The 57,198-nt window shown below is 41.8% G+C and carries 57 protein-coding genes, 1 pseudogene and 1 riboswitch (1 of these 59 running past the window's edge); of the genes and pseudogenes, 40 read left to right on the top strand and 18 right to left on the bottom strand.

All coding sequences use genetic code 11. The features are described 5' to 3' along the window. Positions 1-49: 49 nt before the first annotated feature. The 6 genes from HMPREF2926_RS00965 to HMPREF2926_RS00990 all read right to left on the bottom strand — a co-directional run bounded on the left by HMPREF2926_RS00965 (position 50) and on the right by HMPREF2926_RS00990 (position 4,110). Positions 50-697 carry a redox-sensing transcriptional repressor Rex gene (locus tag HMPREF2926_RS00965; RefSeq protein ID WP_049474902.1) on the bottom strand — a complete coding sequence of 216 codons (648 nt, stop codon included), beginning with the start codon at positions 695-697 and terminating at the stop codon, positions 50-52. Positions 698-827: 130 nt separating this feature from the next. Continuing rightward, positions 828-1,043 (bottom strand): DUF4649 family protein, encoded by a 216-nt coding sequence (locus HMPREF2926_RS00970; RefSeq protein ID WP_070586168.1) that lies wholly within the window; start codon positions 1,041-1,043, stop codon positions 828-830. 1 nt (position 1,044) lies between these two features. Continuing rightward, the gene (locus tag HMPREF2926_RS00975; RefSeq protein WP_070586169.1) at positions 1,045-1,392 is read right to left on the bottom strand and encodes a DUF1831 domain-containing protein; all 348 of its coding nucleotides are present in this window, start codon (positions 1,390-1,392) and stop codon (positions 1,045-1,047) included. Positions 1,393-1,401: 9 nt separating this feature from the next. Beyond that, positions 1,402-2,514, bottom strand: a complete 1,113-nt coding sequence (locus HMPREF2926_RS00980) for a cysteine desulfurase family protein (RefSeq protein WP_070586170.1) — start codon at positions 2,512-2,514, stop codon at positions 1,402-1,404. A gap of 9 nt (positions 2,515-2,523) precedes the next feature. Continuing rightward, positions 2,524-3,480, bottom strand: coding sequence for a ribose-phosphate diphosphokinase (locus HMPREF2926_RS00985; protein WP_003007186.1), 957 nt, complete (start codon positions 3,478-3,480; stop codon positions 2,524-2,526). Positions 3,481-3,552: 72 nt separating this feature from the next. Beyond that, positions 3,553-4,110, bottom strand: coding sequence for a CYTH domain-containing protein (locus tag HMPREF2926_RS00990; protein ID WP_070586171.1), 558 nt, complete (start codon positions 4,108-4,110; stop codon positions 3,553-3,555). 95 nt (positions 4,111-4,205) lie between these two features. Here HMPREF2926_RS00990 and HMPREF2926_RS00995 point away from each other — a divergent pair, with 95 nt between their 5' ends. From HMPREF2926_RS00995 to mutY, 5 genes are all read left to right on the top strand, one after another. After that, a complete protein-coding gene (locus HMPREF2926_RS00995; RefSeq protein ID WP_023918039.1) occupies positions 4,206-4,877 on the top strand; it encodes a GTP diphosphokinase in 672 nt (223 codons plus the stop codon). Next, a complete protein-coding gene (locus HMPREF2926_RS01000) occupies positions 4,861-5,679 on the top strand; it encodes an NAD kinase (RefSeq protein ID WP_305366792.1) in 819 nt (272 codons plus the stop codon). Before HMPREF2926_RS00995 ends, HMPREF2926_RS01000 begins: the two co-directional genes overlap by 17 nt. Beyond that, positions 5,676-6,569 (top strand): RluA family pseudouridine synthase, encoded by an 894-nt coding sequence (locus tag HMPREF2926_RS01005; protein ID WP_070586173.1) that lies wholly within the window; start codon positions 5,676-5,678, stop codon positions 6,567-6,569. The genes HMPREF2926_RS01000 and HMPREF2926_RS01005 overlap by 4 nt, the downstream gene beginning before the upstream one ends. Positions 6,570-6,590: 21 nt before the next feature. Then, complete coding sequence (gene pta / locus HMPREF2926_RS01010) at positions 6,591-7,565, top strand: phosphate acetyltransferase (RefSeq protein ID WP_070586174.1); 975 nt, start codon at positions 6,591-6,593, stop codon at positions 7,563-7,565. A 246-nt stretch (positions 7,566-7,811) separates the two neighbouring features. Further along, a complete protein-coding gene (mutY, locus tag HMPREF2926_RS01015) occupies positions 7,812-8,966 on the top strand; it encodes an A/G-specific adenine glycosylase (RefSeq protein WP_070586175.1) in 1,155 nt (384 codons plus the stop codon). Between the two features lie 27 nt (positions 8,967-8,993). On the opposite strand, the gene HMPREF2926_RS01020 is transcribed toward mutY, so the two are convergent. The 5 genes from HMPREF2926_RS01020 to HMPREF2926_RS01040 form a co-directional block, all read right to left on the bottom strand. After that, complete coding sequence (locus tag HMPREF2926_RS01020; RefSeq protein ID WP_070586176.1) at positions 8,994-9,341, bottom strand: DUF6568 family protein; 348 nt, start codon at positions 9,339-9,341, stop codon at positions 8,994-8,996. A gap of 257 nt (positions 9,342-9,598) precedes the next feature. Further along, on the bottom strand, positions 9,599-11,314 hold the full coding sequence (locus tag HMPREF2926_RS01025) for a phospho-sugar mutase (RefSeq protein ID WP_070586177.1): 1,716 nt from the start codon (positions 11,312-11,314) through the stop codon (positions 9,599-9,601). Between the two features lie 151 nt (positions 11,315-11,465). Next, a complete protein-coding gene (locus HMPREF2926_RS01030; protein ID WP_070586178.1) occupies positions 11,466-12,026 on the bottom strand; it encodes an ECF transporter S component in 561 nt (186 codons plus the stop codon). Further along, a complete protein-coding gene (gene coaC / locus HMPREF2926_RS01035; protein ID WP_024056114.1) occupies positions 12,023-12,562 on the bottom strand; it encodes a phosphopantothenoylcysteine decarboxylase in 540 nt (179 codons plus the stop codon). Before coaC ends, HMPREF2926_RS01030 begins: the two co-directional genes overlap by 4 nt. Positions 12,563-12,572: 10 nt before the next feature. After that, positions 12,573-13,250 carry a phosphopantothenate--cysteine ligase gene (locus tag HMPREF2926_RS01040; protein ID WP_070586179.1) on the bottom strand — a complete coding sequence of 226 codons (678 nt, stop codon included), beginning with the start codon at positions 13,248-13,250 and terminating at the stop codon, positions 12,573-12,575. 175 nt (positions 13,251-13,425) lie between these two features. On the opposite strand from HMPREF2926_RS01040, the gene HMPREF2926_RS01045 reads away from it, so the two are divergent. Further along, positions 13,426-15,096, top strand: a complete 1,671-nt coding sequence (locus HMPREF2926_RS01045) for a formate--tetrahydrofolate ligase (protein WP_070586180.1) — start codon at positions 13,426-13,428, stop codon at positions 15,094-15,096. Between the two features lie 70 nt (positions 15,097-15,166). On the opposite strand, the gene HMPREF2926_RS01050 is transcribed toward HMPREF2926_RS01045, so the two are convergent. Then, positions 15,167-16,510 carry an MATE family efflux transporter gene (locus tag HMPREF2926_RS01050; RefSeq protein ID WP_070586181.1) on the bottom strand — a complete coding sequence of 448 codons (1,344 nt, stop codon included), beginning with the start codon at positions 16,508-16,510 and terminating at the stop codon, positions 15,167-15,169. 95 nt (positions 16,511-16,605) lie between these two features. On the opposite strand from HMPREF2926_RS01050, the gene HMPREF2926_RS01055 reads away from it, so the two are divergent. Next, positions 16,606-17,160, top strand: a complete 555-nt coding sequence (locus HMPREF2926_RS01055; RefSeq protein ID WP_070586182.1) for a GNAT family N-acetyltransferase — start codon at positions 16,606-16,608, stop codon at positions 17,158-17,160. 47 nt (positions 17,161-17,207) lie between these two features. Here the strand turns inward: HMPREF2926_RS01055 and HMPREF2926_RS01060 are convergent. Further along, positions 17,208-18,229, bottom strand: a pseudogene (locus tag HMPREF2926_RS01060) (YdcF family protein). Positions 18,230-18,424: 195 nt separating this feature from the next. Between HMPREF2926_RS01060 and brnQ the strand changes: the two are divergent. The 3 genes from brnQ to HMPREF2926_RS01075 all read left to right on the top strand — a co-directional run bounded on the left by brnQ (position 18,425) and on the right by HMPREF2926_RS01075 (position 21,198). Further along, positions 18,425-19,738 carry a branched-chain amino acid transport system II carrier protein gene (gene brnQ / locus HMPREF2926_RS01065; protein WP_070586183.1) on the top strand — a complete coding sequence of 438 codons (1,314 nt, stop codon included), beginning with the start codon at positions 18,425-18,427 and terminating at the stop codon, positions 19,736-19,738. A 160-nt stretch (positions 19,739-19,898) separates the two neighbouring features. Then, positions 19,899-20,606, top strand: a complete 708-nt coding sequence (ccdA2, locus tag HMPREF2926_RS01070) for a thiol-disulfide oxidoreductase-associated membrane protein CcdA2 (protein WP_049497920.1) — start codon at positions 19,899-19,901, stop codon at positions 20,604-20,606. Positions 20,607-20,628: 22 nt separating this feature from the next. Continuing rightward, positions 20,629-21,198 (top strand): TlpA family protein disulfide reductase, encoded by a 570-nt coding sequence (locus HMPREF2926_RS01075; RefSeq protein WP_070586184.1) that lies wholly within the window; start codon positions 20,629-20,631, stop codon positions 21,196-21,198. A gap of 30 nt (positions 21,199-21,228) precedes the next feature. Here the strand turns inward: HMPREF2926_RS01075 and HMPREF2926_RS01080 are convergent, their stop codons facing one another. Genes HMPREF2926_RS01080 through HMPREF2926_RS01090 form a run of 3 tightly spaced genes read right to left on the bottom strand, consistent with a single transcriptional unit; the run spans position 21,229 to position 24,046 of the window. Then, positions 21,229-22,473 carry an NAD(P)H-dependent oxidoreductase gene (locus tag HMPREF2926_RS01080; protein ID WP_070586185.1) on the bottom strand — a complete coding sequence of 415 codons (1,245 nt, stop codon included), beginning with the start codon at positions 22,471-22,473 and terminating at the stop codon, positions 21,229-21,231. An 18-nt stretch (positions 22,474-22,491) separates the two neighbouring features. Beyond that, the gene (locus tag HMPREF2926_RS01085; RefSeq protein WP_045759417.1) at positions 22,492-23,097 is read right to left on the bottom strand and encodes an NADPH-dependent FMN reductase; all 606 of its coding nucleotides are present in this window, start codon (positions 23,095-23,097) and stop codon (positions 22,492-22,494) included. 25 nt (positions 23,098-23,122) lie between these two features. Beyond that, a complete protein-coding gene (locus tag HMPREF2926_RS01090; protein ID WP_256262997.1) occupies positions 23,123-24,046 on the bottom strand; it encodes an FAD:protein FMN transferase in 924 nt (307 codons plus the stop codon). Positions 24,047-24,271: 225 nt separating this feature from the next. Here HMPREF2926_RS01090 and nox point away from each other — a divergent pair, with 225 nt between their 5' ends. The 16 genes from nox to ilvD all read left to right on the top strand — a co-directional run bounded on the left by nox (position 24,272) and on the right by ilvD (position 42,251). Continuing rightward, entirely contained in the window at positions 24,272-25,648 is a 1,377-nt protein-coding gene (gene nox / locus HMPREF2926_RS01095; protein WP_023918076.1) for a H2O-forming NADH oxidase, read from the top strand. 117 nt (positions 25,649-25,765) lie between these two features. Further along, positions 25,766-27,310 carry a ClC family H(+)/Cl(-) exchange transporter gene (locus HMPREF2926_RS01100; RefSeq protein WP_070586187.1) on the top strand — a complete coding sequence of 515 codons (1,545 nt, stop codon included), beginning with the start codon at positions 25,766-25,768 and terminating at the stop codon, positions 27,308-27,310. A 110-nt stretch (positions 27,311-27,420) separates the two neighbouring features. Continuing rightward, on the top strand, positions 27,421-28,293 hold the full coding sequence (gene efeO / locus HMPREF2926_RS01105; RefSeq protein ID WP_070586188.1) for an iron uptake system protein EfeO: 873 nt from the start codon (positions 27,421-27,423) through the stop codon (positions 28,291-28,293). A 5-nt stretch (positions 28,294-28,298) separates the two neighbouring features. Beyond that, on the top strand, positions 28,299-29,504 hold the full coding sequence (efeB, locus tag HMPREF2926_RS01110) for an iron uptake transporter deferrochelatase/peroxidase subunit (RefSeq protein ID WP_070586189.1): 1,206 nt from the start codon (positions 28,299-28,301) through the stop codon (positions 29,502-29,504). Next, positions 29,482-31,167 carry an FTR1 family iron permease gene (locus HMPREF2926_RS01115; RefSeq protein ID WP_070586190.1) on the top strand — a complete coding sequence of 562 codons (1,686 nt, stop codon included), beginning with the start codon at positions 29,482-29,484 and terminating at the stop codon, positions 31,165-31,167. The genes efeB and HMPREF2926_RS01115 overlap by 23 nt, the downstream gene beginning before the upstream one ends. Further along, entirely contained in the window at positions 31,154-31,873 is a 720-nt protein-coding gene (gene tatC, locus HMPREF2926_RS01120) for a twin-arginine translocase subunit TatC (protein ID WP_070586191.1), read from the top strand. The genes HMPREF2926_RS01115 and tatC overlap by 14 nt, the downstream gene beginning before the upstream one ends. Continuing rightward, positions 31,873-32,070: a Sec-independent protein translocase subunit TatA/TatB gene (locus tag HMPREF2926_RS01125; RefSeq protein WP_003007243.1), complete on the top strand. Its 198-nt coding sequence runs from the start codon at positions 31,873-31,875 to the stop codon at positions 32,068-32,070. The genes tatC and HMPREF2926_RS01125 overlap by 1 nt, the downstream gene beginning before the upstream one ends. A gap of 713 nt (positions 32,071-32,783) precedes the next feature. Then, a complete protein-coding gene (locus HMPREF2926_RS01130; protein ID WP_023918090.1) occupies positions 32,784-33,401 on the top strand; it encodes an SAP domain-containing protein in 618 nt (205 codons plus the stop codon). 314 nt (positions 33,402-33,715) lie between these two features. Further along, entirely contained in the window at positions 33,716-34,252 is a 537-nt protein-coding gene (locus HMPREF2926_RS01135) for a hypothetical protein (protein ID WP_023918092.1), read from the top strand. Between the two features lie 150 nt (positions 34,253-34,402). Further along, on the top strand, positions 34,403-34,999 hold the full coding sequence (locus tag HMPREF2926_RS01140) for a hypothetical protein (protein ID WP_023918094.1): 597 nt from the start codon (positions 34,403-34,405) through the stop codon (positions 34,997-34,999). A gap of 42 nt (positions 35,000-35,041) precedes the next feature. Next, entirely contained in the window at positions 35,042-35,767 is a 726-nt protein-coding gene (locus tag HMPREF2926_RS01145; protein WP_070586192.1) for an alpha/beta fold hydrolase, read from the top strand. A gap of 182 nt (positions 35,768-35,949) precedes the next feature. Beyond that, a complete protein-coding gene (gene guaC, locus HMPREF2926_RS01150) occupies positions 35,950-36,933 on the top strand; it encodes a GMP reductase (RefSeq protein ID WP_037599307.1) in 984 nt (327 codons plus the stop codon). Continuing rightward, a riboswitch (purine riboswitch) is annotated at positions 36,923-37,018 on the top strand. (Overlaps the previous gene by 11 nt.) A 90-nt stretch (positions 37,019-37,108) precedes the next feature. After that, positions 37,109-37,690: a xanthine phosphoribosyltransferase gene (locus tag HMPREF2926_RS01155; protein ID WP_049485705.1), complete on the top strand. Its 582-nt coding sequence runs from the start codon at positions 37,109-37,111 to the stop codon at positions 37,688-37,690. Continuing rightward, the gene (locus HMPREF2926_RS01160) at positions 37,690-38,952 is read left to right on the top strand and encodes a nucleobase:cation symporter-2 family protein (protein WP_070586193.1); all 1,263 of its coding nucleotides are present in this window, start codon (positions 37,690-37,692) and stop codon (positions 38,950-38,952) included. The genes HMPREF2926_RS01155 and HMPREF2926_RS01160 overlap by 1 nt, the downstream gene beginning before the upstream one ends. A 110-nt stretch (positions 38,953-39,062) precedes the next feature. After that, positions 39,063-40,406, top strand: a complete 1,344-nt coding sequence (locus HMPREF2926_RS01165) for an MATE family efflux transporter (protein ID WP_070586194.1) — start codon at positions 39,063-39,065, stop codon at positions 40,404-40,406. A 126-nt stretch (positions 40,407-40,532) separates the two neighbouring features. Beyond that, the gene (gene ilvD, locus HMPREF2926_RS01170) at positions 40,533-42,251 is read left to right on the top strand and encodes a dihydroxy-acid dehydratase (RefSeq protein ID WP_070586195.1); all 1,719 of its coding nucleotides are present in this window, start codon (positions 40,533-40,535) and stop codon (positions 42,249-42,251) included. A gap of 58 nt (positions 42,252-42,309) precedes the next feature. Here ilvD and HMPREF2926_RS01175 read toward each other — a convergent pair whose 3' ends face one another. After that, a complete protein-coding gene (locus tag HMPREF2926_RS01175; protein WP_001117401.1) occupies positions 42,310-42,492 on the bottom strand; it encodes a 4-oxalocrotonate tautomerase in 183 nt (60 codons plus the stop codon). Between the two features lie 114 nt (positions 42,493-42,606). Here HMPREF2926_RS01175 and HMPREF2926_RS01180 point away from each other — a divergent pair, with 114 nt between their 5' ends. The 9 genes from HMPREF2926_RS01180 (at position 42,607) to HMPREF2926_RS01220 (ending at position 50,344) form a co-directional block, all read left to right on the top strand. Beyond that, positions 42,607-43,191, top strand: a complete 585-nt coding sequence (locus HMPREF2926_RS01180) for a thymidine kinase (RefSeq protein WP_003001444.1) — start codon at positions 42,607-42,609, stop codon at positions 43,189-43,191. A gap of 21 nt (positions 43,192-43,212) precedes the next feature. Next, positions 43,213-43,692, top strand: a complete 480-nt coding sequence (locus HMPREF2926_RS01185) for a GNAT family N-acetyltransferase (protein ID WP_070586196.1) — start codon at positions 43,213-43,215, stop codon at positions 43,690-43,692. Between the two features lie 9 nt (positions 43,693-43,701). Next, a complete protein-coding gene (gene prfA / locus HMPREF2926_RS01190) occupies positions 43,702-44,781 on the top strand; it encodes a peptide chain release factor 1 (RefSeq protein WP_003007273.1) in 1,080 nt (359 codons plus the stop codon). After that, positions 44,781-45,617 carry a peptide chain release factor N(5)-glutamine methyltransferase gene (gene prmC, locus HMPREF2926_RS01195; protein ID WP_049485701.1) on the top strand — a complete coding sequence of 279 codons (837 nt, stop codon included), beginning with the start codon at positions 44,781-44,783 and terminating at the stop codon, positions 45,615-45,617. The genes prfA and prmC overlap by 1 nt, the downstream gene beginning before the upstream one ends. Further along, positions 45,604-46,215 (top strand): L-threonylcarbamoyladenylate synthase, encoded by a 612-nt coding sequence (locus HMPREF2926_RS01200; protein ID WP_049485700.1) that lies wholly within the window; start codon positions 45,604-45,606, stop codon positions 46,213-46,215. Before prmC ends, HMPREF2926_RS01200 begins: the two co-directional genes overlap by 14 nt. A gap of 38 nt (positions 46,216-46,253) precedes the next feature. Then, a complete protein-coding gene (gene glyA / locus HMPREF2926_RS01205; RefSeq protein ID WP_070586197.1) occupies positions 46,254-47,510 on the top strand; it encodes a serine hydroxymethyltransferase in 1,257 nt (418 codons plus the stop codon). Positions 47,511-47,518: 8 nt separating this feature from the next. Next, entirely contained in the window at positions 47,519-48,493 is a 975-nt protein-coding gene (locus tag HMPREF2926_RS01210; RefSeq protein WP_070586198.1) for a nucleoid-associated protein, read from the top strand. After that, a complete protein-coding gene (locus HMPREF2926_RS01215; RefSeq protein ID WP_023918108.1) occupies positions 48,493-49,095 on the top strand; it encodes a lysozyme family protein in 603 nt (200 codons plus the stop codon). The genes HMPREF2926_RS01210 and HMPREF2926_RS01215 overlap by 1 nt, the downstream gene beginning before the upstream one ends. 238 nt (positions 49,096-49,333) lie before the next feature. Then, a complete protein-coding gene (locus tag HMPREF2926_RS01220) occupies positions 49,334-50,344 on the top strand; it encodes a DUF1002 domain-containing protein (protein ID WP_070586199.1) in 1,011 nt (336 codons plus the stop codon). Positions 50,345-50,535: 191 nt separating this feature from the next. Here the strand turns inward: HMPREF2926_RS01220 and guaA are convergent, their stop codons facing one another. Continuing rightward, the gene (guaA, locus tag HMPREF2926_RS01225) at positions 50,536-52,101 is read right to left on the bottom strand and encodes a glutamine-hydrolyzing GMP synthase (protein ID WP_003012033.1); all 1,566 of its coding nucleotides are present in this window, start codon (positions 52,099-52,101) and stop codon (positions 50,536-50,538) included. A gap of 128 nt (positions 52,102-52,229) precedes the next feature. On the opposite strand from guaA, the gene HMPREF2926_RS01230 reads away from it, so the two are divergent. The 5 genes from HMPREF2926_RS01230 to HMPREF2926_RS01250 form a co-directional block, all read left to right on the top strand. After that, positions 52,230-52,928 carry a GntR family transcriptional regulator gene (locus HMPREF2926_RS01230; protein WP_003016564.1) on the top strand — a complete coding sequence of 233 codons (699 nt, stop codon included), beginning with the start codon at positions 52,230-52,232 and terminating at the stop codon, positions 52,926-52,928. Positions 52,929-53,166: 238 nt separating this feature from the next. Next, entirely contained in the window at positions 53,167-54,444 is a 1,278-nt protein-coding gene (locus tag HMPREF2926_RS01235) for a glycosyltransferase (RefSeq protein ID WP_070586200.1), read from the top strand. After that, positions 54,441-55,409 carry an NAD-dependent epimerase/dehydratase family protein gene (locus tag HMPREF2926_RS01240; RefSeq protein WP_070586201.1) on the top strand — a complete coding sequence of 323 codons (969 nt, stop codon included), beginning with the start codon at positions 54,441-54,443 and terminating at the stop codon, positions 55,407-55,409. Before HMPREF2926_RS01235 ends, HMPREF2926_RS01240 begins: the two co-directional genes overlap by 4 nt. Continuing rightward, positions 55,393-56,220 (top strand): MBL fold metallo-hydrolase, encoded by an 828-nt coding sequence (locus HMPREF2926_RS01245; protein ID WP_070586202.1) that lies wholly within the window; start codon positions 55,393-55,395, stop codon positions 56,218-56,220. Before HMPREF2926_RS01240 ends, HMPREF2926_RS01245 begins: the two co-directional genes overlap by 17 nt. Continuing rightward, a protein-coding gene (locus HMPREF2926_RS01250) for a F390 synthetase-related protein (protein ID WP_070586203.1) crosses the window boundary here: on the top strand, positions 56,186-57,198 show its 5' portion. It continues 253 nt past the right edge of the window; only the first 1,013 of its 1,266 coding nucleotides appear in the window; its start codon is at positions 56,186-56,188; the stop codon falls past the right edge of the window. The genes HMPREF2926_RS01245 and HMPREF2926_RS01250 overlap by 35 nt, the downstream gene beginning before the upstream one ends.

The following is a 57,198-nucleotide window of genomic DNA, read 5'->3' on the forward strand; positions in this document are numbered from 1 at the left end:
GAGGCTAGGATTTTTGTCCCAGCCTCTTTTCTTGTTAATGTATAAATCTTTATTCTTCGTTTTTTCGCATGAAATAAAGGAGTGTTTGCAATTCACTAGTGAGATCGACATATTGGACAACAACGTCTTTAGGAACTGTCAGATGGACCGGAGAAAAGCTTAGAATTCCTTTGACACCGGCATCTACTAAAAGACTAGCAACTTCCTGCGCTTTAATACTTGGGACAGTTAAAATTGCTGTTTGAATGCCTTCTTTTTTGAGATTCTCTTTGATCGTAGAAATCCCATAAATGGGGATCCCATCCTTACTTTTGGTATTAATCAGTTCATGATCATCTACATCAAAAGCCATGACAATTTTCATCTTATTGCGTTCATGGAAGCGATAGTTGAGGAGCGCACTTCCCATATTTCCGATCCCCACAATAGCGACATTGGTAATGGCATTGTCATTCAAGAGATCTGCAAAGAAGTTCATCAGTTTTTTTACGTCATAACCAAATCCACGTCTTCCTAATTCACCAAAATATGAGAAATCTCGTCGAACAGTAGCAGAGTCAATCCCAATTGCATCAGCAATTTGCTTGGAATTGGCGCGCTCTATTTTTTCAGAGTTAAAACGTTTAAAAATGCGGTAGTAGAGCGATAAGCGTTTTGCTGTTGCGCGTGGAATTGGAGTATTTTTATCATGTTTCACAATATCACAACCTTTCCCTCTTATTGTATAGGAAGATTGTGAAAAAATCAACTATCTTGAACGGTTTTTCAAAAATATTTTTGTCTAAAGAAAAAGCTGATGGTGATGGGAGAGTTCCATCAGCATCAGCTTAGTTTTCAGCTTGCTCTACCTTTTTCAAAAAAGCATAGAGCCCATCGACTCTCCCCTTATAGGGGAGTTTTTCTCCCTTGTATTCAATGGATACGATTGAGTAAGAGTCAGGCAGGGTTACACAGCCTGAAAAATCTAGGATGCAGGCTGCAAGGTCGGGATAAGTAGTCGTTCGTTCTACTTGGTAAGCATCGATATAAGTTAGGGTTACCATATTAGGCCTCTGTTTTGTTGAAAATTTCTCTTTCGACAAGACTATCCATTAAGAAATAGAATTTTTGTTGGATAATGTCATTTTCTGGATTTTTAAAGATATTAACCAGGCGAAGCCCAGACTTGTCTGTAATATTGATCTTAAAACCTGTCAAATCTTTATTGAAAATGATTTTAAGTAGGAAGCCTTCGCCGCTATTTGGAACGGCTTCGAGCAAACGATTTAACTCATAATTTCCAACTTTTGTAACGGCGAATGTATTGTCACATAAGGTATATTTTTTTACATTTGGGTGTAGACTATAGGTATATTTGCAGTCTTTCAATGAAACACTTGTTTCAAAAGCCATATTGTTCTCCTATGATAAAATTTCTTTAAGTTTTGAAAGGAAGTCTTGAACCTCCTCTACGGTATTGAGTTCTGAAAAACTAATTCGAAGGGATTCTTTTAAGCGTGAGCTATCTTTTCCATAGAGTGCCTCAAGGACATGGCTGGGTTGAACTGTACCAGCGGTACAAGCAGAACCTGTAGAGACAGAAATTCCAGCAAGATCGAGTCGCATCAGTAAAACGTCATTTTGGACACCCGGAAAGCCAAGATTCCAAACAAATGGAAGATGATCTTCATTCGCATTAACGTAGTAGTCGTAGGCTGCTAAACCATTGACTAGTTCTTGGCCCAGTTTTTGAACCTGGTTGAAATTTTCTTCTTGATGAAGTGTAGCTTGCTGAAGCGCGGTTGCCATCCCTACAATAGAAATGAGATTTTCCGTGCTGGCTCTCATCTTACTTTCCTGATCCCCACCATGGATGAGATTATCAAAATCTGGGACGGCTGCATAAAGGAAGCCGACTCCTTTTGGTCCGTGGAATTTGTGGGCAGAAGCACTGAGAAAATTAATTCCCAACTCTTCGGGATTGACGGGGACCTTTCCGATTGCTTGGACAGCATCAACGTGAAAGGCAGCTGGATGATCTTTTAAGAGTTCTCCGATTTCTTTAATCGGTAGAAGATCGCCTGTCTCGTTATTGGCAAACATGGTAGAGACAAGAATGGTATCTGGTCTAAGAGCCGCCTTGATATCACTAGCCTGAATGCGTCCATCTCTTGGTTGGACGATCGTAACTTCAAATCCGAAACGTTCTACAAGATATTCGATGGGTTCTAGAACCGCATGGTGTTCCAAAGCAGTCGTAATGATGTGTTTGCCATCCGCTTGGTGTTTCAAGCAATAGCCTTTTATAACGGTATTATTACTTTCTGATCCACCTGAGGTGAAGAAGATACGATTTGGAAGAGTATGGAGTGACTGAGCAATCTGCTCGCGAGATTCTCGAAGGAGTTTACTAGCCATCCGTCCATGAGCATGAAGGCTCGATGGATTTCCAAAAGTGGTCTTCATGGTTTCAGACATTTTATCAATGACTTCAGGTAGAAGGGGAGTTGTTGCGGCATTATCAAAATATATCACATTAAGACCTTATTTCTTGTGGTAGGCAAATAGAGGACTAACAGGTTTTCTTTCTTGAATGCGAACAATAGCTTCAGCGATCAGTTCGCTAGCTGTCAGATAGTTAATATTTTTAGGAGTTGGTCCGTTTGGAGCAACAGAATCGGTTACTAAGATTTCTTTGATCGGAGCTTGGTCTAATAACTCGACAGCACCTTTTACAAATAAACCATGGCTTGATACAGCATAAATTTCAGTAGCTCCTTCTCGTTCGACGATTTTCGCAGCTTCTGAGAATGTCTTACCGGTATTGAGGATATCGTCAATCAAGATCGCTTTCTTATCTTTGACATCCCCGATAATATAGCCATAATCACGGTTCGCATCATCTTGCTCGTAATCAATGATCGCAATCGGTGCATCAAGATATTCAGCTAAACTACGAGCTCGTTTGACACCAGAGTTTTTAGGGCTGACGACGACGACATCAGGCCCTGTTAGACCTTTGTTGATGTAGTGTTCTGCAAAAAGTGGAATGGTAAAGAGGTTATCCACGGCAATATCGAAGAAACCTTGAACCTGAACAGCATGGAGATCCAGTGTGACAACGCGATCCACCCCAGCTTTGACCAACATGTTTGCGACGAGCTTAGCTGTGATTGGTTCGCGAGGAGCAGCAGTCCGGTCTTGGCGGGCATAACCGAAGTAAGGCATGACCACATTGACAGTATTTGCGCTGGCCCGTTGGCAAGCATCTACCATAATTAACAGTTCCATCAAGTGATTGTTGACAGGGAAACTGGTTGATTGAATGATATAAATATCATATCCACGAACACTTTCCTCAATATTGACTTGGATTTCACCATCTGAGAATTGACGGGATGAAATTTTCCCAAGTGGAACCCCAGCGTGATCCGCAATCTTTTGCGCAATCTCTGGATTTGAATTGAGAGAGAAGAGCTTCATATTTTTTTTATCTGACATGTGATTCCAACCTCATTTAGATTTTTGATCTTAGCACTATTTTAGCAAAAATTTGCGATAATTTCAGCTATTTTACAATCTTTCCGCCAATCTGGCGATTTTATTTTTAGCAGCTTTGTAGACGATTCCATGCTCTTTGATGAACTGATGGAAATTTTCTTCCTGCTCAGCAGTTTCGACCTCGATTTCTAATTCATAATCTTCAGTGTCTAGATAGAGACTGCGGTCTAGTGCTACTAAGCCTGCATCAGTTTCTTTTTCGAATCGTTCTGTTGTAAGGCTTCCCCAGACCGCGAGTTGCTCAACTGGGATTTCTTTAGATTTCAAGAGTTTTTTGATTTCTCCGTCAGGAAACTGTTGTTGTTGAAGAATCTCCTTGGTTTCTTCTGGGTTGAGGTCTTGATTGTACTCGAAATGGCCAACATCTTCAGGGACTTTGAGAGTCAATTCAGCCTGATCTGTGAAAGTACGCACCCGCAAGGCCATTTTTTCCTTACGGATGAGCTGGTCGGGTGTATCGATATAGTGATTGGTTTGGACAACCAATTCTGTATCAGCAAAAAGTGGAAGGAGGGATTGGTATTCCTCCTTGTCTAGCATGGTTTTGTATTCAATTTCTAAATGGTTCATTTTGTGGTCCTTTGCTTTTTTTCAAAAGCGATTCATGATATAATAAGAGATGTGTTTATTGTATACAAAAATGGTTCAGATTACAAGGTGGTAGGATGGCAATTGATTGGGAAAACTTCTTAGATCCGTATATCCAAGCAGTTGGGGAATTAAAAATCAAACTGCGTGGGATTCGTAAGCAATATCGTAAGCAACAAAAGCATTCTCCAATTGAGTTTGTTACAGGACGGGTCAAGCCGATTGAGAGCATTCGCGAAAAGATGATCCGAAGAAATATTTCTGAAGAAAATCTGGCTCAGGATATGCAAGATATTGCTGGTCTTCGCATCATGGTCCAGTTTGTGGATGACGTCGAAGAGATCCTAGAGGTTCTGAGACAACGGCAGGATATGCGCGTGGTCCAAGAGCGAGATTACATCCGCCACAAGAAATCAAGTGGCTACCGGAGTTACCACGTCGTGGTCGAGTATCCGGTCGATACCATTGATGGAAATGAAACGATCTTAGCAGAGATTCAAATTCGGACCTTGTCCATGAATTTTTGGGCAACCATTGAACACTCGCTTAATTATAAATATAAAGGAGACTTTCCAGACGAGATCAAAAAACGCTTAGAGACGACAGCAAACCTGGCCTATCTCTTGGATGAAGAGATGGGGGCAATTCGGGATGCGATTCAGGAGGCTCAAGCCCTGTTTGATCCACTTCATCGTAAGTTAAATGATGGCGTTGGAAATAGTGATGACACAGATGAAGACTACAGGTAAAAAAGTATCCATTATTCGCAATCGCAAGCGTCAAAGTGAAGAGGTTTTTCAGCAGTTGCGCTACAAGCTTCGGAAAAATAATTTTATTTTGACGGAGAAGCACCCGGATATTGTGATTTCAATTGGTGGCGATGGGATGTTGTTATCAGCCTTTCACAAGTATGAACACCAGTTGGATCGGGTGCGATTTGTTGGCGTCCATACCGGACACTTAGGATTCTATACGGATTACTTAGACAGTGAAATCGATAAGCTGGTTGAGAATTTGAAATATGATACAGGCGCTAAGGTTTCTTACCCTATTTTGAATGTCAAGATTACTTTCGAAAATGGGGAAACCCGTACCATGAGAGCTTTGAACGAAGCAACGATTAAGAGAAGCGACCGAACCATGGTTGCTGATCTCACGATTAATGGAGTGGATTTTGAGCGCTTCAGAGGAGACGGGATCACCGTTTCGACTCCTACAGGAAGTACGGCTTACAATAAATCCTTGGGAGGAGCAGTCCTTCACCCAACTATTGAGGCGCTGCAAATCGCTGAGATCGCCAGTCTCAACAACCGTGTTTATCGTACCTTGGGTTCTTCTGTCATTGTCCCTAAAAAGGATAAGATCGAGATTACACCGACGAGACCTGGCTTCCACATTATCTCTGTCGATAATTCAACCTATTCTTACCGCAATATTGCAAAAGTAGAGTATCAGATCGACAACCATAAGATTAATTTTGTGGCAAGTTCCAGTCACACCAGTTTCTGGAATCGGGTCAAGGATGCCTTTATCGGAGATGACGGAGAATGAGATTTGAATTCATTGTCGATGAGCATGTCAAGGTTAAGACCTTTCTGAAAAAGCACGAGGTTTCTAAAGGCCTTTTGGCTAAGATTAAGTTTCGTGGAGGCCAGATCCTTGTCAATGGTCGTCCGGAGAATGCGATTTATTTGTTGGATATTGGGGATCACTTGGTCATAGACATTCCAGCAGAAGAAGGTTTTGAAACCCTAAAACCTATGGATCGACCTTTGGATATTTTGTTTGAAGATGATCATTTTTTGGTCTTAAACAAACCTTTTGGCATCGCCTCGATTCCAAGTGCGATTCATTCTAATACTTTAGCAAATTTTGTAAAAGGCTATTATGTGAAGCAAGGCTATGAGAACCAGCAGGTCCACATAGTCACTCGCCTGGATAAAGATACGAGTGGCGTTATGCTCTTTGCCAAACATGGCTATGCCCATGCCCGTTTAGATAAGCAATTGCAAGCCAAAACGATTCAGAAACGCTATTACGCCTTGGTCAAGGGATCTGGGAAGCTTGATCCTGTCGGAGAGATTATTGCTCCGATTGCGCGTGATGAAGATTCAATTATCACCCGCAAGGTAGCTAAAGGTGGAAAATACGCTCATACAAGCTACCAGGTTGTTCAATCTTTTGGTGATATTCACCTAGTGGATATTCAGTTACACACAGGCCGAACCCATCAGATCCGTGTTCATTTTTCCCATATTGGTTTTCCACTTTTGGGAGATGATCTCTATGGCGGGAGTTTAGAAGACGGCATTGAGCGCCAAGCCCTTCATTGTCATCGTCTATCCTATTATCACCCATTTCTAGAGGAAGAGTTGGTCATAGAAAGTCCACTGCCTCCAGATTTTCAAGCTGTATTAACACAGCTTCAAACAAGTTATTAATTATTAAAAGGAGTAAAACTCATGGAAGTTTTTGAAAATCTCAAAGCCAACCTCGTTGGTAAGAATGCTCGTATTGTGTTACCAGAAGGGGAAGAACCTCGTATTCTGCAAGCAGCGAAACGCATTGTTAAAGAAACAGACGTGACACCTGTCTTGCTTGGTAATCCAGATAAGATTCGGATTTATCTTGAAATTGAAGGAGTCTTGGATGGATACGAAGTCATCGACCCGCATTCTTACTCAGGTTTTGAAGAGATGGTTGCTTCCTTAGTTGAGCGCCGTAAGGGTAAAATGACAGATGAAGAGGCACGTCAAATTTTGAAAGACGATGTCAACTACTTTGGTGTCATGTTGGTACATTTGGGAATCGTTGATGGTATGGTTTCAGGTGCCATTCACTCAACTGCTGCAACTGTTCGTCCTGCCCTTCAAATCATCAAAACTCGTCCAAATGTCAAACGAACCTCAGGTGCCTTCCTCATGGTACGCGGAACTGAACGTTACTTGTTTGGGGACTGTGCCATCAATATTAATCCAGATGCAGAAGGCTTGGCTGAAATTGCCATCAACTCAGCTATCACAGCCAAGATGTTTGGAATTGATCCCAAAATTGCCATGTTGAGCTATTCAACAAAAGGTTCTGGTTTTGGCGAAAGTGTTGATAAAGTAGTGGAAGCAACAAAAATCGCTCATGAACTTCGTCCAGACCTTGAAATTGATGGAGAATTGCAATTTGACGCTGCCTTTTTACCAGAAACAGCAGCCTTGAAAGCTCCAGGAAGCAAGGTAGCAGGTCAAGCTAATGTCTTTATCTTCCCTGGTATTGAAGCAGGTAATATTGGATATAAGATGGCAGAACGTCTTGGTGGCTTTGCGGCGGTAGGTCCTGTCTTGCAAGGGTTGAACAAACCAGTCAATGACCTCTCTCGTGGATGTAATGCAGATGACGTTTACAAATTGACCTTGATTACTGCAGCTCAAGCCGTGGAACAATAAGAAATGCATTTAGAGAGTGGGACAGAAATTGGTAATTCGTTAGAATTCGATTTCGTCGTCCCACCTCCGCACAGTTGAGTAGGGCTGTAAAAGCTGATGAAATCAGCGTAGTAGAGCCCACTCAACCACTGCGTCTTGCTCAACAATCTAAAGACAATTGAGAGGCCAGGACTTTTGTCCCAGCCTCTTTTTCTTTATAAAATCAGAATTTCTAAACTCTAACCCATTCTATGGTATACTAGGAATATGTTAGATTTAAAAGATTACGGGATTATCATGTGGGAGGAGGAAAAAATTGCTTCCTTCCGTGAAAAGTTATTAGCCTGGTATGATGCCCATAAACGGGATCTCCCTTGGAGAAGGACGCAGGATCCTTATAAAATTTGGATTTCAGAAATTATGCTCCAGCAGACACGTGTCGATACGGTGATTCCTTATTATGAGCGTTTTCTGAATTGGTTTCCGACAGTTGCTGATTTGGCTCAGGCATCTGAGGAAAAGCTCTTAAAAGCTTGGGAAGGCTTGGGGTATTACTCACGTGTCCGCAACATGCAGAAGGCTGCCCAGCAAATCATGGAGGAGCATGGGGGAGTGTTCCCATCAAGCTACGAGTCTATCTCAAAACTGAAGGGCATTGGGCCTTATACAGCTGGTGCCATTGCTAGTATTGCTTTTGGATTGCCAGAGCCGGCAGTAGATGGCAATGTCATGCGTGTTTTAGCTCGTTTGTTTGAGGTCGACTACGATATCGGAATCCCAACCAATCGTAAGATTTTTCAAGCTATGATGGAACTCTTGATTGATCCAGACCGTCCTGGTGATTTTAATCAGGCTTTGATGGATTTGGGCTCAGATATTGAGTCCCCAGTCAATCCACGGCCAGAAGAAAGTCCTGTCAAGGAATTTAGCGCGGCCTACCAACATGGGACCATGGATCGTTATCCCATTAAGGCTCCTAAAAAGAAACCGGTACCTGTCTATCTAACAGCCTTTATTATCAAGGATAGTCAAGGACGCTACTTGCTGGAGAAAAATGAGCGAGAAGGACTCTTGTCAGGCTTCTGGCATTTCCCCTTGATCGAAGTGGATAGCCTATCTGAGAACCTAGGTCAATTATCTCTATTGGATGGGAAGGGGGATGCAGAGAGTAACCCAGAAATTCTTTCTTTTGAACAGGACTATGACTTGGCCATTGAATGGCAGGACAGATCGTATCCTATCGTCCAGCATATCTTTTCGCATCGCAAGTGGCAGGTTCAGATTCGTTACGGCCTAGTAAAAGAAGGAGAGCAACCAGCAAGCGAATCGACTGTTTGGTTAACACCAGAAGAATTTTCGTACTATCCTTTTGCTAAACCCCAGCAGAAGATTTGGACGACTTTTTCGGAAAATGAAAAATAGCTAGAGATTATTCTCTAGCTAATTTTTTTATAGATGAGCGAATGCTTTGATTTCTTCTTCAGACATGGATGAGTCGCAACGAACAGTGACTTCACCAGATTCGACATGTAAAAATCCTGGGACAGTTGGGATGCCGTAAGTTGAGCGGAAGGCTTGTAATGCGTCTAGCTGACTTGGTTCTTCACTATTAATAAAATAGATATGAGCTTTTGTTTCAGCTACGACAGTTGCTAACTTACTAGCAAACTTCCGGCAGTAAGGACAAGTCTTGCGTCCGATAAAGAAGGTTGCTGTTTCTTTTTTGTCAATCGCTTCTTGCGCACGCGCAACAGTTGTAACTTCAAGATCTTTAATATCTTCTAAAAATTGTTCCATGAGATTACCTCGCTTTCTTCTAAATCTAGTATGCCATATTTTCTAAAAAATCGCTGGTATTTGCTACGAAAGAAAGAGAGAGTGGGACAGAAATCGGTCATTCGTTAGAATTCGATTTCGTCGTCCCACCTCCGCACAGTTGAGTAGGGCTGTAAAAGCTGATGAAATCAGCGTAGTAGAGCCCACTCAACCACTGCGTCTTGCTCAACAATCCAAAAACAATTAAAAGGCTAGGACTTTTGTCCCAACCTCATGTTTTAGCCTACAAAAGCATTGATTTCTGCTTCGATATTCGCAATTTTTTCTTTAGCATCTGCTTCAGATTCACCAACTGTAGCAATGTAGAATTTGATTTTTGGTTCTGTACCTGAAGGACGAACGGCAAACCATGAATCATCAGCCAAGATGTATTTCAATACGTTACTTGGAGGAGTTGTTAATTTTTCAACGCCGTCAGCAGTAGTAGCTGTTTGTTCCAAGAAGTCTTCTGTCTTAGCAATGTCTGTGTTGTTGAATTGTTTAGGAGCGTTACCACGGAATTTATCCATGATTTTCTTGATTTCAGCAGCTCCATCCACACCTGAAAGGGTAACAGAGATAGTCTTTTCTGCGAAGTAACCATATTGTTTATAGATTTCTTCGATACCATCTGCCAAAGTCATACCACGTGAGCGGTAGTAAGCTGCGATTTCAGCAACGATAAGAACGGCTTGGATAGCATCTTTGTCACGTACGAATGGTTTGATGAGGTAACCGAAGCTTTCTTCAAAACCAAGCATGTAAGTGTGGTTGTGTTGTGTTTCAAATTCATGAATTTTTTCACCGATAAATTTGAAACCAGTCAAGACGTTAAACATAGTTGCGCCGTAGCTTTTTGCAATCTTGGTCACCAACTCAGTGGATACGATGGATTTACAAAGAGCAGCATTTGCAGGAAGAGTACCAGCTGTTTTGTGAGCTTCAAGAATATATTTAGCAATGATCGCTCCGATTTGGTTACCAGAAAGGTTGAGGTAAGAACCATCTGGTTGGCGGATTTCAACACCAAGGCGGTCAGCATCTGGGTCAGTTGCGACCAATACATCAGCATCTACTTTGCGACCAAGTTCTTCAGCAAGAGCAAAAGCAGCTTGGTTTTCAGGGTTTGGAGATTTAACAGTTGAGAAATCAGCATCTGGAACAGCTTGAGCTTCAACAACTTGAACTGCTTCAAATCCAGCTTGTGCAAGAGCACGACGAGCCAACATTTCACCTGTACCATGAAGAGGAGTGTAGACAATCTTCATGTCGCGACCGTACTCATTGATCAAGTCTTGGTTGATGTTAACGCCTTTCACTTCTTTCAAGTATTCAGCATCGACGTTTTCACCGATAACTTCAATCAAGCCATTAGCTTTGCTTTCTTCAAGGTCAGCCAATTGCACAGTGAAAGGATTTTTGATCGCACGGATGTAATCTGTCAAAGCATCGGCATCTGCAGGTGGCATTTGTCCACCGTCTTCACCATAAACCTTGTATCCATTAAATGGAGCAGGGTTGTGGCTAGCTGTTACCATGATCCCAGCAAATGTGTGGAGGTGGCGAACAGCAAACGACAATTCAGGTGTTGGACGAAGGCTTTCAAATACATACGATTTGATCCCATGAGCAGCCAAGACTTGAGCAGATTCAAAAGCAAACTCAGGAGAGAAGTGACGGCTGTCATAAGCAATGGCAACTCCGCGTTTTTTAGCTTCTTCCCCTTTTGATTCGATCAATTGGGCCAATCCTTCAGTTGCTTGGCGAACAACATAAATGTTAATACGATTGGTACCAGCACCGATTAACCCACGCATACCAGCTGTACCAAACTCTAAGTTGGTATAGAAGGCATCTTCTTTGGTTTTTTCGTCCATTGCGACCAACTCTTCACGAAGGTAAGCTGGTAATTCAGCAAAGTCGAGCCATTTTTGGTAGTTTTCTTGATAAGTCATGCAAGCGTCTCCTTTTTGCTATATATTTAATCGCTTTCATTATAGCAAATTTTTTCAGAAAATTCTAGCGATAATTGTAAATCTTTTCAAAAATAAAGAGGGAATTTAGGATAGATAAAAGGTCAAGACAAAACTGTCTCGACCTAGCTTTTTATTTTAATTTTTCAAGGGATGGAACGACTGCACTAGTAATGAGTACTGTCGCAATGACTTCGATGAGTGAGTTAGTAGACACAATCAAGCCAAGGAAATTTTGAATTCCCCCTCCAAAACTGTTGCCAAAGAAGAAGTAAATCCCGCTTAAAACGAAAACAGTATTGGTCATAGAGCCGACAATTCCAGCGATCATAAGTCCTGTACGATTGCGAATCCAGCGATAGACGAAGTAAGGGGTTACCCCAATGAGAATCCGAGGGACTATGGCAATGATAAGGGAGTAGAGATTCCCGTGAGGGACAAAGGGACTAAAGAGATAGCTGGCTGGTGTTATAACCAGGGTATTCATGGTGAGGCTAAAGAGTCCCATGAGGAGTCCTAGAATTGCTCCAGTTCGAGGTCCGTAGATAATAGAAGCGATCACGACAGGAATATGAACCAAGGTTGGTTGAATTCCTGATGGGACAAATTGCAAAATGAAGGACGTCACAAAGTGAATGGTGATCATCACGGCAAAAAAGATGGCAATTCGTGAAATAGAGGCTGATTTTCTCATAAACAATTCTCCTTAACAGCTTGGATGATAGTGTCGACAGTGGCTAGAGCTCCAGAACCTTGATCTCCACAAGCGAGAGTAGCCTCTCGAGGTTGGATGATCTGGTAACCATAGTCTTGTAAGAGTTTTAGATTTCGTTGGGTAGCAGGATGATCTAGCATTTTTGTATTCATAGCAGGGGCCAGTAATTTTTTAGTCCTTTGAGGCAAGGCTAGAGCTGTGCTTGTGACCATATTATCTGCAAGTCCCATGGCCAATTTAGCAATGGTATTGGCACTGGCCGGCGCTACAAGAAAGAGGTCAGTTTCTTTCCCAATGTCGATGTGCTCGATCCGCTGTGGATCGTCTTCCACCATAACCTCTAGGCCTACTGGATTTTTTGAAAGAACTTGCAAGGTTAAAGGGGTGATAAATTTTTGGGCTGAAGGAGTCATGAGGACCTTCACTTCAAATCCCAATTTGGTTAGTTGGCTGGTAATATCAGCAGCCTTATAGGCGGAAATACTACCGGTAACCGCTAAAGTAATGTGTGTCATATGTACCTTTTTATTTGATATAACGTAGGATAGCCTCTGCGATTTCTGTTTTCGTAGAAGCTTCTAGAACGTGATCATCTGTTACTAGATAGGCTTGATGCTGACCGTTCTGAATCTTGGTCAGATCATTGGCAACGATCATGCTGGCATGATTTTTAACCAGGCTTTCACGCGCTACCTGGATCAACTCTTCAGAAGAAACGTCGACTAAAAGCTTAAAGCCGATCAGTTGAATGGCAGGGTTCCATTCTTTGACGAGCGAGATAATCTTCGGATTTTTCTTTAAGAAGAGCACCTGATATTCTTCTTTCGAAGAGATTTTGGTTTCGTGATTTTCGCGATGGATAAAGCTATGAAGGTCTTTAGCCTTCTCAACCTCCTCAAGGCCTGTCATGTAAACAGGCGTATAGTCTGAGACTGCCATAGCATGGATTAATACCTGGTGACGAGGAACTTCCTTTTTCATTTGAGAGAGAAGTTCCTCAACATTGTCGATCAATAGAAGTCGAAGCTGTGGGTGAGGGTCGGGTTTAAGAGCGGTAGGCGTTGTGATCAAGGTCACCTGATGTCCCTTAGCAAGAGCCGTTTCTGCAAGGATTTTCCCTAGGCTCCCGGTGGAATGATTGGTGATCGAACGAACACTATCAATGGCTTCGCTCGTCCCGCCTGATGTAATTAAAATATGCATATGCTTATTTTACACAAAAAAGATACATAAGTAAAGTTCTGAAGCTATTAGGATTAGCTATGTGTAGCCATAAAATTTACATAAAAAACGAACGTTCGATTCAAAAGGTGGAAAAACCATGTCATTTTCGCGAATTTTAGGTATAATAGACCTATCAAATATAAAGGAGTCCCTTATGAAAACAGATATCGAAATTGCTCAAAGCATTGAACTCCAACCGATTGTGGACGTTGTTAAGAAGATCGGTTTGGTAGACGATGATCTTGAATTGTATGGAAAATACAAGGCGAAATTGAGCTTTGATAAGATTCGTGAAGTTGAGAAAAATCCAGTAGGAAAACTTATCTTAGTCACTGCGATCAACCCAACTCCAGCTGGAGAAGGGAAATCAACCATTACCATTGGTCTAGCAGATGCTTTGAATAAAATCGGTAAAAAAACCATGATTGCCATTCGCGAACCTTCTTTAGGTCCAGTTATGGGGATTAAAGGTGGTGCTGCTGGTGGTGGCTATGCCCAAGTTCTACCGATGGAAGACATCAACCTTCATTTCACAGGGGATATGCATGCCATCACAACGGCTAATAACGCTCTCTCAGCATTGATTGATAATCATTTGCATCAAGGAAATGAGCTAGGTATTGACCAACGTCGGATTATCTGGAAACGGGTAGTGGACTTGAATGACCGTGCTCTTCGTCATGTCTCTGTCGGTCTTGGCGGTCCTTTAAATGGGATTCCGCGTGAAGACGGATTTGATATTACCGTTGCTTCTGAGATTATGGCCATCCTTTGCTTGGCGACAGATATTGAAGATTTGAAAGGCCGTTTGGCTAATATTGTTATTGGCTACCGTTATGATCGTAGCCCGGTCTATGTCCGTGATTTGGAAGTGGAAGGGGCACTTGCCTTGATCCTCAAAGATGCGATCAAGCCAAACTTGGTTCAAACCATCTATGGTACACCTGCCTTTGTTCACGGTGGTCCATTTGCCAATATCGCCCATGGATGTAACTCTGTGTTAGCAACGACGACAGCTCTTCATTTAGCGGACTATACAATTACAGAAGCAGGTTTTGGTGCTGACCTTGGTGCTGAAAAATTCCTCGATATTAAAACGCCAAACTTGCCAACTTCACCAGATGCTGTTGTAATCGTAGCAACACTTCGTGCTCTTAAGATGAATGGTGGAGTGACCAAGGATGCTCTGACTGAAGAAAATGTAGAGGCTGTTCGTGCTGGTTTTGCCAACTTGAAACGCCACGTTGAAAATATCCGTAAGTTTGGTATTCCTGCGGTAGTAGCTATCAATGAATTTATCACCGATACAGAAGCAGAAATTGCTGCTTTGAAAGAATTGTGTGCTGAAATTGAGGTACCAGTAGAGCTTGCGAGCGTATGGGCGAATGGTGCTGACGGTGGGGTTGACCTTGCTGAAACGCTGGTTCAAACCATCGAAACAAGTCCAGCTACCTACACACGTTTGTATGATAACAACCTTTCTGTAGAAGAAAAAATTGAAAAAATTGTGACGGAAATTTACCGTGGTAGCAAGGTAAACTTTGAGAAGAAAGCTAAGACACAAATTGCCCAAATCGTGAAAAATGGTTGGGATAAGTTGCCAATCTGTATGGCCAAAACACAATATAGCTTCTCCGATAATCCAAACGCCTTGGGAGCTCCGGAAAACTTTGAAATTACTATTCGTGAAGTGGTTCCAAAATTGGGAGCAGGCTTTATTGTCGCTTTGACTGGGGATGTCATGACCATGCCTGGTCTACCAAAACGTCCAGCTGCTTTAAATATGGATGTGGCTGCTGACGGAACAGCGATCGGCTTGTTCTAATAGACGCCTGATGACAAAAAAACTTCTGTTCAAATGAGCAGAAGTTTTTTTATTATGGACTCGTCGAGTGTTATGATGCAAGAAGCTGATGACTGGCTTTGTGGTAGGTAAACCAAAGTTGAAGGGTCATTGGAACCCAAATGAGAGGCTCGCAAAGAATGACTCCTATATAGCCTGTGTGAGGGATAATGAAAAGTACAAAGAGAATTTTTCCTGTTAACTCGATAAAGCTAGAAATCAAAGGGGTCAATTTTCGGCCGATACCTTGGAGGGAATTCCCTAAAATCAAGAGGCATCCTAAGACCGGATAGAAGTAGGAGCTGATTTGCAGATAGAGACTGGCATTTGCGATCAAGTTAGGATCGCTAGATCCAGATATGAGGCTTGTTAAGAAGGGGCTTGTAAAGAAGAGGAGGATGGCAACAATGATCGACCAAACGAAGGAGAGAAGACAAGCTTGTTTGACCCCTTTTTGAATCCGTCGAAAGCGTTTAGCACCAAAGTTTTGCGAGGTAAAGGTCGTCATACTAGTGGAAATAGCAGCCATTGGTAGGAGGGCAAAGGACATGATCCGACGCGCTGAGATATGAGCACTAATGATGGTCATTCCAAGCTTATTGATAGCTGATTGTAAGATGACTGTTCCGATAGAGACAATAGAAGACATGAGCCCCATGGTAAATCCCTGACTGATTAAGTCCTGATAGAGCCTTTGATCCCAAACAAAATCGTTTCGATTTGGCAGGAGGAAAGGCACTTTTTTGCGAATATAAAAGAAACAAAGAAGTGCAGAAAAACTTTGCGCAATAATGGTCGCAATCCCAGCGGATTGGACTCCGAGATGGAGTTGGGTAATAAAATAAAGATCAAGAAGAATATTGAGAATGGCAGCGATAATCAAGAAGTAGAGTGCCGCTAAGCTATCGCCAACCGCTCGAAGAAGTCCGGCACAAAGATTATAGGCAAAGGTCACAGCTACACCATTGACTATGGTGGAGATATAGAGATAGGACTGAGCTATAATAGCTTGTGGGGTCCCTAAAAACTGGAGAAGGGGATAAAGACCCACAACACCAATAGATATCACGAAGAGACTGAGGATGCCGCCAATAACAGCAGTTGCTGCGACAGATTTTCGTAATTGGTCATCGTTTTTAGCTCCATAATTTCTCGCGATAATGATGCCCATCCCATTTCCAACACCGACAGCAAATCCAACAATCAGATCAAAAATAGCGGAGGTCGCACCAACGGCGGCCAATGATTTTTGACCTAAAAATCGTCCTACAATCATGACATCCGAGGTATTGTAGAGTTGTTGGAAGATATTGGATAAAAGAATAGGAAAGGCAAAACTTAAAAGAGTGGGTAAAATAGGACCATCTATGAGGTTCACACGTTGAATTCTTTTCATAGTGCCATTATACCAACTTCAGTAACCAGCGACAAGCATCGGTAGTTGAATCCCCTTACATTTTTTGATATAATCGTGTCAGAAAAGGAGGCCTTATGAGCTTAACGAGCCAATTAATCACGGAAACGTTCCCAGATCTGGATAAGGTCGAAAGGCTGAATATCGAAGCATTTCCAGAAGAAGAGCGTGTTCCTTTGTCAGAATTTTTACGCTATACGGACAATGACGATGCCAATTTCTTTGCTTTTTATAACGACGAAGAATTTGTCGGATTTGCTTTTTCAATCTATAATCAGAAAGCTTTTTATGTCAGTTTCTTTGCCATTATGCCACATTTAAGAAGCCATGGATATGGTCAAGAAATCATTGAAAAATTGGTGGAATTTTACCAAAGGACCATGATTCTTGAAGTGGAACGTTTAGATGAAGAATGCGACAATATAGAGCAGCGTCAGTCTCGGATGGATTTCTATAAGCGAAATGGATTTAAAACTGCTAATGCTTTTTTAGAATACGATGATCTGAGTTTTGAGATTCTTTATCGAGGCGATCAATTTGATGAAGAGGCTTATCGGGACATCTTCCATAAACTGCAAGCAGAGAATTACTTTGATTTCCGTATTGAATACCGACGCTTCAGTGATCATTAGACATGATATAAAAAAGTTCTCAGCTAATTTGCAGAGAATTTTTTTGGTTAGTAAATAAAGAAATAGTTCACGATACTCATGATTTGTGAAAAGAACCAAGGCAGAAATAGAAAAGCTAAGAAAGTAGCATGCCATTTCCAATAGAGAGAAACTAGCTCAACCGTTTCTCGGATCCAAGCCGATGGGAGATAATAAAAAGCTGTTTTTGAACCGACACTGCGTCCAGGGATTTTTAATCGTCTCATAAAGACACCAGCCCGAAGAGCGTGAAAGGAATTGGTCACCACAAGGACACTCTTTTCTAGTCCCTGATCTTCAAGAATAGCCTTGCTAAAGATCAGATTTTCAAAAGTCGTTCGAGAACGATTCTCAATCAAAATATCTTCCTGTAGTACACCCTGTTCCATCAGGTAGTTTGCCATAGCTTCCGCCTCTGAGGTTAACTCATCAGCACCTTGTCCGCCAGAAACAATTAGTTTTGATCGTCCCTCGAACTGCTCATAGATAGTCTTTGCTTTAGTTAGACGATGGGCTAGAAGTGGTGGGACTTTATTCCCAATTAGACCGGAGCCAAGGACGATGATAGCATCCGGTTCCTTACGGATGGGGAAAAAATTACAAAAGGTCCCATAAAAGACATAAGAGAGATAAAGAAAGGTCGAGTAAAAGAGGGCGAAGTCTGTTGGGTAAATCAAGATATATTTCCTGGGAAATGAGGAAGGAAATGTAGCGCCAAGGCTCCGATAATAAAAATCCCATATAGGAGTGAGAGGAGGTTAGCCAGCCTTTTTCCTTCATAGGTCATCATTTGACGGCCGTTAAAAAGAAGAAAAACAGTTGAGAAAATAATACTGAGTAAAACAAGAATAGCAAGTACTGAAAAAACAATGATACCAATCTGCTGGTTAAACCAGATCCTTGTCCGTACGACCAGTAAAAGTGCTGAAATAAGGAGGAAAAGGCCTAAGCTTACTGAAAAGAGGTAAGCATTGATCAGTCGTCTGCGGTCGTTCAAAAAGAAAAATAAAAAAATGGTAGCTGGAACCAACCAGAATATATTTAGAAACATGATGACTCCTAGATGTAGTAGTAGTTTAATTGTAACACAATTGGCTAAAAGGTGCTTATGAACTACACAATCGTTCAATGTTGTTAAAAGCCTTAACTGCTAATTGAGAAAATCAATAGATTCAGAAAAAAGGAATTGCCGTGGCGGATAAAAGCTGTTATACTAGAGAAGATTGACAAATGTAAAGGAGAACACATGTTACGAAAAGGTTCCTTAACAGGTTTGCTGTTATTTGGTATTTTCTTTGGTGCAGGGAATTTGATCTTTCCACCTGCGCTAGGTGCCCAGTCGGGTAGCCATTTTTGGCCAGCTATTGCTGGATTTGTCTTATCAGGAGTAGGGATTGCGATTATCACCTTGATTATTGGGACACTCAATCCTAAAGGGTATATCCATGAGATTTCACGAAAAATTGCTCCTTGGTTTGCCATCGTTTATCTGGTAGCCTTGTATCTGTCTATTGGTCCCTTCTTTGCGATTCCAAGAACAGCTACCGTTTCCTACGAAGTTGGGATTGCCCCCTTGTTAGGAAATGCCAATGGAGGACTTGGTCTCTTCATTTTTACCTTGATCTATTTCTGTTTGGCCTATTTGATTGCCTTGTATCCTTCTAAAATCCTAGATAGTATTGGTCGGATTTTAACACCTGTCTTTGCTATCTTGATTGTTGTACTCGTTGTCCTTGGTGCTCTCAACTACAGCGGACACGCGCCTCAAGTGGCAACAGAAGCCTACCAAGCATCTGCCTTTGGGCAAGGTTTCCTCGAAGGGTACAATACCTTGGATGCCCTTGCTTCAGTGGCTTTTAGTGTGATTGCGGTGACCACCCTCAATCAACCTGGTTTCACCAGCAAGAAAGAATACATTAAAACCATCTGGATCGTTGGGATCGTCGTAGCCATTGGCTTTAGTATTTTGTATATTGGATTGGGTTATCTTGGAAATCACTTCCCAATTCCAGCAGAAGTGATGGCTTCCGATGCCAATAAGGGTGTTTATGTCCTCTCAGAAGCAACCAAGGCTATCTTTGGCCCAGTTGCTCAAATTTTCCTTGCAGGTATGGTGACGGTGACTTGCTTTACCACAACAGCCGGTTTGATCGTATCGACAGGGGAATTCTTCCATAACACTTTCCCTAAAATTTCCTACAAAATCTATGCAACCCTCTTTACCTTGATTGGATTCTCCATTGCTAATCTTGGTTTGAGTGACATTATTGCCTATTCATTGCCTGTTTTGATGATTCTTTACCCAATCACCATTACCATTGTATTGATTGTCATTGTGAATAAATTTACTCAACTATCAAAACCAGGAATGCAGCTGACTATTTTCCTAGTTAGCTTGGTTGCGATTGCAGATGTTCTGGCAAGTACCTTTAAACTTGCAGGACTCGCTAATATCATTAAGCACTTGCCGTTTGCTGCCCAATCCCTCCCATGGTTATTACCAGCAGTCGTTGGTATTGTCCTTGCTCTGTTCTTGCCTAATAAACAAAGTGCAGAATAATAAGATTTACTAGAAACTCTAAAGTTACCTGCTTTAGAGTTTTTTTGATTTTGAAACTAGTAACGAAATGGATTCTTTAAAACCAAAACGTAGCAGAAATTTTTAATTTAAGGAAGGGCATGTTATACTATTTCTAACATATCAATATACGGAGCATTTTATGAATCAAATCGTTTTCTCTTTCACTGTCTTTCTGGCAGGGATTCTCTCCTTTTTCTCTCCCTGTGTCTTTCCTTTGCTCCCGGTCTACATAGGCGTTTTGCTAGGAAGTGATCAGGAAAAATCCGTTCAGATTTTTGGGAAAAAGATACGCTGGCATGGCATCGTTAAGACCTTGTGTTTTATCGCAGGTATTTCTGTTATTTTCCTTATCATAGGTTTCGGAGCTGGCTTATTGGGGCAGGTTATGTATACCAACTGGTTCCGCTACGTGATGGGAGCGCTGATCATTATCCTTGGTCTTCATCAGATGGAAGTCTTTCATTTTCATTTCCTTGAGAAGCAAAAATCAGTAGATTTTGGAGCCAACAAACAGAAGAATGAGTTGTTTTCAGCCTTTCTTCTTGGTCTTGGATTTAGTTTTGGTTGGACGCCTTGCATTGGTCCTGTATTAGGATCGGTTCTAGCATTAGCAGCATCCAATGGACAAGATGCCCTCGTGGGTGCTCTCTATCTCTTTATCTATACATTAGGGATGGCCATCCCATTCTTGCTCTTAGCACTGGCATCAGGCCTTGTATTGCCTTATTTCAATCGTCTCAAACCCCATCTCTTGTTGCTGAAGAAAATCGGTGGAGCCATCATCATTATTATGGGGATTCTATTACTCTTGGGACAATTAAATAGCTTGTCTTCAATCTTTTCATAAATCAAATGGAGGTATTATACCTATGAAATTTATCAAATATACGTGTTTTTCAATCCTCTCAATCGCTTTACTGTCTGCTTGTTCGATGGAGCAATCAAGTGAGAGCGGTATGAACAATATGAGCAATCAAACCATGACCAACACAACCTCAAGTAAACATCCCTTAGTAGGAAAAGAAGCAAGTGACTTCGAACTAAAAGACATGAAGGGGAACACAGTTAAGCTTTCACATTATAAAGGAAAAAAGGTTTACTTGAAATTTTGGGCTACCTGGTGTGGTCCTTGTCGTCAAAGCATGCCTGAACTTAATGAATTGGTTGAAGAAAAGGATAGAGATTTTGAGATTCTCACGGTTATGGCACCGGGAATGCAAGGGGAAAAAACAGAAGAAGAGTTCGTCGAATGGTTTGCCCAACAAGATTATCCATCAGTGCCCGTCTTGTATAATCCAGATGGCTCTGCCTTTGCGAACTATCAAGTACGTTCCATTCCTACAGAAGTCTTCATTGATAGCCAAGGGAAGATTGGTCATGTGCAGCTAGGGGCAATTTCAAACGAAGATGCTAAGAAGATTATCAAGGAGTTAAAATAAAAAAATGAAGCACGTAGCTTCATTTTTTTATTAGTTGCTTGCACCAGAAGTGGCATCAGCATCTCCGTGGCCTCCGTCACCATGTCCTCCAGCATCAGAAGCACCAGAAGTTGCATCTGCATCACCATGACCACCAGCAGGAGCAAATGGTCCGCTACCACCTACAAGGCGTTGACCTGTTGTTTGCAGGTACCAGTCTAACCATGGTTTGAAGTTGAAGACAATTTCATTGATACCAGCGTAAGAACCATCTTCATAATACATAGCTTGGTAGTTGTGGGTGTTGATCACGCCTTCAGGAGATCCTGGAACAATGGTTCGAACATATTCTTGGTTTCCGTTGCGAAGAGTGCCGATTACCCATTCAACGTTTTTCATACGTGCTGGTGGAAGGGATCCGTGAACGGTTGACATTCGGCTACCAGATTGAGGTGGCACGCGTTTGGCAAACATGGTATCTGGATCTTGATGAGCATTGTTGTAGTAGAGGAATTGGTTGTTATCATCGGCATAGGTCAACTCAAATGGCATGGCCTTCAAGAACATATTAATTTGGTCAACGGTTAGGATACCGTGGTCAAGTTTGACATAAGTATCTCCAGAAACAGCACCTGTAAGTTCAGCTACTTTTTCAACCCAATCTGGATCATCCGGATCGATCTCAGTAATAGTTGTAGCAATTGGATGATTACAATCTAAATCTTCTGGTTCAATTGGTTTTGGTTTTTTCAATTTAGATACAACCTCAACGTATTTCATAAAATTATCCAAGCAGGTTTCGAGGAATTTGACGGTTCCTTCGTTGATGATATTGCCGTTTTCGTCAAAAGCTTCTTTTGCTTTTCCAAGAAGGAATTCATTACCTGGAAGAGTATAAGCATTGACACCTGGAGCATCAAGGATCTTGCGGAGGTGAACCTGAGCACGTGATGTCCCTTGATCATAGTAGGAAGCACCAACGATCATTACTGGTTTGTTTTCAAATGGATGCACCTCAAAAGATAGCCATTCAAGAACAGATTTAAGAGCAGCAGAGATCGTATGGTTGTGCTCTGGAGTAGCAATGATGACACCATCTGCTCGAGTAATTTTATTGTACAAAAGACGTAATTGGAAACTTTCGTCCCATTTTTCATCTTGGTTAAACATTGGAACTTCATCGATTTCAAGAACTTCCAATTCAAATTTGATCTTAAATTGGCGGCGAATGAATTCCAAGAGTTTACGGTTATATGATTGATCGTAGTTTGATCCTACAAGTCCTACAAATTTCATTCTTTTCTGTCTCCTATCTTACAAGTTTTCCCAGTCAAACTCTTCAGCATCTTTGCGAAGCAATTCTTGGGCGTTGCGTAATTTGTCTGTGATTTTTACAAACACACGGAAATCATTGAAGATGGCATCTAATTTTTGAATAACATCCAAATCTACTAAGTCTCCATTTTGATCAAAGGCTTGTAATGAATGAGATAGCAAGAATTCATCTGGCAAGACATTCGCCTTAATTTCTGGAGCGTTTAAGATTTGACGGAGTTGGAGTTGGGCGCGTGAAGATCCCAAGGTACCGTATGATGCCCCAGTAATCATGACTGGTTTGTTCAACAATGGGAAGACTCCGTATGAGAGCCAAGCTAGAGCACTCATCAAGACCGCTGGAATAGAGTGGTCGTATTCTGGAGTCCCAATAATGACTCCATCAGCCTCCTCAATTTTTGCAACAATATCCAAGACAGCGTCAGGCACTTGTTTGTCGGCTGGTTTGTTAAAGACAGGGATATCTTTAATTTCGACCAATTCGATCTCAGCCTTATCAGCAAAATGTTTTTGCATGTATTGAAGCAGTTGACGGTTTGTAGAACGTTTGGAGTTAGTCCCCACAATCGCAATAAGTTTTACCATGGAAATTTCCTTTCTGATAACAGAATTATAAATAAGATTGAAGCCCACTTGTATAGGCGATCTTGCCTGATTGTGAAACCAATAAGGTCTCTATACCAGGAAGTGATTCAATAGTGTTGAGGATAGAAGTAGAAGAGTCCCCGAACAGGCGGGTAGTCCATATCTCCCCGTCTACGGATCGATCAGATATAATGGTGATACTGGCTAAGTCTGTCTCTACCGGATAGCCTGTCGCGCTATCAAAGATATGGTGAAACGACTGGCCGTCGACTTCTAAATGACGTTCGTAGATGCCAGAGGTGACAACAGACTTATCCTTGATCGAGAGGACTAGTAAGTGATTTCCTCTTTTTTCGACAGGATTTTGAATACCAATCCGCCAAGGTTGCTGTTTAACAGGGTGTTGACCGACGGTTAGGATATTTCCTCCAAGATCGATCAAGGCATCCTTGATTCCCTTACCTCTCAGATAGGTAGCAATTAGATCTGCACTATAACCTTTTGCTAAAGCTCCCAAGTCAATCTTCATTCCAGGACGTTTCAAAAAGACTGTATAGTTTTCTTGGTCTAGTTGAATCTGCTGGGGATCGATCTTTAAAAGCGCTTGTTCGATTTCTTCTGGTGCAGGCCGTCTGGCATCTGAAAATCCGATCCGCCAGGTTTGCACAAGAGGGCCGATAGCAATGTTTAAATGGCTATTTTTAGCTTGACTATGCAAGGTACCTAATGCAATCAGTTCAAAAAGATCTGGATGAACTCGAACAGGAGCAATACCAGCTTGGTGATTGATTTCCATGAGTTCAGAACTTGCATCATTAGCACTGAAGCGATGTTCGTAGGAACGAAGAAGTTCAAAGCAATGCGTAAGGAGTTCATCCGCTTGTGGGTCACAGATCGAAACGGTGATGGTGGTTCCCATCAGACGTTCGGATCGACTACTTAGGTCCACTAAAAATCTATCCTTTCCAATTTTCACTTACTTACAGTATACCAAATAGAGACCGTTTTCACAATCCTTTCGGACAAATTATTTGACATTTTATGAAAGCTGTGAGAGGAAGCTTTCAGAAGGTTTGAAGAAAAGATCACAAATATTGAGCAAATATCTTGTAACCGATATCATTTTTATGATATACTCAAGAAGTAAATTTTAATTAAAGGTAGGATTTATTCTATGAGTAAAATCGTTGTTGTAGGGGCAAACCATGCCGGAACAGCTTGTATCAACACTATGTTAGATAATTTTGGAAATGAAAATGAAATTGTGGTTTTTGACCAAAACTCAAACATTTCATTCCTTGGATGCGGGATGGCACTTTGGATCGGTGAGCAAATCGATGGTCCAGAAGGTCTCTTCTACTCTGACAAAGAAAAATTGGAAGCAAAAGGTGCAAAAGTCTACATGAACTCTCCTGTTCTTTCAATTGACTATGACAACAAAGTGGTAACTGCAGAAGTTGATGGAAAAGAACACAAAGAATCTTATGAAAAATTAATCTTTGCGACTGGATCAACACCAATCATTCCTCCAATTAAAGGAGTTGAAATCGTTCCTGGTAACCGCGAATTCAAAGCAACTCTTGAAAATCTTCAATTCGTTAAATTGTACCAAAACGCTGAAGAGGTGATCGAAAAATTGAAAGACAACAGCAAACACTTGAACCGTATCGCCGTAGTTGGTGGTGGTTACATCGGTGTAGAACTTGCTGAAGCTTTCGAACGTCTTGGTAAAGACGTTGTCTTGGTGGATATCGTAGACACTGTCTTAAACGGCTACTATGACAAAGACTTTACTGACATCATGGCGAAAAACTTGGAAGACCACAACATCCGTTTGGCTCTTGGACAAACTGTTCAAGCAGTTGAAGGAGATGGTAAGGTAGAACGTCTTGTAACCGATAAAGAAACCTTCGATGTAGACATGGTCATCTTGGCTGTTGGTTTCCGTCCAAATACAGCTCTTGCAGATGGTAAGATTGAACTCTTCCGCAACGGTGCCTTCCTTGTTGATAAGAAACAAGAAACGTCACTTCCAGGTGTCTATGCAGTTGGTGACTGTGCGACTATCTATGACAATGCACGTGGTGAAATGAGCTACATCGCACTCGCATCTAATGCGGTTCGTTCAGGTATTGTTGGTGCCTACAATGCGACTGGTCATGAATTGGAAGGAATCGGTGTTCAAGGTTCTAACGGTATCTCTATCTATGGCCTTCACATGGTTTCAACTGGTTTGACTCTTGAAAAAGCAAAAGCTGCCGGCTTCAATGCTACTGAAACAGGCTTCAATGACCTTCAAAAACCTGAATTTATTAAACATGATAACTATGAGGTTGGTATCAAGATTGTTTATGACAAAGACACTCGTCAAATCCTTGGAGCTCAAATGGTATCACGTGATAGCGCCATCTCAATGGCCATCCACATGTTCTCACTTGCTATTCAAGAACACGTGACGATTGATAAGTTAGCCTTGACTGACTTGTTCTTCTTGCCACACTTCAACAAACCATATAACTACATCACAATGGCAGCTTTAACTGCTGAATAATGGCTAAATGAAAAACAAAGCTAGCGGTGCTAGTTTTGTTTTTTTTGTCTTTCCAAGTATTCAGAGTCAGTGAAATAAGGTATAATGAATAGGATAAGAGTTTGAAGGAGTTAGGGAATGTCTGAAAAAGAAGAAGCCTTAAAAAATGAATTTCGTTTTGCCTCTAGTTCGATTGTGGCCCATATTGTCAGAGGTGTTCTGGTTGGGATCGTTGTGGGCTGTGTCGTCTCTAGTTTTCGCTTTTTAATCGAACATATTTTTCATTTTGTTCAAGGCGTCTACAAGGAGATGTCTGGTCAACCACTTTATTTGCTGGCGATGCTGTTGGGGTATGGGGTGATCGTACTGATTGCTGGTCGTCTCATAAGCACCAATCGGGATATCAAGGGATCGGGAATTCCGCAAGTCGAAGCAGAGCTCAAGGGTCTTTTGGCGGTGAGCTGGTGGGATACCTTGTGGAAGAAGTATATTTTAGGTGTCTTGGCCATCGGAAGTGGCTTGATGCTTGGTCGTGAAGGTCCTAGTATTCAATTAGGGGCTATGGGTGGAAAAGGAGTGGCCCATCATTTGAAGGTCAGCCCAGTTGAAGAGCGGTCTTTGATTGCAAGTGGAGCTGCTGCAGGCCTTGCAGCCGCCTTTAATGCACCTATAGCAGGACTTTTATTTGTCGTGGAAGAAGTCTACCATCATTTTTCTCGATTCTTTTGGATTTCGACCTTGGCCGCTAGTCTGACTTCTAATTTTATTTCACTCAATGTCTTTGGTCAAACACCCGTACTTCATATGCCGCAAAATATTCCGCCGCTCCATTTGTCTCAGTACTGGATTTACCTTTTTCTTGGAGTCTTTTTGGGGGCAGCAGGTTATGTCTATGAAGTAGTGGTGCTGAATATTGGTCGATTGTATCGTTTACTTGAAAAGATTTTTCATGTTCCCTCTCATTACTCTTCCTTATTTGCCTTTGTCTCGATTCTTCCAATCGGCTATTTCCTTCCACAAATTCTTGGTGGCGGGAACCAATTGGTTTTGGATTTAGCTCGAGTACCGTATCCAGTTCTATCGATCCTTCTCTATTTTACGATCCGGTTTATCTGGAGTATGTTGAGCTATGGTAGTGGTCTACCTGGCGGAATTTTCTTGCCCATTCTAGCTTTAGGATCTCTTTTAGGCGCGATCGTTGGAACTTTCCTCCAAAATATTGGCTTTATCTCTCAAAATCAATTACCTCTCTTCATTATTTTAGGAATGAGTGGGTATTTTGGGGCTATTTCGAAAGCTCCTTTAACAGCTATGATTTTGGTAACAGAGATGGTCGGTGATATTCGTAGTTTAATGCCACTGGGTATGGTCACCTTGCTGGCTTACATGATTATGGATCTCTTCCATGGTGCGCCAGTCTATGAAGCCATGCTGGAGCAACTCTTACCTGATAAGGCGCAAGAAGAAGGAGAGTTGACCTTGATTGAGATTCCTGTATCCGAAAAGATTGCAGGGAAACAAGTTCATGAACTCGAACTCCCTCAAGATATTTTGATTACTACGCAAATGCGAAGTGGCAAGAGCTATACGGTCAATGGTGCGACCCGCTTGTATCTAGGTGATAGCATCTTTGTGGTGGTGAAAGAATCTGAAATTGGACGAGTCAAGGATATTCTTTTGTAAAAGACAGTTTCTTAGAAAAGTCTTTCTATTATTAAATTTTCAGACAATTGTTGAAAAATGAGAAAACTTCTGGTAAAATAAGTCCAAGAACAAAAGAGGAGAAGTCTTTCATGAAAAAATATAGTCTACTCTTATTGAGTGTTGCTCTTTTAGCAGGGTGTGCGAATTCTACTAGCAAACAGTCGAATCAAAAGACGCAAACCAGCTCAACGGTGCAGTTGTCAAAGGCTGACCAGAAGACCTTGGACAATGCGACAGCTGAATACAAAGACTTTGTTGAAATGCAAATTGACCAATTGCTCAAGGATACAGAAGGATTCCGAGCTACCCTAAAAGACGGTAATTTGGAAGAAGCTAAAAAGCAATATCCCTTGATCCGTATGGCCTATGAACGTTCCGAACCGATTGCTGAAACCTTCGGAGAATCAGATGTCAAGATCGACTACCGTTTGGTGGATTATGTGGATGAAAATAAATCAGAAGATGGCTGGTCAGGTTTCCACCGGATTGAGCGTATCCTTTGGGAAAACAATACTACAGATGGAACAGACAAATACGCTGACCAACTGGTGAACGATATTAAGGAGTTGAAAGCTAAAATTGCTACAGTAGAAGTAACACCGGATATCATGTTGACCGGAGCTGTTGATTTGCTCAATGAAGTGGCAACGCAAAAGATTACAGGTGAAGAAGAAGTCTTCTCTCATACAGATCTTTACGACTTCCGCGCCAATATTGAAGGGGCTGAAAAGATCTTCTCTCTCTTTAAACCTTTGATTGAGAAAAAAGATTCTAAATTGGTTAAAACCTTGGAAGCAGAATTCAAAAATGTCAATGCTCTATTGGACAAACACATGACAGATGATTCAAACTATAAGTCTTACACAGACTTATCCAAGGAAGATACCAAGGAATTGGCAGAAGCTGTGACCAAACTTGGTGAACCCTTGTCTCAAATGGGTGTGATTTTAGATGGGAAATAAGAAAAATGGCTGACGAAAAATTTTTAGATAAAAAAATGGACCGTCGTGAATTTCTTAAAAAAGCAGGTATTGGAGGGGCTGGTCTAGCGCTGGGCCTCTCTGGTGCATCTGCTTTTTTCGCTAATCAAGACAGTTCCAGCAAAAAAGCTTATGATGGGGATGAAGACATCTCCTTTTATGGCAAGCACCAAGCAGGGATTACAACGGCCATGCAGAAGGCTTGCTACTTGGTGGTGTTAGACCTTCACACGACGGACAAAAAAGAAGTCATCCAGCTCTTTAAAGACTGGACCGATTACAGTAGTAAATTAGTCGAAGGAGAATTGGTCAAAAAAGATGGTTCGAATGCCCTCTTGCCACCAACAGATACAGGTGAAACAGTGGGACTCAACCCCTATCGTTTGAGCTTGACTTTTGGAGTTTCGGCTTCCTTTCTAAAGAAACTAGGCTTGGAGTACAAACGTCCGAAACTCTTTCGTGATTTGCCTCCATTTCCAAAGGAGCAGTTGCAGGACAAATACACTGGTGGTGATATCGTCATTCAAGCCTGTGCAGATGATGAGCAAGTAGCCTTTCATGCGGTGCGAAATCTGATTCGTAAGGGTCGAAATACCATTACCATGAAGTGGAGCAAATCCGGTTTTGCGGCTATTGGCGACCGAAAAGAAACGCCGCGCAACCTCTTTGGTTTCAAGGATGGAACAGCAAATGTCACGACTGAGAAAGACTTTGACAAGGTCGTCTGGACTGACAGCAAGGATTGGATGAAGGGTGGTTCTTATATGGCTCTTCGCCTAGTGCAAATGCACTTGGAAACTTGGGATCGAACCAATTTGCAGGAGCAAGAAAACACCTTTGGTCGCTACAAGGAGTCCGGTGCTCCCTTTGGTAAAACCAACGAATTTGATGAAGTAGATTTATCTAAACTACCAGTAGATTCACATGTCCGTTTGGCCAAAGAAGTGGATCGACCGATTTTACGCCGGTCATATTCCTATTCGGATGGCATCAATGAACAGACTGGGCAATTTGATGCTGGCTTGATCTTTATCGCCTTTCAAAAGGATCCGAACAGCTTTGTCAAAATCCAAACCAACTTAGGCGCAGTAGACAAAATGAACGAGTACATCACCCATATCGGAAGTGGACTCTTTGCTTGCTTTGCAGGCGTTGAGAAAGGAGGGTACCTTGGTCAAGCACTCTTTGAATAAATTCTTGATCTTATTAGGCCTTCTTGCCTTGTTCTGGACTCATCCAGTGGCTGCGGACTCTTATAGCGATCTCTTTATCAAGATCACGGATGCAACAACCGCTGTAGAAAATAAGAATCAGGATAAGGCCAAGGCATTAATCGCTGCGATTCAGTCTGATTTTGAATCAAAAGACCACCATGATTCCAAGGCAGGGAAAAAAGTTAGCCAAGCCTTAGCAATAAAAGGGGAGGTAAGAAAAGAGGATCTTACCAAGATCTCATCAGCCTTGCTCACTTTTGAAAAAGAGCAAAATCCGGTCGATTTAGAGGCGGAAAAAGACAAACTCGTGAGTCGCCTCTCACCTTATTTTAAGAACCTACAAGAGGCCATTACAGCTAAGGATCTGGATAAAACCCGTCAAACCTATGCAGATCTCAATAACACATGGACGCGAAACGAAGCGGTGGTAAGAGATCACAGCACAGCCTACTATGGCAAAATCGAGACGGCTATTTCGCTCTTACGCAGTAGCATTGAAACAGAGCCTACCGATTTCACCAACATCCAGTCCTCTTATGATGACCTCAAAAATGGGATTGATGCCTTTGTAAAAGGAGAAGCCATTAGCAGTGCCAGTACGGATTTGACGTTGAACGATGGGATCAAGCTTTTGGAGAAGGCGCAAAGCCAATTCCAATCCGGCGACGATAAGTCTGCTGCAGCGACTATGAAGCAGTTCATCACGATCTGGCCAACTATCGAAGGGGATGTTAGCACGACCAATCCCAGTCTCTACACGCGCGTAGAAAGTGAATCCCCGGTCATTATGGTCAAGGGGAAAGAAAAGTCCTATCAAGAGAAATTACAAGCCTTGATCAAGGACCTGTCTGCGATCGATACTACAGCTTCTTACAACGCTTTTGATGCCATGTTGATTCTTCTGCGTGAAGGAGTAGAAGCGCTGCTGATTGTCATGGCGCTTGTGACGACCCTTAAGGCCGCTAAGATGAGGAAAGGCCTCAAATGGGTCTACGGTGGAGCCATTGCTGGTGTTCTTGCCAGTGCAGCGATCGCTCTTGTTTTGCAAGTAGCTTTTCCAGCCGTTACTTCGGGGGCTAACCGGGAAATCATTGAAGGTGGCGTTGGAATTTTCGCTGTGGTCATGATGATTCTCATAGGAATTTGGCTCCACAGCAAGTCCTCTGTCAAACAGTGGAATGCCTTTATGGACCGTCAGATGAAGACCGTGACGGCTACTGGAAGCTTTGTCTCGATGTTTGCCCTCAGTTTCTTAGCAGTCTTTCGTGAAGGGGCTGAGACCATTCTCTTTTATGTCGGGATCATTCCACGGATTACAACCGCGAATTTCTTACTGGGAATCGGGCTTGCTATAGCTGTTCTCATCATCATTGCAGTGGCTATGACTAAGGCTAGTCAAGCTATCCAACCTCATCGAATCTTTTTCATTTTGACGTGGTTGATTTACGCCTTGGCCTTCAAGATGCTCGGTGTCAGCATTCACGCCCTGCAGTTGACCAATATCCTCCCTAGCCATTTGGTCAATGGACTTCCAACCATCGATTGGGCGGGCATCTATCCAAGCTGGGAAGTTCTTCTTCCTCAAGGAATCTTTGTGGCCTTGATCGCACTCGTTACGGTGAGACAACATGACAAAGAGTAGAGCAGATGAAATGACCATTGTTGAACATTTGGTCGAATTTCGAAAACGATTGTTCGCAGTGGTCTTATGTTATATTATCGTCTTTCTGGTGGCTTTTGTATTTGGTGGAGAACTCTACCAAGCCTTGACTGCTAGCTTCCATCAAAAACTGCTGGTACTGGGACCGAATGATATCCTCTGGATCTATGTAGCGCTCGCTAATCTCACGGCTTTTAGCCTGACCCTGCCCTTTATTGTCTACCAGGTTTGGCAATTTGTAAGGCCGGCTTTGAAGGAGAAAGAGGCGCGTGCAGTCTTTGCCTACATCCCAGCTAGCTTTATTTGCTTTGTACTGGGGCTTGCATTTGGTTATTTCTTTGTCAGTCCAGCTATTTTAGAGGTCCTGATGCGCTTGGGAGAAGGGCTGTTTGATACCCAATTGACGGCACAAAATTATTTAACCTTCTTATGGCACACCACCTTGCCTTTAGGGGTCTTGTTTGAGTTACCAGTTTTGGTCGCTTTTCTGACCTCGATTGGGATCTTGACACCACAGTTTTTAATAACCTACCGACGTTACGCTTACTTTGTTCTGCTGGTCTTAGCCGTCGTGCTAACCCCTGCAGACTTTATCAGTGACTTGGCCATGACACTCCCTTTGATCCTCTTATTTGAAGTCAGTGTCGCCATCAGTAAAGTCATCTATTCAAGAAAAAGGAGAAACTAATGGGAATTTTACGTGATATTGGAGCACCAGGTTTGATCATCATCATCCTGGGCGCCCTCTTGATTTTTGGACCAAAACGCCTACCAGAGTTGGGCCAATCCATCGGCAAAATGTTTGCTGAATTTAAGACAGCTGTCAACAAAGGCAGTGAAGAAGCCGATCAAGACACCAAAGAAGCTAAAGAAGAAAAAGAATAATCAGACAATTTTCAAAATTCTATTGAGTTCGATTGCATAAAAAGGTATAATAAGACAAGTACTTGCAATCGACGAAGGAGGAAACCATGATTATTACGATTTTGTCACTCATTTTCTATTTCAGCTATATCGGATTCTTATGCTGGTTGGTCGTAAAAATTGTCGAAAAATTGTTCAATTTCTTGTTGAACCGTTAATAAAGAAACAATCCATTTCACCCTGAGTGAGTGGATTTTTTGTGTCCAATTCAGTTAGAAAGATTCAAACAAAGAGGTTTTAACGGTCTCAGATTGAAGATAAAGTCATATAAAAAACTTTCCTTAAGTGAGTACGAACGTCAGCGAACTTATTAGAAGTTCCATTACTAAATCAAAATACAAAGGGCGTCTGCGGATAAAGTCAAAAGAGGAAATTAGAAAGCAAGTGAAACAACACAACAAAACCATCGTTTTACTGACTGTTTTGTTTATTGCTATGCTTTCCATTTAAATGTTTTTATATCTTTCAACTTCTAGTATTTCTTGTTACTAGTGATGGACTATATCGTTTGTTTTTCTTATTTATTTTAAAAGAATGTTAAGCTTAATAGAAATACAGTAATTACAAGATTGTAATATATTCTGTTATAGCTTTATGTGGCATGGGTATAAATTGATATGACTTTTATTATCTATGGTATAATGAGATAAATTTGGAGTTGTAGAGGCGAGCATTTGGAAGAACATAGACCTGATTTTAGAGATATAAAATCATTTGAAGAATTTAACAGATACTACTGGTATCGAGAAGAGCTTTCACAAATTTGTAAGTACCTTGGATTAGAATACAGATGTACAAAAAAAGAATTAAATCATATTATAGAACAATATTTTAGGGGAAATAGAGTAGAAAAAGTTTTGAGGAAAAGAAACAAAAATCAAACCGAAATAATAACCCTAAATACATCATTACTTGAATGTGGGTTTTCCTTTAATCAGAAATTTCGTGATTATTTTTCAGCTGTAACAGGTGTTAATCCGTTTAAGTTTAATGCTGATATGGCAACTGCTTGGAGAAAAGTAAAACGGGACAACAACATAAATTTTACAATCCAAGATATGATTAAAATATACTATGGAGAGTCAGACTACGCCAAGTATGATAATTCAGCTTGCCAATGGAATCAATTTCTAAAAGACTTTTGTGCCGATGAATTTAGCAATCATTACTCCAACAAGTTAAAAGTTGCGGCTATCCTTTGGAATGAAGTTAGAGATTCAAAAAATAAAAAAATTTATTCACGGGGACTTCTAAAAGAATATAGCTACAAAATAGAGGAGTACTGTAAGTAAACAACTTCAAGTTTGTCGAACGGAATATAAAGTATTAAAGACGATAGCACTCTGTTTTTGCAGAGTGCTTTTTTGTTTTATAGAATATAAGAGAATGTGGGATACTTGCTTTCTCTGCTAGATGATCGAGCAGAGAAAGATTTATTAGATATGACATCAGTCAGCTAAACCCTTTTAGCTGGCTTTTTTGTTAGCGACTCGGTCATTAACTTGCTTGTCAAAATATAATTCGGTATCATAGATATATAATGTTTGGTAAGTAAGTCCTATTGTCAGTTCGGAACAAGTAGATAGGAGAAGGGGAGAAAAAACTAGTGAATAAAGACCAATTGATAGAGAAACCAGAAATAAATATTGTTGGGGTTATTGCAAATCATCAGTTTAACTGGTATATTTGTTCAAACGAAATGTGGACAATGGATATCGATAAATATATTCAGGCATACCAGGAAGCAGGTCTGGATGTTGATTTCTCCTATTTACCTGAGATTCAGCAGAATCTTCATGTGATTACAAAAAGCAATCTTGAGAGCTACTTAGAAATGTATAAAGATGATTGGCTGAAGGTGACGGTTGAAGAATTGATCTCAATGATCAAACGTTCAATGGAAGAGGAGAACTTGAATTCAGAGATTATTCTGGAAGGAAAAGCCTTGCTTCCGGATCTTTTCATCGATTTTGATAAAGAAGAATTTTATTCAAACCATCTGGGGATGAAAAACTACGAAAGATATGTGCCAAACGGATGGAAGTTTTTTTCAGGACGTTTTGATCATTTGATCCCCAAAGAGGAGCAATATTGGATTGAAGAGACCAAGAAAACTGAAGGAACTAGTCTTCTATTCATATAAAAATAATACAGTTTAAAAGTATTTCATGAGACTGTGAAATGCTTTAAAATTTCGCCACATTTCAAATCTTTATATTCCGTTTCGTTAGGAATAGCGATGGAAAGCCAACCAAATATGCTATACTGAAGTAGATAGAAGGAGGAGCGACTGATGAGCAGAAAGTGGGTAAAGATCATTGCTATTTTAATTTTCATCCTATCCGGTAGTTACTTTGTCTACAATAAACTAACGAAGCCGAATCTTGGACCGAAAACAACAAAGCTCTATAAGCATGGTTTTCTTTTGCTAGAAGAACAAATCGGAACCTACATCAAAGAACACTATACTGGGATTGAGAAGATTGAGTTCTCCCCAATCTACGTTACTGAAGAAGGGTCAACATTCTCAAATGCCTATGTGCGTCCGACGATCTATGACAAGTATGGAAATAAAGCTACTCTGGGAGATAAAATAAAGAAATTTATTCCATTAAGTTATGGATTGATTTCAGACATTGTTCTTGATTTTGATGGAGGTGGCAATGAAGTCATTGAGTTACTGGACTCAAATGGCAAACCTGTAGACGTTTCAAATGAGGAGCATTTGCCTAAGAGAGCTATACTCACAGAGGCAAGTAGTACAGATGAAAATATTGAATTATTAGTAGAAGATGGTCAGTTAATAGGAGTCGTAAAGGATGATAAAGGAAGCCCTGGTGCAGAAATTGTTTATAATACGGAACTCCATAAAGGAGACGCGAGAGAGTAGCGCTAACCAATGAAATAGAATGAAAAAGAAAGGACAAAACACATGCAGTATTATTTTATTGGTGGCCTCGGTAGCAATAGCTACCATCTGGCTCCACTTATTGATGAGCTAGGCTTTCCTGTGACCTTTCTAGATCCCTATAGGGAAATGATTCAGACAGAAAACGATCTTCGTGATTGGTTCCAAGGTCGGGTTGGCCAGGTGGGAGAAATCTGTTTATTGGGTCATTCCTTAGGTGGAGATTTGGCTCGTTATCTGGCTAGTGAGTTTCCTCAGATTCAGGCTTTGATTCTCCTGGATGGGGGGTATCTGGATATGGAAAAGATCCTGCCTCTTGAAGAAGAACTAGAAGGAACGGCGTCTTTCATGAAGCAGCAAGTTTTTGCGACTTTAGAAGAGGCTGTGTTATCAGAACTTGGTGATGGAGCAGATCCTACTCCTATAGCGCGAAAAGCAGTAGAGGCTAGCTATCGTTGGAATCCAGTGAGTGAACAATATGAATTAAATCTGGATCTCGAAAAGGTCATGGCCTTATTGCGTCTACGGCGTCAGATCAAAGCTAACCAGATTTCAGTTGCAGACAAGCCTGTCCTATTTATCGGGCCTCGATACCAAGAAGAGCCTGAATGGAGAAAAGAAGCTCTGAAGCAACTAGATCCCCAGATCGAGCAAGTCTTGCTAGATGGTTTGGGGCACGAACTGTATACAGAGGCGCCTGAAATTGTAGCTAGAGAAGTGAACAATTGGCTCCAAAATGTTCATAAATAAAACCTGTTTCTCTTTTTGAAACGGGTTTTTGTCTTGTAATTTCCGAACGTTATTTCCTATAAAATCATTCCCATTGCATTAGGTCCGTATCTTTGGTATAATCTATCAAGGAAACGTCAAGAGACGTAGCGATGCGCTTGCGCATAGGTAGGTCAGTTTTTAGAAAAGAGATTTTTCAATCTATGTTAAATGAATTTCCTATTTTCGACTATGAAGATATTCAGTTGATTCCCAACAAATGTATCATCAATAGCCGGTCAGAAGCAGATACAACCGTCCAATTTGGAAAGCATACCTTCAAGCTTCCAGTCGTTCCGGCTAATATGCAGACGATCTTGGATGAGAGTGTAGCAGAGCAGTTGGCGCGTGGTGGGTATTTCTATATCATGCACCGGTTTGATGAAGCAGGTCGGATTCCTTTTGTCAAACGCATGCATGATCAAGGTTTGATCGCTTCCATTTCGGTTGGTGTTAAGGAATACGAATACGACTTTGTGAGTCAATTAAAGGCAGATGCGCCTGAGTACATCACTATTGATATCGCACACGGTCATGCGGATAGTGTCATTCGGATGATTCAACACATCAAGAAAGAATTGCCAGATACCTTTGTCATTGCTGGAAATGTTGGAACTCCTGAAGCTGTTCGTGAATTAGAAAATGCGGGAGCTGATGCGACTAAGGTCGGAATCGGCCCTGGTAAGGTTTGTATCACCAAAGTGAAGACTGGATTTGGTACAGGTGGTTGGCAATTGGCTGCCCTTCGCTGGTGCTCAAAAGCAGCGCGTAAGCCAATTATTGCGGACGGTGGGATTCGGACCCATGGTGATATTGCCAAATCGATTCGTTTCGGGGCGTCTATGGTCATGATTGGTTCTCTTTTTGCAGGTCATATCGAAAGTCCTGGTAAAACAGTAGAGATCGATGGAGAGTCTTTCAAAGAGTACTATGGATCTGCTTCAGAGTACCAAAAAGGCGCTTATAAGAACGTCGAAGGCAAGAAGATTTTATTGCCTGCCAAGGGTCATTTGCAAGATACCTTGACAGAAATGGAACAAGATTTGCAAAGTTCGATCTCTTATGCAGGAGGCCGAAAATTAGCAGATTTGAAACACGTTGACTATGTGATCGTTAAGAATTCTATATGGAATGGCGATGCACACTAATTGAATTACTTATTTATTTCACGAATGGGCGTGATGTTTCTACAAGGTGCCGGAACACCTAACAATAAGTAAGTCAGGATTATTTCTCTTTCTAGAGAGATTTCAAGGCTTGCTTAGCAGGCCTTTTTGTGTTTTGTGAATGAAGTACAGGATTTTTTAAAAAGTAGGAGGAAGTATGAAATTACTTGAAGAGCGCATCTTAAAAGACGGTAACGTTTTAGGTGAGAATATCCTCAAGGTGGACTCCTTTTTGACCCACCAAGTGGATTTCAAATTGATGAAAGAAATTGGTCAGACTTTTGCGGATCAGTTCAAAGATGCTGGTGTGACCAAAGTCGTGACCATTGAAGCGTCTGGAATTGCACCAGCCCTTTATGTAGCAGAAGCCCTGGATGTTCCTATGATCTTTGCTAAGAAGGCGAAAAACATCACGATGAATGAGGGTATTTTGACGGCTGAGGTTTATTCCTTTACCAAGCAAGTCACCAGCACAGTTTCGATTGCTGGTAAATTCTTGGATCCATCAGATAAGGTTTTGATCATTGACGATTTCCTTGCAAATGGGCAAGCAGCCAAAGGCTTGATTCAAATCATCGAACAAGCTGGTGCTCAAGTCGAAGCGATTGGGATCGTGATTGAAAAATCCTTCCAAGATGGACGGGGATTGTTAGAAGAGTTGGGATATCCAGTTGTATCCCTTGCACGTTTGGACCGTTTTGAAAATGGTCAGGTTGTATTTAAGGAGGCAGACATCTAATGCAAAAACAAGAAAGCCATTCACAGGCGGCCATTCTAGGCATGCAACACCTTTTGGCCATGTATTCGGGATCTATTTTGGTGCCGATCATGATCGCAGGAGCTTTGGGCTATAATGCTCATCAACTAACCTATCTCATCTCTACAGATATCTTCATGTGTGGGGTTGCGACTTTCCTTCAAGTGCAGCTCAATAAATACTTTGGGATCGGTCTTCCGGTAGTCCTTGGGGTTGCCTTCCAGTCTGTGGCACCTCTCAGCATGATCGGGGCTAGCCATGGTAGTGGTGCCATGTTTGGTGCCTTGATTGTCTCAGGGATTTATGTCATCCTTGTCTCTGGTTTCTTCTCTAAGATTGCCAATCTCTTCCCATCAATTGTAACGGGATCCGTTATTACCACCATTGGTTTGACCTTGATTCCAGTAGCGATTGGAAATATGGGAAATAATGCGCCAAAACCAACCGTTCAAAGCTTGATTTTGGCTGTAGTGACCATTCTCATCATTTTAGTTGTTAATATCTATACGACTGGTTTTATTAAATCCATTTCAATTTTGATTGGTTTGATCGCAGGGACTGCCATTGCGGCTTCTATGGGCTTGGTAGACTTCACACCTGTGGCTCAAGCACCAGTTGTTCACGTTCCAACGCCTTTCTTCTTTGGAGCTCCTAAGTTTGAAATCACCTCAATCGTCATGATGTGTATCATCGCGACAGTTTCTATGGTTGAATCAACAGGTGTTTATCTTGCACTTTCTGATATTACTAAAGATCCAATTAATAGCACGCGCCTTCGCAATGGTTACCGCGCTGAAGGGTTGGCCGTTCTCCTCGGTGGTATCTTCAACACCTTCCCTTACACCGGATTCTCACAAAACGTTGGCTTGGTGAAATTGTCTGGTATCAAGACTCGTCTTCCAATCTACTATGCGGCTGGTTTCCTTGTTCTTCTTGGTCTCCTTCCTAAGTTTGGAGCTTTGGCACAAATCATTCCAAGTCCAGTTCTTGGGGGAGCGATGCTTGTCATGTTTGGTTTTGTATCGATTCAAGGGATGCAGATTCTTGCGCGTGTTGATTTTGAACACAATGAGCACAACTTCTTGATCGCTGCTGTATCGATTGCTGCAGGGGTTGGTTTGAACAACAGCACCCTCTTCAATGGCCTTCCAACAGGATTCCAAATGTTCTTTGCGAACGGAATTGTCGTTGCCAGTGTCTTGGCGATCATTCTCAATGCTATTTTAAACCGCAACAAAAACTAATCTCACATGAACCGGAGGTCCTTGGATCTTCGGTTTTTTTGACTTTTAAAGAAACATATAGTAGAGTGGAAGAGGATAAAATCTTATTTGATGAGAAGAGAGTTAGAATCATGTATGTAACCTATTACTTTAAAGAGCGCTTGCGCTTGTTTTTGAGTCTATTTTTGCCGATTTTAATCTATCAATTGGCCAATTATTCGGCCAGCTTTGTCGATACAGCCATGACTGGTCAGTACCGGACCCTTGATTTGGCTGGTGTTTCTACAGCTACCAGTCTGTGGAATCCATTTTTTACTTTCCTGACAGGGATTGTCTCCGCACTGACGCCGATTGTTGGGCATCATTTAGGCAAGGGAAATAAAGAAAGGATTGCTGGCGATTTTTACCAATTCCTCTATATGTCATTTGGTATGGCTATTCTCTTAATAGGCTTTGTTTGGGGGATTGCGCCCATGATTCTCAAGCAGATCGGCTTAGAAAATGTTGTTGCTCAAATAGCCATTCGCTACTTATATTTCCTTTCTCTAGGGATCTTACCCTTGTTGCTCTTTAGTATCGTGCGGACCTTCCTCGATACCTTGGGAATGACGCGTCTATCCATGTACTTGATGCTCTTGCTTTTGCCTCTCAATGCTTGTTTTAACTATATCCTGATCTATGGGGCATTTGGTTTTCCTGAGATGGGAGGAGCAGGAGCAGGTCTTGGAACCTCTCTGGCCTACTGGGTCTTGCTGGTTATTGCGGTTTTGATCTTGTGCAAGCATCCCAAGGTAGCACCTTTCCAATTGTGGAAGCCGCAACCTTATGATTTTCAAGGGATGAAAGAAGTATTGCGCCTTGGGCTTCCAATCGGTGGAATTGTTTTTGCAGAAGTCATCATCTTCTCGCTCGTTGGTTTGTTAATGGCAAAATTCCCATCACTGACCATTGCTAGTCACCAATCGGCCATGAATTTTTCTACCCTGATGTATGCTTTCCCAGTTAGTATCTCCAGTACCATGGCGATTATCGTATCTTACGAACTGGGAGCAGGAAGACCAGAAGTGGTCAAACAATATTGCCGTTTGGGACGGCTGACAGCCTTTGGCTTTGCCATTGTCACCCTGGTCTTTCTCTATACATTCCGCTTCCAACTAGCAGGACTATACGGGAAGGATCCAGTCTTTGTGCAGCAAACAGCGATTTTCATGACCTATAGTTTATTTTTCCAAGTAGCCGATACCTTTGCTGCACCCTTACAAGGGATTTTGCGGGGCTATAAGGATACAACGGTTCCGTTCTTATTAGGTGTCTTTAGTTATTGGTGTATCTCTATCCCACTAGGGATTTTCCTTGATCATGTGATCAACCTTGGTCCCTATGCCTATTGGATTGGCCTAATTTCTAGCCTTGTCGTGAGTGGAATTTGCTACCAACTTCGGCTCTGGCAGATCGAAAAAAAGCAAACAAACTAAAATGAAGTCTGGGAAACCAGGCTTTTTGTGTACCGTGAATATTATAAATTTTCTGAAAGTTCTTGACAATTGATGTCAAAGTGGTAAGATTAGGAGGTAGAAATGAAGAACTAGAAGGAGAACAAGATGAGAAGTGATATGATCAAAATGGGGATCGACCGAGCACCAGCGCGTGGTCTCCTCTATGCAACAGGGCAAGTAAAATCAGCAAAGGATATGCAAAAGCCCTTTATTGCCATTTGTAACTCCTATATTGATATCGTTCCAGGCCATGTTCACCTGCGTGAATTAGCAGATGTTGCCAAGGAAGCTATTCGCGAGGCTGGTGGGATTCCTTTTGAATTTAATACCATCGGTGTCGATGACGGGATTGCGATGGGCCATATCGGGATGCGTTATAGTTTGCCATCTCGTGAGTTGATCGCAGATGCTGCTGAAACGGTCATCAATGCCCACTGGTTTGATGGTGTTTTCTATATTCCCAACTGTGATAAGATTACACCAGGTATGATTTTGGCAGCCATGCGGACCAATGTGCCTGCCGTATTTTGTTCTGGTGGACCCATGAAGGGTGGCGTTGACATGACGGGGCATCAGGCGACTCTCTCAAGTTTGTTTGAAGCTGTAGGTACTTATCAAGCTGGTGATATGGGCATAGATGAGCTGGATTTCTTGGAAAAAAATGCCTGCCCAACCTGTGGTTCTTGTTCTGGTATGTTTACTGCCAATTCCATGAACTGTTTGATGGAAGTATTAGGTCTTGCTCTTCCTGGAAATGGTACCATCCTAGCGGTTTCAGATGAACGTCGTGAATTGGTTCGTCAAGCAGCCAAACAATTGGTAGAGAATATTAAAAAGAGTATCCGTCCACGGGATATCGTGACCAAAGAAGCCATCGATGATGCTTTTGCGCTTGATATGGCCATGGGTGGTTCAACCAATACGGTGCTTCATACGCTGGCTATTGCGCGTGAAGCAGGGATTGACTATGATCTCAAAGATATCAACGAGATTGCCAAGAAGACACCTTATCTTTCTAAAATTGCCCCTTCAAGTGTTTATACTATGCATGATGTGCATGGAGCTGGTGGTGTTCCAGCCATTATCAATCAGTTGATCAAAAAAGGTGCCATTAAGGGTGATCGTATCACAGTTACTGGTAAAACCTTGAAAGAAAACGTAGCTGGTGCTGAAATCAAAAATGAAGAAATTATCCATCCAATTGAGCATCCGATTTCACCTGTAGGTGGTTTATCGATCCTTTATGGAAATATCGCTCAGGATGGGGCTGTTATCAAGGTCGGTGGGGTCGATCCATCTGTGACCACTTTCCGTGGTAAAGCTATTTGTTGTGATTCACAAGATCAAGCCCTTGAGTTGATTGACAATGGAACAGTTAAGAAGGGACATGTCGTTGTCATTCGTTACGAAGGTCCTCAGGGTGGACCTGGTATGCCAGAGATGCTAGCGCCAACCTCTAAGATTGTCGGACGCGGTCTTGGTAAGGATGTGGCACTGATTACGGATGGTCGTTTCTCAGGAGCTACTCGTGGGATTGCTATTGGTCACGTTTCTCCAGAAGCAGCAGAAGGTGGAAATATCGCCCTAATTGAAGATGGGGATGAAATCGTGATTGACCTTCCAAATCGTACTATTGATTTGATTGTCGATGATGCCACTCTTGCAGAACGTCGCAAACATTTGAAACCTTTCAAATCAAAAATCTCCAGCGGTTGGTTGCGTCGCTATACAGCCTTTGCTAAATCAGCTAATGTCGGCGGAACCTTGATGAGTGACGAAGAATTCGAAGAACGGAAAGCAGAACGTCAAGCCCAAGAAAAATAAGAAAAAACCTTTCCTGCTATGTGATATCACAAGCAAGAAAGGTTTTTTAGTGGAACCATTATTTGGTGCGCATTTCACCTTGAGGGAAGTAGGTTCCTTCAGGCATATCGTTAATGATGACGTGAACAGCTGACTGAGGAGCACCAGTATTGCGGACAACAGCTTCGGTTACTTCCTTGGCCAAGGCTTTCTTTTGTTCCAAGGTGCGTCCTTCAAATAGGTCAATTCGTACAAATGGCATATGGCCACCTCCTAAATTTTTTATAGGACTATTTTATCACATTTTGGGATACAAAGCTTAGCAAAATTATGGTAAAATGATAATGAAACACATTTTAGAGAGAACAGAAGGAAAATGGCACAATTATATTATAAATATGGGACCATGAACTCAGGGAAAACCATTGAGATCTTAAAAGTGGCCCATAATTATGAAGAGCAAGGCAAGAGCGTCGTCATCATGACCTCAGCAATCGACACCAGAGATGGAGTAGGAGTGGTTTCTAGCCGAATCGGTATGAAACGAGAAGCCGTTGCAATTGAAGACGATACGGATATCTTTGGCTTTATTAAAAACCAAGCAATCAAACCTTACTGTGTCTTAATCGATGAAGCTCAATTTTTGAAACGCCACCATGTCTATGACTTGGCAAGAGTCGTGGATGAACTGGATGTGCCGGTCATGGCTTTTGGCCTCAAAAATGATTTCCGAAATGAACTCTTTGAAGGTTCCAAACACCTCCTCTTATTAGCCGACAAGATCGAGGAGATCAAAACTATTTGCCAATACTGTTCCCGCAAGGCGACCATGGTCTTGCGTACCCAAGCGGGTAAACCTGTCTATGATGGAGAGCAGATCCAGATCGGTGGACACGAGACCTATATCTCGGTTTGCCGCAAGCATTATTTTAATCCAGACATACCAACCGAAAGCGTCTAGAACGTTTTAGAGAGGATAATAATGTCTATTTGTTTAAAAGATATTACGATAGAGAATTATTTTGACGTTTTAAATCTAGAAGTTCATCCAAATCAAAGGAATTTTATTGCATCCAATTCCATTAGCTTAGCTGAAGCCTATGTATATGATAAAAATGGTGATTTTATAGCTCCCTTAGCAGTTTATGATAAGGAAGTATTAGTTGGTTTTGTTATGATTGCCTATGACCAGAAAATTGGGATCAGCAAGGGAAATTACTTGTTATTTCGCTTTATGATCGATAAACGATTTCAAGGTTTAGGCTATTTTAAACCGACTATGGATGCAGTCATTGACTTTGTTCGAACAGAGCCAGCTGGAAAAGCAACAAGTCTTTGGCTATCTTATGAACCGGAAAATAATCAAGCGAGATCTTGCTATCTCCATTATGGATTTAAAGAAACTGGCGAAGTCATAGAAAACGAAATTGTAGCAATCTATGATCTAACAACCAATAATTAAGGAGCAAACATGAATATCTATGATCAACTACAAGCTGTAGAAGACCGTTACGAAGAGTTAGGAGAATTACTGAGTGACCCAGATGTGGTCTCTGATACCAAACGCTTTATGGAGCTTTCAAAAGAAGAGGCTTCCACTCGTGATACGGTGACAGCATACCGAGAGTACAAGCAAGTCCTTCAAAACATTGTTGACGCTGAGGAAATGATTAAGGAAGCAGGCGGCGATGCGGACTTGGAAGAAATGGCTAAGCAAGAGCTAAAAGATGCAAAGGCTGAAAAGGAAGAGTACGAAGAAAAACTGAAGATCTTACTTCTTCCAAAAGATCCAAACGATGACAAGAACATTATCTTGGAAATCCGTGGGGCAGCAGGAGGAGACGAAGCCCAGTTATTTGCTGGCGACCTCTTACAAATGTACCAAAAATACGCGGAAAGCCAAGGCTGGCGCTTTGAAGTCATGGAAGCTTCCTACAATGGCGTTGGTGGAATCAAAGAAGTCGTAGCCATGGTTTCTGGTCAATCGGTTTATTCAAAACTCAAGTATGAATCTGGTGCCCACCGGGTACAACGCGTTCCTGTGACAGAAAGCCAAGGTCGTGTCCATACTTCAACTGCTACAGTTCTGGTCATGCCAGAAATCGAAGAAGTCGAGTACGACATCGATCCAAAAGACCTTCGGATCGACATCTACCACGCATCTGGTGCGGGTGGACAGAACGTCAACAAGGTCGCAACAGCCGTTCGTATCGTCCACTTGCCAACCAATATCAAGGTAGAGATGCAAGAAGAACGGACCCAACAGAAGAACCGCGAAAAAGCCATGAAGATCATCCGTGCGCGTGTGGCTGACCACTTTGCTCAGATTGCCCAAGATGAGCAAGACGCTGAGCGGAAGTCTACGATCGGTACTGGTGACCGTTCAGAGCGGATCCGAACTTATAACTTCCCTCAAAACCGTGTGACCGATCACCGGATTGGCTTGACCCTTCAAAAACTGGATACTATCTTATCTGGTAAATTAGATGAAGTGGTCGATGCTTTGGTCTTGTATGACCAAACACAAAAACTAGAAGAGTTGAATAAATAATGTTGTTGGGACCATTTTTAGCCCAGTATGAAGAAGAATTAATAGCCGTTGGAGAGGAAGCAGAAAGCCTCTCCTTCGCGTATCGTGCTTTAAAAAACTGGACCTTTACAGACTTTGTCCTTGCCTTGCAAAAAGAAGTGGAAGTAGAGGATCAGGCCTTGCTTCTATCCATATTTGAGCAGCTGAAACATCACGTTCCTTCCCAATATATTATTGGGAGCGCAGAATTTTGTGGCCATGTTTTTACAGTGGATGAGCGCGTGCTGATCCCACGACCTGAAACGGAAGAATTGGTCGCTCTCATTCTCGAAGAAAACGATGAGAAAGCCTTACGAGTTCTGGATATTGGAACAGGAAGTGGGGCCATTGCTATTAGCTTAGCCCTTGCTAGACCTAACTGGCAGGTTCAAGCTAGTGATGTCTCAGAAGAGGCTTTAGCCCTGGCTCAAGAAAATGCCAAGCAATTAGAAGCTGTCCTTGAATTCAAGTCGTCAGATGTACTGGACGAACTAGAAGGTCCTTATGACCTGATTGTGTCCAACCCTCCCTATATCTCTCATGATGATGTAGAAGAAGTCGGAGCCAATGTTTTAGCCTCTGAACCCCACTTAGCTCTTTTTGCGGATCGTGATGGATATGCCATCTACGAAAAGATTGCCCAGCAAACACCAAGTCTTTTAACAGCAGATGGTAAAATTTACCTAGAAATTGGTTATAAGCAAGGAAGCAAGGTAAAAGAGCTTTTTCAAGAGGCGTTTCCCAACAAACAAGTTCGCGTTCTGAAAGACCAATTTGGACAAGATAGAATGGTAGTAGTAGACAATGGATCACATTGAGAAAGAATTAGAAGCAGGACGTGCGGTTATTCTGCCAACTGAAACAGTCTATGGTATTTTCGCTAAAGCTTTGGATCAAGAGGCAGTTGATTACATTTACGAATTAAAACGTAGACCAAGAGACAAGGCTCTGAATTTAAATGTAGCCGACGAAAAAGTGATTCGATTTTATTCGAAAAATCAACCTGGTTATTTATCAAAACTGATTGATTCATTTTTACCAGGGCCTCTGACTATTATTCTTCAAGCGAATGACAAGGTGCCAGACTGGATTCATTCAGGATTGGATACAGTTGGTTTCCGTATTCCGGCTCACCCAAAAACGTTGGAATTAATTCGTAAATTCGGCCCTTTGGTTGGTCCTTCGGCCAATCTTTCAGGTCATGCAAGTGGAACAAAGTATCAGGATATTATAAGCGAGTTTGATCAAGTGGTTCCTGGTGTCGAGGATGATGACTTCTTGACTAGACAAGATTCAACTATTTTGGATATCTCTGGTTCCAAGGCCAGGATTTTGCGGCAAGGTTCGATTACTAAAGCTGATTTGCTTGCACAAGTGCCGGAGCTTTCTTTTGAGGAAGATGAACTTCCTCAGTGATAATGTACATAAATAATTTTTTATAAAGGAGTAGACCGATGATTTTTGATAAAGAAGATTACAAAGCTTATGATGCAGACCTATGGAATGCGATCGCTAAAGAGGAAGAGCGTCAACAAAACAATATTGAGTTGATTGCTTCTGAAAATGTTGTCTCTAAGGCAGTGATGGCTGCTCAAGGGTCTATTCTGACAAATAAATATGCCGAAGGCTATCCTGGTCGTCGTTACTATGGCGGGACAGATGTGGTCGATGTGGTCGAAAGTCTCGCGATCGAACGGGCCAAAGAAATCTTTGGCGCTAAATTTGCGAACGTTCAACCGCATTCAGGAAGTCAGGCAAACTGTGCTGCCTATATGGCCTTGATTGAGCCTGGTGATACCGTCATGGGGATGGATCTAGCTGCCGGTGGGCATTTGACGCACGGAGCTTCTGTGAGCTTCTCTGGTCAAACCTATAACTTTGTGTCCTATAGTGTAGATCCTGAAACAGAGCTCTTGGATTTTGATGCCATCCTAAAACAAGCCCAAGAAGTGAAGCCAAAACTCATCGTTGCTGGTGCCTCAGCCTACTCTCATATCATTGATTTCTCTAAATTCCGTGAGATTGCAGATGCAGTAGGAGCTAAGCTCATGGTTGACATGGCCCATATTGCTGGTCTCGTGGCAGCGGGTCTTCATCCAAGTCCAGTTCCTTATGCCCATATCACGACTACGACCACTCACAAGACCCTTCGTGGACCTCGTGGAGGTCTGATCTTGACCAATGACGAGGAATTAGCTAAGAAAATAAACTCTGCTATTTTCCCTGGTATTCAAGGAGGACCGTTGGAGCATGTCATTGCAGCCAAAGCTGTCGCTTTCAAAGAAGCGCTGGATCCTGCCTTTAAAGAGTATGCAGCTAACGTGATTAAGAACAGTCAGGCTATGGCTGATGTCTTCTTGCAAGATCCTGATTTCCGTGTCATTTCAGGCGTAACAGAGAACCACCTTTTCCTTGTCGACGTCACTAAAGTCGTTGAAAATGGGAAAGTGGCGCAAAACTTGTTGGATGAAGTCAATATCACCCTCAACAAGAACTCTATTCCTTATGAAACCTTGTCTCCATTTAAGACCAGTGGGATTCGGATTGGTGCAGCAGCTATCACCGCTCGTGGTTTTGGTGAAAAAGAAAGTCGCACCGTTGCTGAACTAATGATCAAAGCGCTTAAGAATGCGGACAAGCAAGAAGTATTAGACGAAGTACGTAGCCAAGTCAAAGCCTTGACAGACGCCTTTCCACTTTACGAGGACTAAACCATCTTATGGATATTTACGTAAAAAAAGCCATCATTCATCAATTTAGCCCTGACGATACCGATCTCTATCTAGCAGATAAATTTCTCAATATCACACCTAAAATCGAGGAATACTTGCGTAAGAAGATTGAACGGGTCTACTCTGATGAAGCCAGGACCGGTATTTTCGAAGAGGACAATCCTTTTCTTGAGATGATTTCAGATGACCTATTAGAAACTTCGGTAGCAGTAGCGAATCGTTGGAAGGAAGAATTTGTCGTCTCTGAGAATCAAAAAACCAACGATTTGGTGTTCATTCAATTCTCAAAAGAAGGGGTGGACCATTTTGCCTTTCTTCGGATTGCCTTACGGGAAACCCTGACGCATCTTGGTGGTGAAGTGGATAATCCGATTAAGCTGACGCAAAATAATCTACCTGGTTTTGGCACTGGTGCTGATGAGGCCTTGGTCATCAATCTTCAAAGTCGCAAATACCACTTGATTGAAAAACGGATCAAGTACAACGGGACTTTCTTGAACTATTTTTCTGAGAATCTGTTGCAGACGCAACCCAAGATCTCTCCTAAAAAATCGATCAAGGCACTAGAAAAAACAGCCCAGAAGATTGCGGAAAGCTTCAACACAGATGATTTTCAATTTCAATCAAAGGTTAAATCAGCTATTTTTAACCATATTGAGGAAGAAAATAAACTCTCTCCTGAGAAATTAGCGGATGATCTCTTCGATGACAATCTGACTGCTCGCTTGAGTTTTATTGACCAAGTTAAAGAAGCTGTACCAGAGCCTGTCACCTTTGAAGAGATTGATGCAAGTCGCCAGTTGAAGAAGTTCGAAAATCAGAAATTGTCATTGTCAAATGGAATTGAACTGATCGTTCCGAATAATGTCTATGAAGATGCCGAATCTGTTGAATTTATTCTAAACGAGAACGGAACCTATTCTATTTTGATCAAAAATATTGAGGATATACAGAGTAAATAATGATTAAACGTATAGTGAAGATCTTCTTATTCATCTTACTAATATTTGGAATCTACAAGGGGGTTCAGATCCACCATGACGTCAAACAAGTCATGCAGTACCGCTCCCTGGTTAGAGAAGTCCTTGCTGAAGAGGACACCACGGCCAATGAAAATCTCATTCTTGCTATGATCTATACTGAGACCAAAGGCAGAGAAGACGATGTCATGCAGGCGAGTGAGAGTGCAAGTGGTGAGACCAATACTATTAGTGATAATAAGGCCAGTATTCGCCAAGGAATTCAAACTCTTTCAGATGAGTTAAAAGAAGCTAAGAAAAAAGGCGTTGATAGCTGGACTGCAGTTCAAGCCTATAATTTTGGGAAAGACTACATCGATTACGTCGCAAAACACGGTGGAACAAATTCCTTAGAGTTGGCCCGCGCTTATTCGCGGGATGTGGTAGCGCCAAGTCTTGGCAATGTAACTGGTGAAACTTATCTTTACCTCCACCCTATCTCTCTTTTAAACGGGATGGAACTCTACATTAATGGTGGCAATATTTATTATTCCCGTTTGGTAGAAACCAATATGACGATTATGAAGTTATTTTCATGGTTTTAATCATTTTCCAGAGAGCCGATTGGCTCTTTTTTTAGCTGATCAGTTCTGCCTCCGATTTTGAGGGATAATAAAAATGTCATGCATTCTTAAAAGAACTGTAAGCTAGTTTTAAGAAATCAACTGTATAATGAAAATCGAAGTGGGTAATCTCTTTATTTACTTCTTTTTTCATCTCTAGTGAGGTGAGAAAGGTAATATGAGATGCCCAGAGTTGATTTGAGTTAGAAAGAAGAAAAAGATGAAATTAAAGAAGATTGCATTGTTTGTAACGACGACTTTGGCCTTGTTTACCGCTATCCCGCGAGTTTCCGCAGATAGCAATGTGCAGAAAGTCATTGATGAAACCTATGTCAAGCCAGACTATGTTTTGGGCTATTCGCTGGACCAAAGTCAAATCGAACAAACCTTAAGTCTCTTGAACTACGATAGTTCGAAAGATAAAGAGGAGTGGAAGACCATGACACCAGAGGTTTATTCTTCGATTATGAACGTTGCCAACGATGATAGTTTGGAACTTTATTCCTCTGTCAAAATTCAAAAATTAGGCAAAAATAAGCCACTAGAAGTCAATATCGTGACACCTCAAAATATCACCAAGGTCACTGCAGATATGTATCGTAATGCAGCCGTTACACTTGGATTGGAGCATGCTCAAATTACAGTAGCTTCCCCTATCCAAGTGACCGGAGAAAGTGCCTTGGCTGGGATCTATTACTCGCTTGAGAAAAATGGTGCCAAAGTTTCTCAAGAAAGCAAGGATCTAGCCCAAGAAGAGTTAAAGACTCTATCCGGAATCAATGAAGAAAACGCGGGTAAGAAAAACTTCGATGCGGATAAGTTAAACGTAGCATTGACCGACATTAAAACAGCAGTAGCCAATGCCAAACAGAACAATCAGGATTTAAGCAAGGATGATATTCGAAAGATCGTCGAAGAAATCCTGAAAAATTATAAGCTGGATACAACTGTGACAGGTGATCAGATTAATTTGATCGTGAATTTCGCAGTCAACCTCTCAAAGAGTAGTGTTATCAGTAGCAAAAGCTTTACTAAAACCTTGTCGGACTTGAAAGATAGTATCGTAGACAAGGCAGGCGATACCTTTAATAATATCAATCTCAATTTTGATACAAATGCTATTCTAAAAGACAGTGGAAACTTCTTCACAAATGCGTGGAATGCCATTGCTGGCTTCTTCGGAGCCATCTGGAATGCCATTGTCAAATTCTTTAGTGGTTTAGTTGGCTAAAAATAGCACGAAAGCACTGCAGACAATAAGTCAGAGTGCTTTTTGTGTGTTTAATGATTCTTATATTTTATAAGACATTTTTAGGGTTGCTAAATTCTAATTTTAAGCTAGTGAAAAAAAGGTCCCCTGGACCTTAAAACTCGCTTTGCTAATTTTTGGCTCGTGAAAAAAAGGTCCCCTGGACCTTTTTTTTATTCCCACTCTACAGTTGCAGGTGGTTTGCTTGTGATATCGTAGACGATGCGGTTGACGTGGTCAACTTCGTTTACGATACGGACTGAGATTTTTTGGAGGACTTCCCATGGAATCTTCGCAAAGTCAGCTGTCATTCCATCGATAGAAGTGATAGCACGAATGGCAATCGTGTAGTCGTAAGTACGGCCATCTCCCATAACCCCTACTGAACGAACGCCAGTGTTGACTGTGAAGTATTGCCAGATATCGCGGTCAAGACCAGCTTTGGCGATTTCTTCACGGAGGATAGCGTCAGATTCACGAACGGTTTCGAGTTTTTCTTCAGTGATTTCTCCCATAACACGGATAGCAAGACCTGGTCCTGGGAATGGTTGGCGCCATACGATGTGGTCTGGCATACCAAGCTCAGTACCAAGTGCACGAACTTCATCTTTATAAAGAGTGTTGAGTGGCTCGATGAGTTCAAACTGCATATCTTCTGGAAGTCCACCCACATTGTGGTGAGACTTGATGGTTTGAGCAGTATCCGTACCAGACTCGATCACGTCAGTGTAGAGAGTTCCTTGTGCCAAGAATTTCACATCTTTGAGTTTACTTGCTTCGTCATCAAAGACATATACAAACTCATTACCGATGATCTTCCGTTTTTTCTCAGGATCAGACACACCAGCCAATTTATCAAGGAAACGTTTAGCAGCATCTGCTTTGACAATGTTCAAACCAAACTTGCCACCAAGCATATCCATCACTTGATCGGCTTCCCCTTTACGAAGAAGACCGTGGTCTACAAAGATACAGATCAATTGGTCGCCGATGGCTTTTTGAAGGAGAACCCCAACAACAGAAGAGTCAACACCACCTGAAAGACCAAGAAGGACACGTTTGTCTCCGACGGTTTCACGGATTTTTTTGATCTGCATGTCAATGAAGTTGTCCATGGTCCAGTCACCTTTAGCCCCACAGATGTTCAAGGCAAAGTTACGCAAGATGTCATAACCGTGAACAGAGTGACGAACCTCAGGATGGAATTGGATTCCGTAGATTTTCTTGTCTGGATTTTCAATCGATGCAAATGGACAGTCAGCAGAAGTACCAGTGCGGATAAAGTCAGCCGGAATTTCTGTAACAGCATCCCCGTGGCTCATCAATACCAATTGTTTGTCTGGTGTGCCGGCAAAAAGAGCAGAAGATTCTGTCAAAGTCAATTCAGATTGACCGTATTCGCGGTTACCAGCATCACCTGCAGGAACGACCTTCCCACCCAATTTATGGGTTAACAATTGCATCCCGTAACAGATTCCAAGAATTGGAATACCGAGTTCAAAAATTTCAGGATCGATATCAAAAGAACCTTCCTCGTATACAGAGTTTGGTCCACCTGAAAGAACGATCCCAACTGGATTGATTGCACGAACTTCATCAGCAGAAATCTTATGGCTCTTCAACTCTGAGAAGACTCCAATTTCACGAATCCGACGTGAAATAAGCTGATTGTATTGGCTACCGTAGTCAAGCACGATGATTTTTTCAACATCATGCAAATCAGTTGATAGGTTTGTCATCTTATCCCCTTCTTAAAGAAATTTACTTTCCTCTATTCTAACACAAAAGCCTTGTCTTTACCAATCTCTGATTGAAGAATTAGGAATTTTACGCTACAATAGAGATAACACAGAGAAAGAGCAAGGTTATGATTCCAGCTTACATTCAAATCCATGATCAGATTAAGTCTGAGATTGATCAAAAAATATGGAAAATCGGGGAGCGTCTTCCCAGCGAACGCGATCTAGCTGAGAAATTTCAAGTGAGTCGGATGACGCTTCGTCAGGCCATTACCCTTCTGGTTGAAGAAGGAGTGCTTGAAAGACGAGTAGGAAGTGGCACCTTTATTACCAGCACGCGCGTCCAAGAAAAAATGCGAGGCACAACCAGTTTTACAGAAATTATGAAATCGCAAGGCAAGGAACCTTCTAGTCAAGTGATTTCTTACCGGAAAACCATTCCTAGCCTCCAAGAAGTGGACAAATTGGGCATCGATAAGACCGAAACCATCATTCGGATGGAGCGGGTCCGGTATGCTGATGGGATCCCTGTTGTTTATGAAGTGGCCTCTATTCCAGAGAAATTTATTAAGAATTTCAATCGCGAAGAGGTTACCAGCCATTTCTTCCAAACCTTGGAACGTCATGGCTATAAGATTGGAAAATCGCATCAGACAATCTATGCTCGATTAGCCAAAGATAAGATTGCGGACTATTTACAGATTTCAAAAGGACAGGCTATTTTAGGTCTGACACAGGTTTCCTATTTTGAAGATGGGACGGCTTTTGAGTATGTAAAAAGTCAGTATGTCGGTGAGCGGTTCGAATTTTATTTGGAAAATAACTAAGCTCGCAATTCACAGTAATAAAAAAACTCTTCAAATGTTTGGGAGACTTTCTCTCTTTGGCATTTGGGAGCTTTTTTTTGGTTGAAGTCATTCTTTCTAAATAGTGATAGTACGGTCAAAAATAAAAGATTTAAAAAAATTTAAAAAATTTTTATTTTTTCTTCAATTTTTGATTTTTTTACGAATTAATAGATAGAAGCTAGTTTTAGATCTAAAAAAAGATATAAGGCAGGAAAAAATGAAAAAAATTAAAATCGATGTGGTAGCTGTTCCCTTGAGTGGGCATCTGTACCCAACTTTAAATCTCGTTAAACCCTTATTAGATGATCCTTCGATGGAGATCCGGGTTTTCACAGGACCTCAGAAAAAGGCCGTTACAGAAAGTCTTGGCTTCACTGTCGTTCCGATTCTAGAGGACAAAGTAGAAGAATTTGAACGTGCGGCGAATAACGATAAGAAACTCAATCTCTTTTCAGCTTATCGGCAATTGTCCAAAAGTCTTGATTTGATTAATCATGTATCAGATCAATTGCTAGAGGAGTGGTGCGTCAATCGTCCAGATATTGTCATTGCTGATTTTATCACTCTATCAGCTGGCTTTGTGGCAGAAGAGTTAGAAATTCCTTGGATTACCACAATGGCAACCCAATTTGTAATCGAAACTCCTTATGGTCCTCCTTGCTTCTTCGGAGGGATGGGAGTCGCGCGCACGAAGAAGGAAGAGAAGATACAGGCACTATGCCGTAAACTCACGCGCATTGGAAAATACTGTGGCGCTTTCCTCTTATGCAAACGCTTAAAACGTTACAATTTCAAGTTGTACAATCAAAATGGAGTGGAGACCATCTACTCTCCTTATGCTATCTTTGGAATTGGTATGATGGAGCTGGAGTTGAAAACACACTTCCCTCATCAATATGCCTGGCTTGGCCCTTTGGGGACTTCTATTGAAAAAGCAGAAGATTATCCTTTAGATCTCAGTCCTTACGAGGACAAGACGAAGGTACTCGTGACATGTGGAACCCAGTTGCCTTGGGCAAAAGAGAACTTGCTCCAGCAAACCCAGCAGTTGGCCAAAGACCATCCAGAATGCCACTTTTTCGTCACCTTAGGAGATGGGGCAAAGAAATTCTCTGAAGAAGAAGTAGCGCCAAATGTGACGGTCGTCTCTTATCTACCTTACAAAGAATATATTCCGCAGATGGACTATGTCATTCACCATGGAGGAGCTGGAATCTTTTATCAGTGTATTGAATTTAAAAAACCAGCCTTGATCTTGCCACATGATTATGACCAATTTGACTATGCGATTCGAGGAGTAGAAGCAGGAATTGCTTTTCAAGCTCATCGCAATCGCACCGAAGAGATTCAAGCAGGTTTTAAGGCTCTATTAGAAAAAGAATCTTGGCAAAAGTTAGAAAGACTAAACAAACTTTCAAAAACCTACAAGCCGTTGGATACCTTGGAGTTTGAGATTCAACGATTATTAAGACGTGGAACGGATGGGAAACTATGAAAATTCTTGTAACAGGTGCGACTGGCTTCCTTGGAAAATATGTGATCGATGAGTTGTTGGCTCACGATTATTCCATTGTAGCCTTTGGCCGAAACGAAAAAATTGGTAAGGCTATGGAAAGTGAGCGCGTTCAATTTGTGAAAGGGGATTTGAGCTCTATTGAGGAATTAAAACAAGCCTTTCAGTCTGTTGATGCTGTGGTTCACGCTGGAGCTTTATCCACTGCCTGGGGACCTTGGAAGGCCTTCTATCAGGCGAATGTAGTTGGTACTCAAAATGTCCTTGACTTGTGCCGTGAATATGCGGTAAAACGCTTGGTTTACGTATCTTCTCCCAGTATTTACGCAGCTGGAAAAGACCAATTAAACATCAAGGAAAGCGATGCTCCAACAGAAAATCACCTCAACAATTACATCCGAAGTAAATTGGCGTCTGAAAAACTTTTTTCTGACTATCCGGATGTGCCAAGTATCATCTTGCGTCCTAGAGGATTATTTGGTGTGGGGGATACCAGTATTTTACCTCGTGTCTTACGCCTCAGTCGAAAAATTGGAATTCCTTTGATTCGAGGAGGAGAGCAGCTCATGGATATGACCTGTGTGGAAAATGTCGCCCTAGCCATTCGCTTGGCTCTGGAAGCAAAAGAAGCTCACGGACAAGTATATAATATTACAAATGGGGAACCAAAGACCTTTAAGTATTTGATCGAAACCACACTAAAAGGATTGGGAGAGCCGATTCGCTATCGGAAAATTCCAGCAGGTCTTGTAGCAGGTGTGGCTTATAGCCTTGAAGGGGTGTATCGATTCTTTCATCTGAAAGCTGAACCCCCGTTGACTCGCTATACCTATTATCTCCTTCGATATAGCCAAACTCTCGATATTCAAAAGGCCCAAACAGAACTTGGCTACTATCCAAAAATGACCATTGAAGAAGGGATTGACAACTATGTCCAACATGATTAAGCGCATTGATTATTTCCCAGCAGGCTATTGTAGTAGTCATTCTGGTCTCTTATTTAAAGGGATTCCGAATGAAAAAATGCAATTTCCAGCAGGTGTCTTTTTGATTCATCACCGTGAAAAAGGCTATATTTTGTACGATACCGGCTATCACTACGAGATTAAGAAAAAAGCTCGGTATTTCTGGTACCGTCTAGCCACCCCAATGCAGATGAAAAAAGAAGACCAGATCGATTATTTATTGCAAGAGCGTGGGATTGATCCAGCAGAAATTACTTATGTGATTCTTTCTCATTTGCACCCTGATCATCTCGGTGGAGCAGCCCTTTTTCCAAATGCTCATTTCTTTGTCAGTCAGGAAGTCTATGAGGTGTACCAAAAACCGAAATTTAAAGATCTAATTTTTAAAGAGTTTTTGCCAGCTGATTTCAAGGATCGGGTGACTTGTCTCAAAGCAAATCAAAGGCATCCTGCTTTCCCTTACCGCCCGACTGCGGATCTTTTTGGGGATGGGAGCATTCTTGTTTCGTCCATCGATGGGCATGCGAGAGGGCAAGGCTGTCTTTATCTGGATGAGCTCAAGCTCTTTATTGGAGCAGATCTTTCTTGGGGAGTAGACCTCTTGCCTTACACATGGCAAATGCGACTGATTCCTTCCTTGGTTCAGGATGATAAGAAGGCTTATCTTAAAGGAGCTGATTTGCTGGAAACACTCTTGCAAGAGGGTATTCAAGTTGTTGTCAGCCACGACCCGCAAGAACGGATTGAAAGGATTTTAAATGAAAAAAACAGTCTTTCTGAAAACCTTTATTGAAACCAGATGGTGCCACCGATTCCGTTCAAAAGAGGCCTTGAAGCGATACCAAGATAAGCAATTGGCACGCTACCATGCATTTATCACTTCTCAATCTCCCTATTTTCAAACCCATTCTCCCGAATCCTTTGGAACAATGGATAAAACCTTCATGATGACACATTTCAATGAACTCAATACCCTAGGGGTGGATCGAGATCAGGCTTTAGAAATGGCGATTCGCGGAGAACAGACGCGAGATTTTACTGAGATGAATGGAGAATTAGCAGTAGGCTTGTCTTCTGGGACTTCAGGCCACCGAGGAGTTTTTGTCACCACAGAAAAAGAAAGAAGCATGTGGGCTGCAGCGATCTTAGCCAAGATGCTGCCAAAAGGAAAACTCTTTGGTCATCGCATTGCCTTTTTCTTACGAGCGGACAATGAACTCTATCAAACCATTAATTCAGGCCTTATCCGATTGGAATATTTTGATATTTTCAAGGATAGCAAGGAGAATTTAGAGCGTCTCAAAGACTATCAACCAACCATTGTAGTCGCACCAGCTTCGACCTTGATTGAGTTAGCTAACTATGTCAGCAATCAGCAACTTGAGATTCAACCTGTCAAGGTTGTCTCTGTCGCAGAGATCCTAGAAGATCGAGATGCTCAGACCATCGCCAAAGCTTTTCAACTAGACAAGGTTGATCAGGTCTACCAAGCGACAGAGGGATTTTTAGCTTGTACCTGTTCAGAAGGCAATCTACATTTTAACGAAGATATTTTGTATGTCGAAAAAGAGTATCTTGATGATAGCCGCTTTTATCCGATTATTACGGATTTCAAACGAACGAGTCAACCCATCTATCGCTACCGACTCAATGATATTCTGGTGGAAGAAAAGTCCCCTTGTCCTTGTGGCTCCATCTTTACTCTAATCGCAAAGATCGAAGGACGATCAGATGATATCTTCTATTTCAAAAAAGAAGATGGCAGTAGCCA

Source organism: Streptococcus sp. HMSC078D09 (genome assembly GCF_001813675.1).
Classification (GTDB): Bacteria; Bacillota; Bacilli; order Lactobacillales; family Streptococcaceae; genus Streptococcus.

Excerpts from the sequence above, each read along its gene's own strand:
- HMPREF2926_RS00975 (WP_070586169.1), bottom strand. The coding sequence starts at position 1,392 with ATGGCTTTTGAAACAAGTGTTTCATTGAAAGACTGCAAATATACCTAT.
- HMPREF2926_RS01020 (WP_070586176.1), bottom strand. The coding sequence starts at position 9,341 with ATGGAACAATTTTTAGAAGATATTAAAGATCTTGAAGTTACAACTGTT.
- HMPREF2926_RS01045 (WP_070586180.1), top strand. The coding sequence starts at position 13,426 with ATGAAAACAGATATCGAAATTGCTCAAAGCATTGAACTCCAACCGATT.
- HMPREF2926_RS01210 (WP_070586198.1), top strand. The coding sequence starts at position 47,519 with ATGGATATTTACGTAAAAAAAGCCATCATTCATCAATTTAGCCCTGAC.
- HMPREF2926_RS00995 (WP_023918039.1), top strand. The coding sequence starts at position 4,206 with ATGGCAATTGATTGGGAAAACTTCTTAGATCCGTATATCCAAGCAGTT.
- HMPREF2926_RS01040 (WP_070586179.1), bottom strand. The coding sequence starts at position 13,250 with ATGCATATTTTAATTACATCAGGCGGGACGAGCGAAGCCATTGATAGT.
- nox (WP_023918076.1), top strand. The coding sequence starts at position 24,272 with ATGAGTAAAATCGTTGTTGTAGGGGCAAACCATGCCGGAACAGCTTGT.
- tatC (WP_070586191.1), top strand. The coding sequence starts at position 31,154 with ATGACAAAGAGTAGAGCAGATGAAATGACCATTGTTGAACATTTGGTC.
- HMPREF2926_RS01235 (WP_070586200.1), top strand. The coding sequence starts at position 53,167 with ATGAAAAAAATTAAAATCGATGTGGTAGCTGTTCCCTTGAGTGGGCAT.
- prfA (WP_003007273.1), top strand. The coding sequence starts at position 43,702 with ATGAATATCTATGATCAACTACAAGCTGTAGAAGACCGTTACGAAGAG.
- HMPREF2926_RS01080 (WP_070586185.1), bottom strand. The coding sequence starts at position 22,473 with ATGAAATTTGTAGGACTTGTAGGATCAAACTACGATCAATCATATAAC.
- HMPREF2926_RS01245 (WP_070586202.1), top strand. The coding sequence starts at position 55,393 with ATGTCCAACATGATTAAGCGCATTGATTATTTCCCAGCAGGCTATTGT.
- HMPREF2926_RS01025 (WP_070586177.1), bottom strand. The coding sequence starts at position 11,314 with ATGACTTATCAAGAAAACTACCAAAAATGGCTCGACTTTGCTGAATTA.
- HMPREF2926_RS01000 (WP_305366792.1), top strand. The coding sequence starts at position 4,861 with ATGAAGACTACAGGTAAAAAAGTATCCATTATTCGCAATCGCAAGCGT.
- coaC (WP_024056114.1), bottom strand. The coding sequence starts at position 12,562 with ATGACACACATTACTTTAGCGGTTACCGGTAGTATTTCCGCCTATAAG.
- HMPREF2926_RS01160 (WP_070586193.1), top strand. The coding sequence starts at position 37,690 with ATGCAAAAACAAGAAAGCCATTCACAGGCGGCCATTCTAGGCATGCAA.
- HMPREF2926_RS00990 (WP_070586171.1), bottom strand. The coding sequence starts at position 4,110 with ATGAACCATTTAGAAATTGAATACAAAACCATGCTAGACAAGGAGGAA.
- ilvD (WP_070586195.1), top strand. The coding sequence starts at position 40,533 with ATGAGAAGTGATATGATCAAAATGGGGATCGACCGAGCACCAGCGCGT.
- HMPREF2926_RS01075 (WP_070586184.1), top strand. The coding sequence starts at position 20,629 with ATGAAATTTATCAAATATACGTGTTTTTCAATCCTCTCAATCGCTTTA.
- HMPREF2926_RS01100 (WP_070586187.1), top strand. The coding sequence starts at position 25,766 with ATGTCTGAAAAAGAAGAAGCCTTAAAAAATGAATTTCGTTTTGCCTCT.
- HMPREF2926_RS01145 (WP_070586192.1), top strand. The coding sequence starts at position 35,042 with ATGCAGTATTATTTTATTGGTGGCCTCGGTAGCAATAGCTACCATCTG.
- HMPREF2926_RS01215 (WP_023918108.1), top strand. The coding sequence starts at position 48,493 with ATGATTAAACGTATAGTGAAGATCTTCTTATTCATCTTACTAATATTT.
- HMPREF2926_RS01125 (WP_003007243.1), top strand. The coding sequence starts at position 31,873 with ATGGGAATTTTACGTGATATTGGAGCACCAGGTTTGATCATCATCATC.
- HMPREF2926_RS01200 (WP_049485700.1), top strand. The coding sequence starts at position 45,604 with ATGGATCACATTGAGAAAGAATTAGAAGCAGGACGTGCGGTTATTCTG.
- HMPREF2926_RS00970 (WP_070586168.1), bottom strand. The coding sequence starts at position 1,043 with ATGGTAACCCTAACTTATATCGATGCTTACCAAGTAGAACGAACGACT.
- guaA (WP_003012033.1), bottom strand. The coding sequence starts at position 52,101 with ATGACAAACCTATCAACTGATTTGCATGATGTTGAAAAAATCATCGTG.
- efeO (WP_070586188.1), top strand. The coding sequence starts at position 27,421 with ATGAAAAAATATAGTCTACTCTTATTGAGTGTTGCTCTTTTAGCAGGG.
- HMPREF2926_RS01240 (WP_070586201.1), top strand. The coding sequence starts at position 54,441 with ATGAAAATTCTTGTAACAGGTGCGACTGGCTTCCTTGGAAAATATGTG.
- HMPREF2926_RS01175 (WP_001117401.1), bottom strand. The coding sequence starts at position 42,492 with ATGCCATTTGTACGAATTGACCTATTTGAAGGACGCACCTTGGAACAA.
- HMPREF2926_RS01165 (WP_070586194.1), top strand. The coding sequence starts at position 39,063 with ATGTATGTAACCTATTACTTTAAAGAGCGCTTGCGCTTGTTTTTGAGT.
- HMPREF2926_RS00985 (WP_003007186.1), bottom strand. The coding sequence starts at position 3,480 with ATGTCAGATAAAAAAAATATGAAGCTCTTCTCTCTCAATTCAAATCCA.
- prmC (WP_049485701.1), top strand. The coding sequence starts at position 44,781 with ATGTTGTTGGGACCATTTTTAGCCCAGTATGAAGAAGAATTAATAGCC.
- ccdA2 (WP_049497920.1), top strand. The coding sequence starts at position 19,899 with ATGAATCAAATCGTTTTCTCTTTCACTGTCTTTCTGGCAGGGATTCTC.
- HMPREF2926_RS01185 (WP_070586196.1), top strand. The coding sequence starts at position 43,213 with ATGTCTATTTGTTTAAAAGATATTACGATAGAGAATTATTTTGACGTT.
- HMPREF2926_RS01140 (WP_023918094.1), top strand. The coding sequence starts at position 34,403 with ATGAGCAGAAAGTGGGTAAAGATCATTGCTATTTTAATTTTCATCCTA.
- brnQ (WP_070586183.1), top strand. The coding sequence starts at position 18,425 with ATGTTACGAAAAGGTTCCTTAACAGGTTTGCTGTTATTTGGTATTTTC.
- HMPREF2926_RS01230 (WP_003016564.1), top strand. The coding sequence starts at position 52,230 with ATGATTCCAGCTTACATTCAAATCCATGATCAGATTAAGTCTGAGATT.
- HMPREF2926_RS01220 (WP_070586199.1), top strand. The coding sequence starts at position 49,334 with ATGAAATTAAAGAAGATTGCATTGTTTGTAACGACGACTTTGGCCTTG.
- guaC (WP_037599307.1), top strand. The coding sequence starts at position 35,950 with ATGTTAAATGAATTTCCTATTTTCGACTATGAAGATATTCAGTTGATT.
- glyA (WP_070586197.1), top strand. The coding sequence starts at position 46,254 with ATGATTTTTGATAAAGAAGATTACAAAGCTTATGATGCAGACCTATGG.
- HMPREF2926_RS01155 (WP_049485705.1), top strand. The coding sequence starts at position 37,109 with ATGAAATTACTTGAAGAGCGCATCTTAAAAGACGGTAACGTTTTAGGT.
- pta (WP_070586174.1), top strand. The coding sequence starts at position 6,591 with ATGGAAGTTTTTGAAAATCTCAAAGCCAACCTCGTTGGTAAGAATGCT.
- mutY (WP_070586175.1), top strand. The coding sequence starts at position 7,812 with ATGTTAGATTTAAAAGATTACGGGATTATCATGTGGGAGGAGGAAAAA.
- HMPREF2926_RS01180 (WP_003001444.1), top strand. The coding sequence starts at position 42,607 with ATGGCACAATTATATTATAAATATGGGACCATGAACTCAGGGAAAACC.
- HMPREF2926_RS01050 (WP_070586181.1), bottom strand. The coding sequence starts at position 16,510 with ATGAAAAGAATTCAACGTGTGAACCTCATAGATGGTCCTATTTTACCC.
- HMPREF2926_RS01030 (WP_070586178.1), bottom strand. The coding sequence starts at position 12,026 with ATGAGAAAATCAGCCTCTATTTCACGAATTGCCATCTTTTTTGCCGTG.
- HMPREF2926_RS01055 (WP_070586182.1), top strand. The coding sequence starts at position 16,606 with ATGAGCTTAACGAGCCAATTAATCACGGAAACGTTCCCAGATCTGGAT.
- efeB (WP_070586189.1), top strand. The coding sequence starts at position 28,299 with ATGGCTGACGAAAAATTTTTAGATAAAAAAATGGACCGTCGTGAATTT.
- HMPREF2926_RS01005 (WP_070586173.1), top strand. The coding sequence starts at position 5,676 with ATGAGATTTGAATTCATTGTCGATGAGCATGTCAAGGTTAAGACCTTT.
- HMPREF2926_RS01085 (WP_045759417.1), bottom strand. The coding sequence starts at position 23,097 with ATGGTAAAACTTATTGCGATTGTGGGGACTAACTCCAAACGTTCTACA.